At 62.4% G+C, this 50701-nt stretch carries 49 protein-coding genes and 3 pseudogenes; 26 read left to right on the top strand and 26 right to left on the bottom strand.

The window, feature by feature from the left end; genetic code table 11:
* Positions 1 to 753 precede the first annotated feature (753 nt).
* Positions 754 to 1053 carry a DUF1236 domain-containing protein gene (locus tag EOA78_RS19190; protein ID WP_127316485.1) on the top strand — a complete coding sequence of 100 codons (300 nt, stop codon included), beginning with the start codon at positions 754 to 756 and terminating at the stop codon, positions 1051 to 1053.
* A gap of 73 nt (positions 1054 to 1126) precedes the next feature.
* Positions 1127 to 1327: a hypothetical protein gene (locus EOA78_RS19185; protein WP_029354271.1), complete on the top strand. Its 201-nt coding sequence runs from the start codon at positions 1127 to 1129 to the stop codon at positions 1325 to 1327.
* A 303-nt stretch (positions 1328 to 1630) separates the two neighbouring features.
* On the opposite strand, the gene EOA78_RS19175 is transcribed toward EOA78_RS19185, so the two are convergent.
* Positions 1631 to 2923 (bottom strand): Nramp family divalent metal transporter, encoded by a 1293-nt coding sequence (locus tag EOA78_RS19175; RefSeq protein ID WP_127316484.1) that lies wholly within the window; start codon positions 2921 to 2923, stop codon positions 1631 to 1633.
* Between the two features lie 535 nt (positions 2924 to 3458).
* Here EOA78_RS19175 and EOA78_RS19170 point away from each other — a divergent pair.
* Positions 3459 to 4685: an anion transporter gene (locus tag EOA78_RS19170; protein WP_127316483.1), complete on the top strand. Its 1227-nt coding sequence runs from the start codon at positions 3459 to 3461 to the stop codon at positions 4683 to 4685.
* A gap of 51 nt (positions 4686 to 4736) precedes the next feature.
* Here EOA78_RS19170 and EOA78_RS19165 read toward each other — a convergent pair whose 3' ends face one another.
* The 5 genes and pseudogenes from EOA78_RS19165 to EOA78_RS19145 form a co-directional block, all read right to left on the bottom strand.
* Positions 4737 to 5126 carry a YkvA family protein gene (locus tag EOA78_RS19165; protein WP_127316482.1) on the bottom strand — a complete coding sequence of 130 codons (390 nt, stop codon included), beginning with the start codon at positions 5124 to 5126 and terminating at the stop codon, positions 4737 to 4739.
* Positions 5127 to 5354: 228 nt separating this feature from the next.
* Positions 5355 to 5684 (bottom strand): cupredoxin family copper-binding protein, encoded by a 330-nt coding sequence (locus EOA78_RS19160; RefSeq protein WP_127316481.1) that lies wholly within the window; start codon positions 5682 to 5684, stop codon positions 5355 to 5357.
* Positions 5681 to 6205: a DUF4142 domain-containing protein gene (locus tag EOA78_RS19155; protein ID WP_127316480.1), complete on the bottom strand. Its 525-nt coding sequence runs from the start codon at positions 6203 to 6205 to the stop codon at positions 5681 to 5683. The genes EOA78_RS19160 and EOA78_RS19155 overlap by 4 nt, the downstream gene beginning before the upstream one ends.
* A 99-nt stretch (positions 6206 to 6304) precedes the next feature.
* Positions 6305 to 6984 (bottom strand): annotated as a pseudogene (locus EOA78_RS19150) (RNA polymerase sigma factor).
* 213 nt (positions 6985 to 7197) lie between these two features.
* A complete protein-coding gene (locus EOA78_RS19145) occupies positions 7198 to 8367 on the bottom strand; it encodes a cystathionine beta-lyase (protein ID WP_127316479.1) in 1170 nt (389 codons plus the stop codon).
* A 445-nt stretch (positions 8368 to 8812) separates the two neighbouring features.
* Here EOA78_RS19145 and EOA78_RS19140 point away from each other — a divergent pair, with 445 nt between their 5' ends.
* From EOA78_RS19140 to EOA78_RS19120, 5 genes are all read left to right on the top strand, one after another.
* The gene (locus tag EOA78_RS19140) at positions 8813 to 9841 is read left to right on the top strand and encodes an amino acid ABC transporter substrate-binding protein (RefSeq protein ID WP_127316478.1); all 1029 of its coding nucleotides are present in this window, start codon (positions 8813 to 8815) and stop codon (positions 9839 to 9841) included.
* 63 nt (positions 9842 to 9904) lie between these two features.
* The gene (locus tag EOA78_RS19135; RefSeq protein WP_127316477.1) at positions 9905 to 11092 is read left to right on the top strand and encodes an amino acid ABC transporter permease; all 1188 of its coding nucleotides are present in this window, start codon (positions 9905 to 9907) and stop codon (positions 11090 to 11092) included.
* Positions 11093 to 11096: 4 nt separating this feature from the next.
* Positions 11097 to 12254, top strand: a complete 1158-nt coding sequence (locus tag EOA78_RS19130) for an amino acid ABC transporter permease (RefSeq protein ID WP_127316476.1) — start codon at positions 11097 to 11099, stop codon at positions 12252 to 12254.
* Between the two features lie 21 nt (positions 12255 to 12275).
* Positions 12276 to 13079, top strand: a complete 804-nt coding sequence (locus tag EOA78_RS19125; RefSeq protein WP_065008990.1) for an amino acid ABC transporter ATP-binding protein — start codon at positions 12276 to 12278, stop codon at positions 13077 to 13079.
* Positions 13080 to 13198: 119 nt separating this feature from the next.
* Positions 13199 to 13867: a TIGR02117 family protein gene (locus EOA78_RS19120; protein ID WP_127316475.1), complete on the top strand. Its 669-nt coding sequence runs from the start codon at positions 13199 to 13201 to the stop codon at positions 13865 to 13867.
* A 9-nt stretch (positions 13868 to 13876) separates the two neighbouring features.
* Here the strand turns inward: EOA78_RS19120 and EOA78_RS19115 are convergent, their stop codons facing one another.
* Positions 13877 to 15103, bottom strand: a complete 1227-nt coding sequence (locus EOA78_RS19115; RefSeq protein ID WP_127316474.1) for an FAD-dependent monooxygenase — start codon at positions 15101 to 15103, stop codon at positions 13877 to 13879.
* A gap of 16 nt (positions 15104 to 15119) precedes the next feature.
* A complete protein-coding gene (locus tag EOA78_RS19110; protein ID WP_127316473.1) occupies positions 15120 to 15365 on the bottom strand; it encodes a zinc-finger domain-containing protein in 246 nt (81 codons plus the stop codon).
* A gap of 317 nt (positions 15366 to 15682) precedes the next feature.
* On the opposite strand from EOA78_RS19110, the gene EOA78_RS19105 reads away from it, so the two are divergent.
* Together EOA78_RS19105 and ppx are read left to right on the top strand one after the other, a co-directional pair.
* Positions 15683 to 17884 carry an RNA degradosome polyphosphate kinase gene (locus EOA78_RS19105; protein ID WP_127316472.1) on the top strand — a complete coding sequence of 734 codons (2202 nt, stop codon included), beginning with the start codon at positions 15683 to 15685 and terminating at the stop codon, positions 17882 to 17884.
* Positions 17884 to 19419, top strand: coding sequence for an exopolyphosphatase (ppx, locus tag EOA78_RS19100; protein WP_127316471.1), 1536 nt, complete (start codon positions 17884 to 17886; stop codon positions 19417 to 19419). The genes EOA78_RS19105 and ppx overlap by 1 nt, the downstream gene beginning before the upstream one ends.
* 28 nt (positions 19420 to 19447) lie before the next feature.
* Here the strand turns inward: ppx and EOA78_RS19095 are convergent, their stop codons facing one another.
* The 4 genes from EOA78_RS19095 to EOA78_RS19080 all read right to left on the bottom strand — a co-directional run bounded on the left by EOA78_RS19095 (position 19448) and on the right by EOA78_RS19080 (position 23060).
* On the bottom strand, positions 19448 to 19870 hold the full coding sequence (locus tag EOA78_RS19095) for a DoxX family protein (protein WP_127316470.1): 423 nt from the start codon (positions 19868 to 19870) through the stop codon (positions 19448 to 19450).
* Positions 19871 to 20037: 167 nt separating this feature from the next.
* Positions 20038 to 20460 carry a DoxX family protein gene (locus tag EOA78_RS19090; RefSeq protein ID WP_127316469.1) on the bottom strand — a complete coding sequence of 141 codons (423 nt, stop codon included), beginning with the start codon at positions 20458 to 20460 and terminating at the stop codon, positions 20038 to 20040.
* A 123-nt stretch (positions 20461 to 20583) separates the two neighbouring features.
* Positions 20584 to 21981, bottom strand: coding sequence for a class II fumarate hydratase (gene fumC / locus EOA78_RS19085; protein WP_127316468.1), 1398 nt, complete (start codon positions 21979 to 21981; stop codon positions 20584 to 20586).
* A 308-nt stretch (positions 21982 to 22289) separates the two neighbouring features.
* On the bottom strand, positions 22290 to 23060 hold the full coding sequence (locus EOA78_RS19080; RefSeq protein WP_127316467.1) for an NIPSNAP family protein: 771 nt from the start codon (positions 23058 to 23060) through the stop codon (positions 22290 to 22292).
* A 95-nt stretch (positions 23061 to 23155) separates the two neighbouring features.
* Here EOA78_RS19080 and EOA78_RS19075 point away from each other — a divergent pair, with 95 nt between their 5' ends.
* Positions 23156 to 23842 (top strand): TetR/AcrR family transcriptional regulator, encoded by a 687-nt coding sequence (locus EOA78_RS19075; protein ID WP_127316466.1) that lies wholly within the window; start codon positions 23156 to 23158, stop codon positions 23840 to 23842.
* Positions 23843 to 23878: 36 nt separating this feature from the next.
* Here EOA78_RS19075 and EOA78_RS19070 read toward each other — a convergent pair whose 3' ends face one another.
* Positions 23879 to 24466, bottom strand: coding sequence for a hypothetical protein (locus EOA78_RS19070; RefSeq protein WP_127316465.1), 588 nt, complete (start codon positions 24464 to 24466; stop codon positions 23879 to 23881).
* 126 nt (positions 24467 to 24592) lie between these two features.
* Here EOA78_RS19070 and EOA78_RS19065 point away from each other — a divergent pair, with 126 nt between their 5' ends.
* The gene (locus EOA78_RS19065) at positions 24593 to 25723 is read left to right on the top strand and encodes a metallophosphoesterase (protein WP_164783822.1); all 1131 of its coding nucleotides are present in this window, start codon (positions 24593 to 24595) and stop codon (positions 25721 to 25723) included.
* Between the two features lie 245 nt (positions 25724 to 25968).
* On the opposite strand, the gene EOA78_RS19060 is transcribed toward EOA78_RS19065, so the two are convergent.
* Positions 25969 to 26277: a hypothetical protein gene (locus EOA78_RS19060; RefSeq protein ID WP_164783821.1), complete on the bottom strand. Its 309-nt coding sequence runs from the start codon at positions 26275 to 26277 to the stop codon at positions 25969 to 25971.
* A gap of 37 nt (positions 26278 to 26314) precedes the next feature.
* Between EOA78_RS19060 and EOA78_RS19055 the strand changes: the two genes are divergently transcribed.
* The 5 genes from EOA78_RS19055 to EOA78_RS19040 all read left to right on the top strand — a co-directional run bounded on the left by EOA78_RS19055 (position 26315) and on the right by EOA78_RS19040 (position 28063).
* Entirely contained in the window at positions 26315 to 26524 is a 210-nt protein-coding gene (locus EOA78_RS19055; protein WP_010915421.1) for a cold-shock protein, read from the top strand.
* Positions 26525 to 26870: 346 nt separating this feature from the next.
* Positions 26871 to 27098, top strand: coding sequence for a hypothetical protein (locus EOA78_RS19050; RefSeq protein ID WP_127316462.1), 228 nt, complete (start codon positions 26871 to 26873; stop codon positions 27096 to 27098).
* Positions 27098 to 27505 (top strand): hypothetical protein, encoded by a 408-nt coding sequence (locus EOA78_RS19045; RefSeq protein WP_065009001.1) that lies wholly within the window; start codon positions 27098 to 27100, stop codon positions 27503 to 27505. Before EOA78_RS19050 ends, EOA78_RS19045 begins: the two co-directional genes overlap by 1 nt.
* A gap of 1 nt (position 27506) precedes the next feature.
* Positions 27507 to 27674 (top strand): hypothetical protein, encoded by a 168-nt coding sequence (locus EOA78_RS36030; protein ID WP_164783820.1) that lies wholly within the window; start codon positions 27507 to 27509, stop codon positions 27672 to 27674.
* A 5-nt stretch (positions 27675 to 27679) separates the two neighbouring features.
* Complete coding sequence (locus EOA78_RS19040) at positions 27680 to 28063, top strand: YkgJ family cysteine cluster protein (RefSeq protein WP_127316461.1); 384 nt, start codon at positions 27680 to 27682, stop codon at positions 28061 to 28063.
* A 9-nt stretch (positions 28064 to 28072) separates the two neighbouring features.
* On the opposite strand, the gene EOA78_RS19035 is transcribed toward EOA78_RS19040, so the two are convergent.
* Together EOA78_RS19035 and EOA78_RS19030 are read right to left on the bottom strand one after the other, a co-directional pair.
* Positions 28073 to 29371, bottom strand: a complete 1299-nt coding sequence (locus EOA78_RS19035; RefSeq protein ID WP_127316488.1) for an amidohydrolase family protein — start codon at positions 29369 to 29371, stop codon at positions 28073 to 28075.
* 527 nt (positions 29372 to 29898) lie between these two features.
* Positions 29899 to 30245: pseudogene (locus tag EOA78_RS19030) on the bottom strand (IS110 family transposase); the annotation flags it as partial.
* A gap of 209 nt (positions 30246 to 30454) precedes the next feature.
* Between EOA78_RS19030 and EOA78_RS19025 the strand changes: the two are divergent.
* On the top strand, positions 30455 to 31066 hold the full coding sequence (locus EOA78_RS19025) for a LysE family translocator (RefSeq protein ID WP_127316460.1): 612 nt from the start codon (positions 30455 to 30457) through the stop codon (positions 31064 to 31066).
* Between the two features lie 124 nt (positions 31067 to 31190).
* On the opposite strand, the gene EOA78_RS19020 is transcribed toward EOA78_RS19025, so the two are convergent.
* The 3 genes from EOA78_RS19020 to EOA78_RS19010 form a co-directional block, all read right to left on the bottom strand.
* Complete coding sequence (locus tag EOA78_RS19020) at positions 31191 to 31853, bottom strand: hypothetical protein (RefSeq protein ID WP_127316459.1); 663 nt, start codon at positions 31851 to 31853, stop codon at positions 31191 to 31193.
* Between the two features lie 180 nt (positions 31854 to 32033).
* Positions 32034 to 32396 carry a nuclear transport factor 2 family protein gene (locus tag EOA78_RS19015; RefSeq protein WP_127316458.1) on the bottom strand — a complete coding sequence of 121 codons (363 nt, stop codon included), beginning with the start codon at positions 32394 to 32396 and terminating at the stop codon, positions 32034 to 32036.
* A 120-nt stretch (positions 32397 to 32516) separates the two neighbouring features.
* Positions 32517 to 32945, bottom strand: a complete 429-nt coding sequence (locus EOA78_RS19010) for a nuclear transport factor 2 family protein (protein ID WP_127316457.1) — start codon at positions 32943 to 32945, stop codon at positions 32517 to 32519.
* Positions 32946 to 33155: 210 nt separating this feature from the next.
* Between EOA78_RS19010 and EOA78_RS19000 the strand changes: the two genes are divergently transcribed.
* Positions 33156 to 33755 (top strand): TetR/AcrR family transcriptional regulator, encoded by a 600-nt coding sequence (locus EOA78_RS19000; protein WP_127316456.1) that lies wholly within the window; start codon positions 33156 to 33158, stop codon positions 33753 to 33755.
* 91 nt (positions 33756 to 33846) lie between these two features.
* Here EOA78_RS19000 and groL read toward each other — a convergent pair whose 3' ends face one another.
* Positions 33847 to 35502: a chaperonin GroEL gene (groL, locus tag EOA78_RS18995; protein ID WP_127316455.1), complete on the bottom strand. Its 1656-nt coding sequence runs from the start codon at positions 35500 to 35502 to the stop codon at positions 33847 to 33849.
* A gap of 62 nt (positions 35503 to 35564) precedes the next feature.
* Complete coding sequence (groES, locus tag EOA78_RS18990; protein WP_127316454.1) at positions 35565 to 35861, bottom strand: co-chaperone GroES; 297 nt, start codon at positions 35859 to 35861, stop codon at positions 35565 to 35567.
* A 401-nt stretch (positions 35862 to 36262) separates the two neighbouring features.
* Here groES and EOA78_RS18985 point away from each other — a divergent pair, with 401 nt between their 5' ends.
* A complete protein-coding gene (locus EOA78_RS18985; RefSeq protein WP_127316453.1) occupies positions 36263 to 37198 on the top strand; it encodes a helix-turn-helix domain-containing GNAT family N-acetyltransferase in 936 nt (311 codons plus the stop codon).
* A gap of 7 nt (positions 37199 to 37205) precedes the next feature.
* Here EOA78_RS18985 and EOA78_RS18980 read toward each other — a convergent pair whose 3' ends face one another.
* Positions 37206 to 38039 carry an AraC family transcriptional regulator gene (locus EOA78_RS18980; RefSeq protein WP_127316452.1) on the bottom strand — a complete coding sequence of 278 codons (834 nt, stop codon included), beginning with the start codon at positions 38037 to 38039 and terminating at the stop codon, positions 37206 to 37208.
* 193 nt (positions 38040 to 38232) lie between these two features.
* On the opposite strand from EOA78_RS18980, the gene EOA78_RS18975 reads away from it, so the two are divergent.
* Complete coding sequence (locus tag EOA78_RS18975) at positions 38233 to 39741, top strand: winged helix-turn-helix domain-containing protein (RefSeq protein WP_127316451.1); 1509 nt, start codon at positions 38233 to 38235, stop codon at positions 39739 to 39741.
* A gap of 42 nt (positions 39742 to 39783) precedes the next feature.
* Here EOA78_RS18975 and EOA78_RS18970 read toward each other — a convergent pair whose 3' ends face one another.
* The 4 genes from EOA78_RS18970 to EOA78_RS18955 all read right to left on the bottom strand — a co-directional run bounded on the left by EOA78_RS18970 (position 39784) and on the right by EOA78_RS18955 (position 46189).
* Positions 39784 to 40146: a hypothetical protein gene (locus tag EOA78_RS18970; RefSeq protein WP_127316450.1), complete on the bottom strand. Its 363-nt coding sequence runs from the start codon at positions 40144 to 40146 to the stop codon at positions 39784 to 39786.
* Between the two features lie 98 nt (positions 40147 to 40244).
* Positions 40245 to 43373 (bottom strand): efflux RND transporter permease subunit, encoded by a 3129-nt coding sequence (locus EOA78_RS18965; RefSeq protein ID WP_281034053.1) that lies wholly within the window; start codon positions 43371 to 43373, stop codon positions 40245 to 40247.
* A gap of 111 nt (positions 43374 to 43484) precedes the next feature.
* On the bottom strand, positions 43485 to 45059 hold the full coding sequence (locus EOA78_RS18960) for an FAD-dependent monooxygenase (RefSeq protein ID WP_127316449.1): 1575 nt from the start codon (positions 45057 to 45059) through the stop codon (positions 43485 to 43487).
* Positions 45056 to 46189 (bottom strand): efflux RND transporter periplasmic adaptor subunit, encoded by a 1134-nt coding sequence (locus EOA78_RS18955; RefSeq protein WP_127316448.1) that lies wholly within the window; start codon positions 46187 to 46189, stop codon positions 45056 to 45058. Before EOA78_RS18955 ends, EOA78_RS18960 begins: the two co-directional genes overlap by 4 nt.
* Positions 46190 to 46399: 210 nt before the next feature.
* Between EOA78_RS18955 and EOA78_RS18950 the strand changes: the two are divergent.
* The 5 genes and pseudogenes from EOA78_RS18950 to EOA78_RS18930 all read left to right on the top strand — a co-directional run.
* Positions 46400 to 46639, top strand: a pseudogene (locus tag EOA78_RS18950) (iron chelate uptake ABC transporter family permease subunit); the annotation flags it as partial.
* A 37-nt stretch (positions 46640 to 46676) separates the two neighbouring features.
* Positions 46677 to 47156, top strand: coding sequence for a MarR family transcriptional regulator (locus tag EOA78_RS18945; RefSeq protein ID WP_127316486.1), 480 nt, complete (start codon positions 46677 to 46679; stop codon positions 47154 to 47156).
* Positions 47153 to 48331 carry an HlyD family secretion protein gene (locus EOA78_RS18940; protein ID WP_127316447.1) on the top strand — a complete coding sequence of 393 codons (1179 nt, stop codon included), beginning with the start codon at positions 47153 to 47155 and terminating at the stop codon, positions 48329 to 48331. Before EOA78_RS18945 ends, EOA78_RS18940 begins: the two co-directional genes overlap by 4 nt.
* A 445-nt stretch (positions 48332 to 48776) precedes the next feature.
* On the top strand, positions 48777 to 50306 hold the full coding sequence (locus EOA78_RS18935) for a DHA2 family efflux MFS transporter permease subunit (RefSeq protein ID WP_127316446.1): 1530 nt from the start codon (positions 48777 to 48779) through the stop codon (positions 50304 to 50306).
* Positions 50307 to 50478: 172 nt separating this feature from the next.
* On the top strand, positions 50479 to 50701 hold a 223-nt coding region (locus EOA78_RS18930), incomplete at its 3' end, for a hypothetical protein (protein ID WP_164783819.1).

Here is a 50701-nt window from a genome sequence, read left to right as displayed (position 1 = left end):
ACTGATCTCCCGCCGTGCCGAAAGGTGCGGCGGGCTTTTTTACTCCCGTATGGAATACCCGGCTCGGGGAGGCGTTCGGCTTCTGCCGCATCTCCTGTGAACCAGCGAATTCCATGGCTAGGGCACATCCACGGCTGCGAGAACGCTTCGAGAAAGCTCGAGAGACGGGTGAGTGCTCTAAAATCCGGTGTCAGAAACCCAAAAAAACCGCGCGACCGGCTACCCGAAGGCATAAAAATGCGATGAACCCCGCTGTGCCCCCGGCATGAGCCTCCCCATCAGGCTTCTCCGTGGCGAGGAAGGGCTGCTCCACGTCTCGGTGCTGGCTCCGGCGATGAGGACGTCGCGCTCGCATGGACCACCCGCCAAAGCGAGGAATGGCGGGTGGTCCCTTATCAGCGCAGGAAGGGACTTAGCTGCGCGGATCTCAAGTCGGCCGGCCCCTAGCTCACGATGATCCCTATTGCCAGGAACGCGATGGAGACTGCGAAGACCGGAGCGAGTAACCAGCGGGCTTGGTGGACGCTATTCTCCATGGACTCCTCCCGTGAACTCACAGCGAGCAACTACTGCGAGCAGCGGCAGTTCCGGGTGGCGCGATGTCCGGGCTATTACGCGAAAACAGGCGAGACTTAGGTCCCGTCTGGATCAGACCGAAGCCCAACCAGGGAACGTTTGCGGCTGCCTGAGGTTGGTGGGCCTGGCGCCAAGACGATGCCGTTCAGCGCACAGAGTTCACATGAGGAGGCACTTATGAGAATGCGTCTTTCCACTGCAGCCGCGGGATTTCTGCTGCTGGCAGGTATCGGCGCCGCTGCTGCTCAGGACGTAATCATCGAGCCTGAACAGGAGACGGTCATCAGGGAATATGTCAAGAAGCAGCCGCTAGCATCGGTGAAAATCCCTGGAGTGGAGCTCAATATCGGCTCAACCCTGCCCGAGACGGTCGAGCTTCATGAAGTCCCCGACACCAAATACCGGTACGTGGTGGTCGACAACCGGACCGTTGTCGTTGACCCGGGCACGCGTAAGATCATCAAAGTTATCGAATGACCTAAGCGACTGAAAGCAGCCCGCAGTGCCGAAAGGTGCGGCGGGAAGTCAAGCGACGAGGAATGTGATCACCATGTCGAACCGTGAGATTGGAGCGTCCCAGGCGCTGCGAATGCGCGTGGCCGACCTCAATGAGAGGATGCGCGGCGCCCGGATTACCGAGAGTGAACTGAAGACCTTTCGAAAGGTCGCAGCCGTCATGGAGGACGGCAAGGGCAGAATCGATGCCGACGATTTAATTGCCGCATCCTTCGTCGTGGAGACGCTGGACTAACCAAGCTGCCTCAAAACTCTCCAGAATGCGAAGTGCTGCAATGTCCCTCACGCCCAGCCTATTCTCTGTTGGCCTGACTTTCCAATGCCCGCAGTGCAACTTCACCGTCATCAAGAATGGTAGCTGGTTTCAGGTCGTTTCCCATTACAGGTGCGACGGATGCGGACGCGAGATCCGGATTACCTATCCAGACAAGATTGCGATTTTCCAGAAGCACGCGCACTTGGCCACGCCGCCCCCCGGGAGCACAGTAGAGACGTGTGAGCTCGAATTGCCGGGGTATGGCGTGAGCGTCATGGTGACCTAGATAAACCAGGTCGCTACCAGCCCTAAAGAGGCGGAAAAGATTGCGATCGTAGTAGCCCATCCCAGAGCGTTGGTTGTGCGGCTGTTGACCTTGTCTCCCATGATCCGCGGGTTGTTCGTCATTAGCATGATAAGCAGAAGCAGTGGCGGCGTGGAAAAGCCCTGCACGATTCCGGACCAGACGAGCGCCTTCATTGGGTTGAAACCCAGGAAATTCAGGCCGACAGCAATCAGCGTGAAGGCGCCGATCGCGATATAGAACTTTGGCGCCTCACGCGGCTTGGCATGAAGACTGTGCTTCCATCCAACTGCCTGCGCCAGATCGTATGCCGCACCTGTCGTCATGACCGGAACGGCAAGGAACCCGACCCCGATCACGCCGGCAGCGAACAGTACGCCAGCGGCTGCACCAGCGAGCGGCTTGAGAGCTTCGGCTGCTTGAGCGGCGGTCTCTACGTCGTGCTCGCCGGCTTCATAGAGCGTAGAACCTGTCGACAGGATGATGAAGTACATGATGAGGTTGGAAAAAATCATGCCGATCAGGATATCGCGGCGGGAGCGGCGCAGTTCACCGTCCGTGGCACCCTTGCGCTCCTTCAGCGTCGTTCTCCCCTCGGCAATCTCTTCCTCCACCTCCTCATTCGACTGCCAGGTGTAGAGGTACGCTGAAAGGGTGGTGCCGATGATGGCCACCAGAATGGACAGGAACTCGCGGCTGAACTCGATCTTCGGAACAAGGGTGCCCCACAGCACGGCTGCCGCATCCGGCTTCGCCATGATGGCGGAGCCGACATAGGCAAGCAGGGCCAGCGCGAGCCAGCGAAAGATGTTACGAATGAGCGTGTAGGAGCCCCAAAGCTGGAGAGCAAAGTTCGCGGCCGCGAATACGATCACAATGAGGGGGATCGGAACAGGAAGGAAGATGTTGATGGATGCAGCCATGCCGCCGAGATCGGCGGCTGCTTCGATCGTGTTTCCGATCAGCACGCCCACAAGAACAGCCCAGAGCAGCCACCGTGGGTAGAAATCCTTGATCGCATGAAAGAGGCCGCGGCCCGAAACCTGTCCAAGCTTCGACGAGAGATACACGACAGTGTACATCATCGGCAGCGTTACAGGAGCTGTCCAAAGCAGGTCTGGGCCAAAGCGCGCGCCGGCACTCGCATAGGTACCGATGGCCGAGCAGTCGTCGTCAGCAGCGCCGGTGATAAGGCCGAGTCCAAGTGCTCGTCCTATGCCGTCTTTCTTGTCTTCCTGTGGTGAAGTGGCGTTAGGATCGCGCTGCGTCATTGCGGCCACGCCGCACCAAGAGTGTAATGCGCAAGCACGACCGAAACGTCGAGAACAATATAGATGTATCGCAGCACGGGAGTGGAACTCATTCCGGCAAACCTCTACCGCCGATCCAACTCCGCAATCGGCTGCTTGTTCCAGCGTCAGTCGGGTGTTCAGCGCTCGCCTTGCCATGCCGAAGGCGCGTTCTTCGCTTTGCTGGTCGGCCGGCCCAAAGGTGGGGACAGTCTCCATCCTCGCCCTGATCGAGCCACGATTTCAATGAGCTTGGGCTTCTTCTAAGCCTTCATCTTTGACGGAAGCATACCCAAACGTTTTACGAGAAACTCTGCTGGTGTGATCGTCTGGATGAGTTGGCCGATGGTGCGCCAGTCTCTTCGATGGTTCGACGCTGTGCGCGTCGCATCAATATTTGATATTGCCAAGGCTTGCCCGATCGGATTGAGCTCAGGGTGAGTATGGCGGCAGGAATCACAGCTTGCGCCTACCCTTATGGCGGGGCAGGGCGGATCTGAACGGGGCTTTCCCACGAATGACATTGATGGGTGCGGCCGCACTGCTGATCCTGATCCTGACCTATGCCGGCGTTGCCATCGGCAGGATCCCCGGCTTGCGCCTTGACCGGGCAGGCATTGCGCTGCTCGGCGGTGCGGCGATGATCGCCATCGGCGCGCTCAGCCTGGAGGACGCCTACCGGGCGATCAATTTCGACACCATCACGCTGCTGCTCGGCATGATGATCGTCGTCGCGCATCTGAAGGTGTCGGGCGCCTTTCGCGCACTCGGCGCCGTTGCCATCGAGCACGCGCATGCGCCGTTTATGCTGCTGGTGATGGTGACGCTGCTGACCGGCGTCCTGTCAGCGTTCCTGGTCAACGACGCGATCTGCTTGGTCATGGCGCCGATCGTCGTCCACGTCACCCGGGTCATCAACCGCAACCCAATTCCCTACCTGATCGCCACCGCCACGGCGTCGAATTGCGGCAGCGTCGCCACCATCACCGGAAACCCGCAGAACATGGTCATCGGCGCGCTGTCGGGGATTTCCTATCCGGCCTTCTCGGCGGCCCTGGCGCCGGTCGCGCTGTTTGGCCTCGTCGCCGTCGTCGTCATCGTGCGCATCATCTATCGCGCCGAATTTGCGCGCAAGACCGAGCTCAGCCCCGAGGTCTATCGCGGCCGCATGCTGCCGGGACAGGTGCTCAAGGCCGTGGTCGTCTGCATCGGACTGGCAATCGCCTTCTTTGCCGGCGTGCCGGTTGCCAAGGCCGCGCTCATCGGCGGCGCCATTCTTCTCGTGACCCGCGCGATCAAGCCGGCGCGCATCTACGGCGAGATCGACGGGCCGCTGCTGTTCATGTTCGCCGGCCTGTTCATCGTCGTCGCCGGCGCCGAGAAGACGCTGCTCAGCCCCGACATCGTCGCCTCGGCAAAAAACCTCGGGCTGGACGACGTCTGGCGGCTGTCCGGCTTCACTGCAGTGCTGTCCAATATTATGAGCAACGTTCCGGCCGTGCTGGCGCTGCGGCCGTTCATACCCGGCCTGGAAAACCCCGAACGCGCCTGGCTGGTCGTCGCCATGAGCTCGACGCTGGCCGGCAATTTCACGCTGCTCGGCTCGGTCGCCAATCTGATTGTCGCAGAGCAGGCGCGAGCCGCCGGCAAGACGCTGTCTTTCGGAGCGTTTTTCAAGGTCGGCCTGCCGCTGACGCTGGTCACGCTGCTTGCCGGGACGGCGTGGCTGGCGCTTGGGTTTTAGGCCGCCGGCGCAGCAGGCAAGGGCGGTTTCAAGTGCAAGCAAGCCTCCGGACTATCTGGCGTGGGTGGGCCAAAAAGCCCAGATCAGCAAAGCTGCCAAAGCCAGCCAGAGCGCCACGATAAAGAACATTCCCGTCCTGCTTTGCGGGCGTGTTTCGAGCGCGGCAGCCTGCGCTCGAAACTCGTCCATCAGCGGCGGCGGAACAAGCCTTATGGCCAGGACTACGCCGAGCGGTACGATGATCAGGTCGTCAAGATAGCCGAGCACCGGAATGAAATCCGGGATCAGGTCGATTGGGGAAAGCGCATAGGCGGCCACCATCCCCGCCACGAGTTTCGCGGACCAGGGCACTCGAGGATCGCGTGCGGCGAACCACAGGGCGACGACATCAAGCTTGATGTCGCGCGCCCGGCTCTTTGCCGCTTCCAGCCATGCTTTCATAGGGTTACTTTAGCACAGATTGTCGTCCGCCTGCATCGAGCGGCGGTCGCTGGTCGTAGAAAGACTGGACCACACCGTCCGTGGCGCGTCCCAAAGGATGCGCGGCGCTCTACGCCGCCCGCACACCCTGTTCGCCGCGACGCAGACCGGCGAGCCGGCGCCTCGCTACCAGGCAGTTCGATGCCGCCCGACCGCCCTGCGCGTGCAGGGCGGTCTCTGCTGGCTTGGCTAGGGCGACTTCACCGTCATTTGGCCTTTCATGTTGGGGTGGAAGCGGCAGAAATAGTCGAACGAACCTGCCCTCTTCAGCGTCAGGCTCGCCGATGTCTTCGGCGGGATCATCACCTCCCAGCCGCCTGTGACGGTCGCCGTGTGGGCGAACACGTCCTTGTTGACCCACTCGATCGTGTCGCCGACCTTCGCCTCGATGCTTGCGGGCGAAAACACCAGCTTCTCGATCGTCACCTCAATCGTTTCGGCCTTGGCGGATGCGGCAGCAATAGTTAGCGCCACTGCAATCCACAGATGCCGTTTCGACACCGTCGGTGCTCTACTCATTTCAGCATGCCGGCGACATGTTCGGCATGCTGTTCATGGCCCTGGAATAGCTTCAGGCCGGTCTCCAGCAGGCTCTTCAGTTCGGCATTCTCGGCCGAGGGGATCAGCAGGGTTTCGAGCGCGCCGTTGACCTGCTTGTGATAGGCGACCTCGTTGTCAACATAGGCCTTGTCGAACGCGGCGCCGTCGAGCTTGGCGAGCTTCGCCCGTTCCTCGTCCGCCGCCTTGGTCAGCGCCTTGCTTGTGGCGTTGTCCTCTGGCGTCACGTTGAGCTTCTTGACCAGGTCAAGCGCTTGTTTGTTTACGGCTTCATGGTCTCGCAGCATGTCTTTGGCGAAGTCGAGAATCTCCTTGTTTTTCGATTTCTTCAGCGCTTGCATGGCCGCCTCGACGTCGAGCACGCCGGCTGTGTAGGCGATGTGGGCGATCTGCGGGTCGCTCGGCTTATCGGAGGCTTGCGCCAACGTTGCTGTGCTGAGCAGGAAAAGCGCTGCCAGTGCGGTGGTCGATCGAATAAACATGACGTTCTCCTTCGCCGGATGCGAATGGCTCCGGGCATTTCCAGTTGACGATGATTGGATGCCGGGCGGGGGCAAACGTTCCCGGGAATTCGGGAAAAATCAGTCTGTAAAGCCAAGCCGCTGCATCACCGCGGCGGTCAGCCGTTCACACCGGCGGCCGGCGAAGGGGAAGGCATCGAGCAGCACCGGGCCGATCTGATCGTCCAGCGCCTTGCGGACGAGGGCGCGGGCGCGGTGCAGCCGGGTCTTGACGGTTTCGGGCCGCACATCAAGCAATTCTGCGGTCTCGTCTATGCTGAGACCCTCGATCACCCGCGCCACGAATACTGTCCGGTAGACATCGGGAAGGCGATCGGTCGCCCGTTCGACAAGCTCGAGGATCTGCCGTTGCGCCATCGTCCGCTCCGGATCGTCGCTGGGATTAAGGGAAACTTGATGATTTCGGCTTGTAGACTTTGCGGCATCGCTACCGTTCGCCGCCTTTTGCGCAAACGCCCAAGCGCCTCATTGATGACGATGCGCGACAGCCATGTGGCGAGAGAGGATTCGCCACGAAAATCCCCGAGCTGGGCAAAGGCCCTGACATAGGCCTCCTGCACGATGTCTTCAGCCTCGCTGTCGTTGCGAACAACGCTGCGGGCGATACGATAGAGTCGCTGGTTGTGCATTTTGATAATCGTGTGGAAGGCTCCGCCCTCGCGCGCCAGCGCACGGCCGACAAGCTGCATCTCGCCAGATGCGGCAGGCGTGACGGTCGCAGCCGAGAGCGGTTTCCTCATCGCGAGCCAATCTCCTGACCGGAAGCAAATCCTCCGATCGAAACATTGGACGGGCTAACCGAGAAAAGGTTCCCGAACATTTTTCCCGGCGGCCCGACTACGCTACCGCTTCGACCAGCAGCTTGTCTGCAGCTTGAGCGCGCCGTTGCGGCCAGCAGATCGGGTCTGCGTGATCAGGCCGAGGATGCGCCTGTTGGATGACCCTGCCGTCGCTCAAGCACCCGCCGCCGCAGCGAGGCCGCGCGCCAGATCGGCTTTCAGGTCGTCGACGTCTTCAAGCCCGATCTGCAAGCGGATGAGCGGGCCATCATAAGGGCCCTTGGCGACGACGCGGTCGCCGAGGAACACCGGCACGGCAAGGCTCTCATAGCCGCCCCAGGAATAGCCAAGGCCGAATATCCTGAGCGCGTCGAGGAAGGCATGCTGCTGTTTCTGGCCGCCGCCCTTGAGCACGATCGAAAAAATGCCGCTCGAGCCGCAGAAGTCGCGCTTCCAGAGATCGTGGTCGGGGTGGCTGGCAAGCGCTGGATGCAGTACGCGCGCCACGCCCGGCTGGCCCTCCAGCCAGGCGGCGATGGCCAGTGCGCTGCGCTGATGGTGGTCGAGGCGCACACCCATGGTGCGCAGGCCGCGCAGCACCTGATAGACATCGTCCGGCCCAGCGCAGCAGCCCATCGTGTAAAATGTCTCGCAAAGCTGTTTCCAGCAGGCCCTGTTGGCCGACGCGGTGCCGAGCAGCACGTCGGAATGGCCAGCCGGATATTTCGTCGCCGCATGGATCGAGATGTCAACGCCAAAGTCGAGCGGCCGGAAGTAGAGCGGCGTCGCCCAGGTGTTATCCATCATGACGATCGCGCCTGCGGCGTGTGCCGCGCTGGCGATGGCCGGTATGTCCTGCACCTCGAACGTGTTGGAGGCCGGCGATTCGGTGAACACGACCCTGGTGTTGGGCTTGATCAGCGCCGCTATACCGGCACCGACATGCGGATCGTAGTACTCGACCTCGACGCCCAGCCGTTTCAGCATCGTGTCGGCGAAATTGCGGGTCGGGTGATAGACGGAATCGACGATCAGGACATGGTCGCCCGCCGACAGGAAGGCGAGCAGCGGCACCGTCACCGCCGCCAGGCCCGAGGGCACCAGGATCGTGCCCGCCGAGCCTTCGAGCGCGTCGATCGCGCCGGCAAGCGCGTCGGTGGTCGGCGTGCCGCGCGTGCCGTAGGTGTATTTCTGGCTGCGTGCCGCCATCGTCGTCGCGTTGGGATAGAGCACGGTCGAGGCATGCACGACCGGCGGATTGACGAAGCCGAAATATTCGTGCGGATTATTGCCCGAATGGGCAAGCCGCGTGTTGATGCCCATTTCGTTGCCGTCTTTTGCCATTGCTCTTCGCCTCTGATGAAGCGCTAGCCATAGTGCGGCGGCATTGGCCGCGCAACCGTTCGCCATCCACCAGCCGGCGGACTTTGGATATGCCAATTCATCGCACGACAAGTCAGTCATGGGCCGTAAAACCGAGCGACCGGGTTTTGCCGGCGCAGCCCCGATTTTGCGTTGACCGGACTTTGCCGGCTTTGTTCGCACGGCTGGCTAATTTCCGGGCGCGTTTGTCTGCAATTCAGGCATTTGCGACAATTGGTTTCGAACTCATTCGGTTTCGGTCATTTTCCTTGACCTCACCGAAATAATCGCCTTCGATGCAGTTCGTGAATGGGAGGCAGTGCGTCGGTTGCGATGCAGGTTCCGGGAATGGGCCGGAACGGGAAGCTGCGTTCACACGGAAAAAAGTCAGGTTCGCCTGAAAAAAACAGAAAAGGGTCTGTGGGTTATGAAACACATTGCAATCGGCATTCTGGGCGCCGCCACGCTTGGATTGGTGGCTTCGGCCGCGTCGGCCGCCACGCTCGACGACGTCAAGGCCAAGGGCTTCATCCAATGCGGCGTCTCGACCGGTCTGGCCGGCTTCTCGGCGCCGGACGACAAGGGCGACTGGCAAGGCATCGATGCGGATTTCTGCCGCGCTGTCGCGGCCGCCGTGTTCGGCGATGGCACCAAGGTCAAGTTCACGCCGCTCAGCGCCAAGGAACGCTTCACCGCGCTGCAGTCGGGCGAAGTCGACATCCTGTCGCGCAACACCACCTGGACCATCAACCGCGATACGGCGCTTGGGCTGAACTTCGTCGGTGTCACCTACTATGACGGCCAGGGCTTCATGATCAACGCCAAGAAGCTGCCGGGCGTGAATTCCGCGCTGCAGCTTTCGGGCGCGGCGGTCTGCGTGCAGAGCGGCACCACGACCGAGCTCAACCTCGCCGACTACTTCAAGTCGAACAAGATGGAGTACAACCCGGTCGTCTTCGAAAAGCTGGAAGAGGTCAACGCCGCCTATGACGCCGGCCGTTGCGACGTCTACACCACCGACCAGTCGGGCCTCTACGGCATCCGGCTGACGCTGGGCTCGCCCGCCGACCACGTCGTGCTTCCCGAGATCATCTCCAAGGAACCGCTCGGACCGGCGGTCCGGCAAGGCGACGACCAGTGGTACCACATCGTCAAGTGGACCTACTTCGCGCTGTTGCAGGCAGAGGAACTCGGCATCACCAAGGCCAATGTCGACGAGATGAAGACCTCGGACAATCCCGAGATCAAGCGCGTGCTCGGCCAGGAGGCCGATACCAAGATCGGCACCGATCTCGGTGTCTCCAACGACTGGGTCGTCAACATCGTCAAGGCAGTCGGCAATTACGGCGAAATGTTCGAACGCAATGTCGGTTCGGGCAGCCCGCTGAAGATCGCGCGCGGCATCAACGCGTTGTGGACCAAGGGCGGCCTACAATACGCTCCGCCGATCCGCTGATCGAAATGTGATCCGGAAGGCAGCTTTCCTGCCTTCCGGTTTCTCTTTCCAGGGGATGGTCGAATGGCATCGCAGGAAATTCTTCGCGAGGAGCCAAGCCGCGGCTCCTTCATCAATGATCCGAAGATCCGCGGCATATTCTTCCAGGCGGTGGTCGTCATCGTGCTGGTGGCGTTGGTCTGGTGGATCGCCCAAAACGTCATTGCCAATCTGACGCGCCTGCGCATCGCTTCCGGTTTCGGCTTTCTCAACAGCCGCGCCGGCTTCGACATCAGTGAGAGCGCGATCGCCTATTCGTCGGATTCGACCTATGGCCGCGCCATTCTGGTCGGCTTTCTCAACACAGTGATTGTTGCCGTCGCCGGCATCATCACCGCGACCCTCATCGGCTTTATCATCGGCATCGGCCGGCTTTCGCACAACTGGCTGATCAGGAAGATCTGCACGATCTATGTCGAGGTCTTCCGCAATATCCCGCCGCTGCTGGTCATCTTCTTCTGGTACTCCGGCGTGCTTGCCGTGCTGCCGCCGCCGCGCGAGAGCATCAATTTGCCGTTCAGTTCCTTTCTCAACCAACGCGGCTTCTATTTTCCGCGCGCGGTGTGGGGCGACGGCTCCTGGCTGATCCTGGTGGCCCTGCTTCTCGGCATCGCCATGGCGTGGTTCGTCGCCCGCAAGGCGCGTCAGCGGCAGATGGCGACCGGCCAGCAATTCCCTGTGTTCTGGACATCGACGGCTTTGATCATCGGCTTGCCGTTGCTGGCCTACGCGCTGAGCGGTTTCCCGCTGAGCTTCGATTATCCAAAGCAATCGACGTTCAACCTGACTGGCGGCTTCCAGGTCAGGCCGGAGTTCCTGTCGCTCTACCTGGCGCTGTCATGCTATACGGCCGCCTTTATCGCCGAGATCGTGCGCGCCGGCATCAGGGGCGTCAACAAAGGCCAGACCGAGGCGGCCGCTGCGCTCGGGCTGCGGGCGGGACCGATCCTGCGGCTTGTCGTCATTCCGCAAGCCATGCGCATCGTCATTCCGCCGCTGACCAGCCAATATCTCAACCTGACCAAGAACTCCTCGCTGGCCATCGCCATCGGCTATCCGGACTTGACTGCAATCGCCGGAACGGTGCTGAACCAGACCGGCCAGGCCGTCGAGGGTGTGGTGATCATGATGGCCGTCTATCTCGCGCTAAGCTTGCTGACCTCGGCGATCATGAACGTGGTCAACGCCAGGATGGCGCTGGTGGAGAGGTAGGGTCATGCAGGAACACGATCTTTCCTTCGTTCGCGTCGAAATGGCGCTGGCACAGTCGGCGCCGCCAAGCGAGCGCGGACTGGGCGCCTGGATACGCAAAAACCTGATCGCGTCGACCGGTGACACGATCCTGACCATCATCGGCATCGTCCTGGTCGCGATGATTCTGCCGCAAGTGATCAACTGGGCCTTCATCAGTGCCCAGTGGACCGGCACGGACCGCACGGTCTGCGCCACCGTGGCGCAAGGCGGCATCCAGCCGGACGGCTGGTCCGGCGCCTGCTGGGCCTTCGTCAACGCCAAGTTCGGCCAGTTCATGTTCGGCCGTTATCCGATCGATGAGCGCTGGCGGCCGATCCTGGTCGCCATCCTGTTCGTGGCGCTTCTGGTGCCGCTGCTCATCCCGAAGGTGCCGCGCAAGGGGCTGAATGCCATTCTTCTCTTTGGGGCGCTGCCGGTCGTTGCCTTCATCCTGCTGGTCGGAGGCATGTTCGGCCTGCCACTTGTCGAAACCTCGCTGTGGGGCGGGCTGCTGGTGACGCTCAGCCTATCCTTCGTCGGCATTGCCGTGTCGCTGCCAGTCGGTATCGTGCTGGCGCTCGGCCGGCGCTCGAATATGCCGATCGTCAAGCTGCTGTGCATCATCTTCATCGAGACGGTGCGCGGCATTCCGCTGATCACCGTGCTGTTCTTTGCCAGCGTCATGCTGCCGCTGTTCCTGCCGGCCGGCGTCAGCTTCGACAAGTTTCTCAGGGCACTGATCGGCGTGTCGCTGTTTGCCGCTGCCTACATGGCCGAAGTGATACGCGGCGGCCTGCAGGCGATCCCCAAGGGCCAATATGAAGGCGCCGATTCGCTCGGCCTCGGCTACTGGCAGAAGATGGGCCTGATCGTGATGCCGCAGGCGCTGAAGCTGGTCATTCCCGGCATCGTCAACACCTTCATCGGCATGTTCAAGGACACCAGCCTGGTCATCGTCATCTCGATGTTCGACCTGCTCGGCGTCGTCAAACAGAATTTCTCCGACGCCAACTGGGCGACGGCGCAGACGGCCAGGTCCGGCCTGGTGTTCGCCGCCTTCGTTTTCTGGCTGTTTTGCTTCGGTATGTCGCGTTATTCGATGTTCACGGAACGCCGGCTCGACACCAGCTACAAACGCTAAGAACAAAAAAGGGAACCTTCCATGGCCACAGAAAATGCAGTCAGCGCGGAAGAGATCAAGGTCAATGCCGCCAAGATGCAGGTTTCCACCACCGATGTCGCCATCGACATCATCGCCATGCACAAATGGTACGGCGAATTCCACGTGCTGAAGGATATCAATCTGAAGGTAATGCGCGGCGAGCGCATCGTCATTTGCGGCCCTTCGGGCTCCGGCAAATCGACGATGATTCGCTGCATCAACCGGCTGGAAGAGCACCAGAAGGGCAAGATCATCGTCGATGGCAAGGAATTGACCAACGACCTCAAGAAGATCGACGAAGTTCGCCGCGAGGTCGGCATGGTTTTCCAGCACTTCAACCTGTTCCCGCATTTGACCATCCTGGAAAACTGCACGCTGGCGCCGATCTGGGTCCGCAAGACGCCGAAGAAGCAGGCCGAGGAAATCGCCATGCACTTCCTCACGCGCGTCAAGATCCCGGAACAGGCCAACAAATATCCCGGCCAGCTTTCCGGCGGCCAGCAGCAGCGCGTCGCCATCGCCCGCTCGTTATGCATGAACCCGCGCATCATGCTGTTCGACGAGCCGACCTCGGCGCTCGATCCCGAAATGATCAAGGAAGTGCTGGAGACAATGGTCGGCCTCGCCGAAGAGGGCATGACCATGCTCTGCGTCACCCACGAGATGGGCTTTGCCCGCAAGGTCGCCAATCGGGTGATCTTCATGGATCAGGGCCAGATCGTCGAGCAGAACACACCGGCCGAGTTCTTCGACAATCCGCGCCACGAGCGCACAAAACTGTTCCTGTCGCAGATCCTGCACTGATCGCTCTCACGCGAATCAAAAGAGCCCGGCCGAAACCCGCCGGGCTCTTTTTTTGGGTCCGAGCTGTCACCGCCGATCGCGTCTCGGCTGCAAGGCCGCCCTCATGGAAAGTCGTCCTCATGAAAAAGCTTGGGCGTTTTCTCGCCATTCTGGTGGTGGCAATCGTGCTTGCCGTGGTTCTGGGCACATTCATCCCACGGACGCTCTTGCCGGCGGCCGCCGCCGATCCCGTCGCCACCAGGCACATCCTGGTGCTGAAAAATCCGATCCACACCGATATCGCTGTCCCGGTCGACGACGAAGTGCGCAAGCGCTTCCATTTCCTGGTCGATGACGGCATTCCGGCCGACATGACTGGGGTCCGCTACATCGTCTTCGGCTGGGGCAGCCGCGCCTTCTATCTGGAAACGCCGACCTGGTCGGAACTGAAGGCGGTGCCGGTGATGAAGGCGATGACACTGGACGCATCGGTTATGCATGTCGATGTCGCCGGAAACATTGTCGAGCCGCACCCCGACGTCGCCGGCTTCGACATCAGGCAGGAGCGTTTTGCAGCGCTGCTCGACTTCATCGCCGCGAGTTTCCAGCGAGGGCCGAACGGACCGATCCTGATCGAGAATGCCGCCTATTCCAGGTTCGACCGCTTCTACGAAGCCAACGGCCATTTCAACGCGCTGGTTGGCTGCAACACCTGGACGGCGGCGGCTCTGCGTATCGCCGGCCTGCGGACAGGCTGGTGGAATCCGCTGCCGGCCTCGCTCCACCTGTCGATGCGGATTTATAATTGATGCTTGGCACTAGTGTCCGACGGTTTCCGGCACCTGCCAGCCATAAAGCCAATCGAGATCGGCGGCGAGCCTTTCCCGAGAGCGCAGCTTCAGGAACAGGTTGCGCGCGACCGCCACCGGCCCGGAAGCGTGCCAGGCGAGACGGTTGACGGCACCGCGGCGGGCGACCTTGGCGATGCGCGGGCGCCGCACCTTTTCCCAGGCGGTAAGGGCGCTCCAGGGGTCGGCAGGCGAGGCGGCGACAAAACCGGCAAGGGTTGCGGCATCCTCGATCGCCATCGCCGCGCCTTGCGCCGCAAACGGCGTCATCGCATGCGCCGCGTCGCCGATCAGCGCGATGCCGGCGGGCGCTGTCCAAGGCTGTGCCTGGTCGACCGTATGGATCGGCCATGCGGTCCATGGGCCGGCATCCTCGGCAAGCCGGGCCAGTGCTGCCGCCGTGCCACGCATGGCGCCGACGAGGATGTTGGGGTCGGCGTGGCCCGACCAGCCCTCGGCGATGATCTCGCCCGTGGTGAAGGCGGCCAGGTTGAACGCCGTGCCGTTGCTGACCGGATAGGCGACGAGGTGAAAACCGGGATGCAGGAAGGCGGTCACGCAATTGGCGGCGCCGACCGCCGCAAGCGCTTCTCCCGCGACACTGTCTGCACTGATCGTAGCGCGCCAGGCAAGCTCGCCCGAAAACCGGCTTTTGGCCGCAAACCCGCCAAAAGCACGGATGGCCGACCAAACGCCGTCGGCGCCGATCAGCAGAAAGCCGTCGGCTTCGACCGTCTTGCCGGCAATCTCGACTGTTGCCGTGGTATGGCGCGGTCCTGCGGCGACGCCGCCGACGCGCGCGCCGGTGACGAGACTGATGTCCGGCTGTTCGGCAAGGCGCGCCATCAGCGCGTCTTGCAGATCGGCCCGATGAGCGACGAGATAGGGCGCGTGCCAGCGCCTTTCGGCTGCTTCGCCAAGCGGCACCCGCGCCAGCTCGCGCAGTGTGGCGGCGTCCTTGAGCACGACCGCCTCCGGCCGCACCGCCGCCGGCAAGAGCCGGTCGAGCACGCGGAGCTGGCGAAGGATGCGCGTTGCGTTGGGTGAGAGCTGGATGCCGGCGCCGGCCGCTTCGAGGCGCGGCGCCTGTTCGAACAGCCGCACCAGATAGCCGCGCTCGGAAAATGCCAGCGCCGCAGTCAGTCCGGCGACGCCGGCGCCGGCGATAACGACCTGCCGGGACCGGGTGTCGTCCATGGGGATGACGTGCGCGTCAGGCGGCCTGGTCGATATAGAGGCATCCCGCAGGCTGCGTTTCCGTCGCCTTCAGCTTTGGCGAATAGCGAAAAAGCGTCGAGCAATAGGGGCAGACCTTTTCATTGTCGTCGCCCATGTCGAGAAACACATGCGGATGGTCGAAAGGCGGGTTGGCGCCGGTGCACATGAATTCCTTGACGCCGATGTCGATCGCCGCATAGCCCGCATCGTTCTGGAAATGGGGAATGGAACCGCTTGCCATCGTCGTCTCCTGCATTTGCCGCATGACCCCGGATCATGCGCGCAATCAAAATTCCACCGCGCCCTTTGCGCGTCCAAGGGCGCGCCGCGCTGTAGCCTGGATTGCATCTGGATCATAAGCTGTCTCTTTGCAAGATCGATGAAATCAAACTGTCGTAAAAGCCTGTCACAGGATAAGCTAAGCCGGTTAAGGCATGGTCCGAAAACCGAATTCGGTTTCGCTGGGGATCATGCGTAGCTAAGAGTGATAGAGCGTCCTTTGCGCGTCCGCAAAGACGCGCGACGCTGTGGCCAGCGGGTGCGAAACGAGCAGGAACCATGAACGAACTAAAGCCGGTGCAGAGCGAATTCACCACTGTCGAGGTGGCGAGCCCCGAGGGCGGCAACCCGGACCGTTTCGTCAACCGCGAGTTTTCCTGGCTGCAATTCAACCGCCGCGTCCTCGAGGAATCGCTTAACGCCAATCATCCGCTGCTCGAACGTGTCCGCTTCCTGTCGATTTCGGCCGCCAATCTCGACGAGTTCTTCATGGTCCGTGTCGCCGGTCTCGCCGGCCAGGTTCGTGAAGGCATCAAGCTGAAGAGCCCGGACGGCCGCACCCCCGAACAACAGCTGGAACAATTGCTGCGCGAGGTCGAGCGCCTGCAGGAAGACCAGCAGAAAAGCCTTTCCGCGCTGATGCTGCTGCTCGACAAGGAAGGAATCGAGAGCATCAGCCGCGATGGGCTGACCAAGGACGAGAAAACCTGGCTCGAGGATCATTTCCAGGAGCAGGTATTTCCGGTGCTCACACCGCTGTCAATCGACCCGGCGCATCCATTCCCGTTCATTCCCAATCTCGGCTTCTCGATGGCCCTGCAATTGCGCCATCGCAGGAATGGCGAGGAGATGAGCGCGCTGTTGCGTCTGCCGGTGGCGCTGAAGCGCTTCATCCGCTTGCCCGACCGCAAGCATCATGTCCGCTTCATTACGCTGGAAGAAGCGGTTGGCCTCTATATCGGCAAGCTGTTCCCCGGCTACGAAGTCAAGGGCTCCGGCACGTTCCGCATCATCCGCGACAGTGACATCGAGGTCGAGGAGGAGTCGGAGGATCTCGTGCGCCTGTTCGAGACGGCGCTGAAGCGCCGCCGCCGCGGCTCGGTCATCCGCATCGAATTCGACAAGCTGATGCCGGCCGAACTGCGCGAGTTCGTCGCCGGCGAGCTTGGCGTCTCGTCGAGCCGCATCAGCGTGCTCACCGGCCCGCTGGCGCTCAGCCAGATTTCCGAGATCGTCGCCATCGCCCGCGACGATCTCAAATTCACGCCCTATAATCCGCGCTTTCCCGAGCGCATCCGCGAGCACGGCGGCGACTGTTTCGCTGCCATCCGCGAGAAGGACATCATCGTTCATCACCCTTACGAATCGTTCGACGTGGTGGTGCAGTTCCTGCGCCAGGCGATGGCCGACCCGGAAGTCGTGGCAATCAAGCAGACGCTCTATCGCACCTCGAACGACAGCCCGATCGTGCGCGCCTTGGTCGACGCGGCGGAGGCTGGCAAGTCGGTGACGGCGCTGGTCGAGCTCAAGGCGCGTTTCGACGAGGAAGCCAACATCCGCTGGGCGCGCGACCTCGAGCGCGCCGGCGTTCAGGTCGTGTTCGGCTTCCTCGAACTGAAGACCCATGCGAAAATGTCGCTGGTGGTGCGGCGCGAGGACGGCAAGCTACGCAATTACGTGCATCTCGGCACCGGCAACTACCACCCGGTCACCGCGCGCATCTACACCGACCTGTCCTTCTTCACCACCGCTTCGACGATCGCCCGCGATGTCGCCCAGCTGTTCAATTTCATCACCGGCTACGCCGAGCCGACCGAGGAGATGCGGCTGGCCATCTCGCCGTTCACGCTGCGCAAGCGCATCCTCAAGCACATTTCGGAGGAGATTGCCCATGCGCAGGAGGGCAGGCCGGCCCGCATCTGGATGAAGATGAATTCGCTGGTCGACCCGATCATCATCGACGCGCTTTATGACGCCAGCCGCGCCGGCGTCGAGATCGATCTCGTCGTGCGCGGCATCTGCTGCCTGAGGCCCCAGGTGCCGGGCCTGTCGGAAAACATAAGGGTCAAGTCGATCGTCGGCCGCTTCCTCGAACACAGCCGCATCTATTGTTTCGGCAACGGCCATGGACTGCCCTCGGACGGGGCGGTCGTCTACATCTCGTCGGCCGACTTGATGCCGCGCAATCTCGACCGCCGCGTCGAAACCATGGTGCCGATCACCAATCCAACGGTGCATGAACAAGTCCTCGGCCAGATCATGCTGGGCAACATCATGGACAACCAGCAAAGTTTCGACGTATTGGCTGACGGAACCTCCCGGCGCGCCACGCTTGAGGAGGGCGAGGAACCGTTCAACGCGCAGGAATATTTCATGACCAATCCGAGCCTTTCCGGACGCGGCGATGCGCTGAAATCGCATGCGCCCAAGCGCATCGCGCAGTTCAAGCGCCGCAAGAAAAACGCCGCAGCGACCGGCTGATGATTTCAACGTCCCAGGGCCGGCTTCAGGACCGCCGACCGCTGTCCATCATCGACATCGGGTCGAACTCGATCCGTCTTGTCGTCTATGAGGGGCTGGCGCGCTCGCCGACCATGCTGTTCAACGAAAAGATGCTGGCCGGCCTCGGTCGCGGCATCGTCTCGACCGGAAAGCTCGATCCCGAGGCGGTGACCCGCTCGATGGAGGAGTTTCGGCGTTTCCGCGCGCTGTCCGAGCAGGTCGGCGCCGAGCGTATGTATGTACTGGCGACCGCCGCCGCCCGCGAGGCGGTCAACGGCCCCGATTTCATCCACCGTGCCGAAGACGTACTCAAGACCGAGGTCCAGGTGCTGAGCGGGCGCCAGGAAGCCCACTATTCCGCGCTTGGCGTCATTTCCGGCTTCCACCCGGCCAACGGCATCGCCGGCGACCTCGGCGGCGGCAGCCTCGAACTGGTCGACGTCGATGGCGAGGCAATCGGCGACGGCATCACGCTGCCGTTGGGCGGCCTGCGTCTACAGGACATGGCCAAGAACTCACTGGCCCAGGCGGCAAAGATAGCGCGCGACGAGCTCGCGAAGGCAAAGCTGCTGAAAGGCGGGCAGGGCAGGCCGTTCTATGCGGTTGGCGGCACCTGGCGAAACCTCGCCCGGCTGTACATGGAAATGACCACCTATCCGCTGAGCGTCATGCACCATTACGAGATCGGCATCGACAGCGCTACGAACTTCCTCAAGCAGGTTGCCAAGGGCGAGATCGAGAAGATAAGGGGTATCGAGGGCGTCTCAAAGAACCGCCGCTCGCTGCTGCCTTATGGCGCCACCGTGCTGCAGGAGATCATGGCGGCGATGCAGCCGTCCAAGATCATTGTTTCGGCGCTGGGCGTGCGCGAGGGCTTTCTCTATTCGCTGCTCGACAAAGCCGAGCAGATGGCAGATCCGCTGATCTCGGCCTCTGAAGAACTCGCCCGGCTGCGTTCGCGCTCGGTCACCCACGCGCATGAGCTTGTCGAGTGGACGGGCAAGACCTTCGCCGCCTTCGGCATCGAGGAGACCGTCGACGAGGCGCGTTACCGCCAGGCCGCCTGTCTGCTTGCCGACATCGGCTGGCGCGCACATCCCGAATATCGCGGCAAGCAATCGCTCAACATCATTGCCCACGCCTCCTTCATCGGCGTCGACCATCCCGGCCGCGCCTTCCTGGCGCTGGCCAACGCCTACCGTCATGAGGGCATCTTCAACGAATCGATCGCGCCGGAAATCAAGGCACTGGCGACGCCGCGCTATATCGAGCGCGCCCGCGTACTGGCCGCCGTGATGCGCGTCGTCTATCTGCTGACGGCGGCAATGCCGGGCGTCATGCCGCGGTTGAAATGGGAGAGCCGTGGCAATGGCGTGCTTGCGCTGGTACTGCCGGCGTCGCTGGCCGATCTTTACGGCGAGCGGCCGGCCGGGCGACTGGCACAGCTGGCAAGGGTCACCAACCGCCGGCTGGTACTGGCGGTCGAGGGCGGCCCCAATATGCCAGCCAAGTAATCTGGCTCAGGCAAACAGCTTGTGCCGGTCAAGTCGTTTCAGGACCGATCCGAAGTATCCGCCCATCAAACGAATAGGCACCTGCGCCAGCCATCGCCAGCGCCAGAAAACCGCCTGATAGGGCGATGTCCTTCATCAGCATCTGCGAATGCATGAAGGTCAGCGTCGGATCGTCGCCACCCTGGCCATAATGGCCGATGAAGCCTGCCGCGATGCAGAAGGCGGCAAGCAGAAGCGCCACGACAGGTGTCTTGAAGCCGACGAGGATGAGCAGCCCGGCGATCAGCTCGAACAGCCCCGTGCCCCAGGCAGCAAGCGTCGGCAGCGGCAGGCCGAGGCCGGCGAAATAGCCCGACGTACCGGCGATGTCGCTAAGCGCGTGAAAGCCGGACGGAACGAATAGCGCGGCGAGCAGCAGTCGGGAAAGCAGTAGCAGCGCATTGCGGGGCATTGGTCACCTCCGAGGTCGGCCAGGCCGGTTGGCTCACCCCGACGTCTCGATCTTAGCAGAAATTCGAGCCAGGCCACTCGGCCCGCCAATCGAAGGTCGTTAGATCGACAACGAAAAAGGGGCGCGAAAAATTCCGCGCCCCTTGCTGCACTGGCTATTAGCCTGCGTCAGCCGCGCTTAGCGTCGACCGAATAGGCGCCGGCGCCCGAGGAAGCCAGCACGAGGAAGCCGCCGGCAATCGCCAGGTTCTTCATGAAGCTGATCATCTGCATCTGATCGGCCCAGCCGGTGTGGGCGATCAGTCCCGTGGCGACGGTGAAGATTGCCAGCACCCAGGCGGTGATCCGGGTCTGAAAGCCGATGAGGATGGCGAGACCGCCAAGCAGCTCGATCAGGCCGACGACAATCGCCGTTACGGTTGGCATGGGCAGGCCCATGCTGCCGAAGTAACCGGCGGTGCCGGCGATCGCAGTGAGCTTGCCGAAACCGGAAAGCACGAAGATGACTGAAAGCAGAACGCGGCCAAGCAGGATGGTCGCCGAGGCGTTGGAAACGGTGCCGGAACCGGCAACGGACGTATTGGTAGACATGATATAGGCTCTCTCGGGAAGGGTTGCGTTGCCCATCCACATAGAGCAGGGCGACTGTTCACCAAAGATGCAGATTTGGTTACAGATTGTTCACAGCAGTAACGTTTTTGCGATCAGCCAAAATCATCCCGGATGCGTCATGTCCTCCGGGCGCACCAGGCGGTCGTAGTCGGCCTCGCTGACCAACCCGGTGGCCAGCGCTTCCTCGCGCAAGGTCGTACCGTTCCTATGCGCGGTCTTGGCGATCTTGGCGGCGTTGTCGTAGCCGATGGTCGGCGCCAATGCTGTCACCAGCATCAGCGAACGGTCGAGTGCGGCCTTGATGTTCTCTTCCCGCGCCTCGATGCCGACCACACAATTGTCGGTGAAGGAGATGGAGGCGTCGGCGAGCAGCTGCACCGATTGCAGGAAATTATAGGCCATCAGCGGGTTATAGACGTTGAGCTCGAAATGGCCCTGGCTGCCGGCGAAGGTCACAGCCGCATTGTTGCCGAACACCTGGATGCAGACCTGCGTCAATGCCTCGCACTGGGTGGGGTTGACCTTGCCCGGCATGATCGATGAACCCGGCTCGTTTTCCGGCAGCGACAGTTCGCCGAGGCCGGAGCGCGGGCCGGAGCCGAGCAGACGAATGTCGTTGGCAATCTTGAACAGGGCGCCGGCGCAGGCGTTGATGGCGCCATGCGAAAACACCATGGAATCGTGCGCGGCCAGCGCCTCGAACTTGTTCGGCGCGGTGACGAAGGCGATGCCGGTGATGTCAGCGATTCGCGCCGCCACCTTCTCGGCAAAGCCGATCGGCGCGTTGAGGCCGGTGCCGACGGCCGTGCCGCCTTGCGCCAGTTCCTGCAGGCCGGGCAGCGTCATCTCGATGCGTTTGATCGACGAGGCGACCTGCGCGGCATAGCCTGAGAATTCCTGGCCAAGGGTGAGGGGCGTCGCGTCCTGCGTATGCGTGCGGCCGATCTTGACGATGTGGGCGAAAGCTTTGGTCTTGGCTTCGAGCGCCGCATGCAAATGCTTCAGCGCCGGCAGCAGGTCGTGCACGATGCGCTCCGCGCAGGCGATGTGCATGGCCGTCGGATAGGTATCGTTCGACGACTGGCTCATATTGACGTGGTCGTTGGGGTGCACCGGTTTCTTGGACCCCATGACGCCGCCCAGCAGTTCGATCGCCGGATTGGAGATCACCTCGTTGGCGTTCATGTTGGATTGCGTACCCGAGCCGGTCTGCCAGACGACCAGCGGAAAATGATCGTTGAGCTTGCCGTCGATAACTTCCTGGGAGGCTTCGATGATCGCCTTGCCGATAGCCGGGTCGAGCCGCTTCAGCTCCATATTGGTTTCGGCCGCCGCCCGCTTGACGATGCCGAGCGCGCGAACGATCGACGCCGGCTGCTTTTCCCAGCCGATCTTGAAATTGCCCAGCGAACGCTGCGCCTGCGCGCCCCAATAACGGTCGGCGGCGACTTCGATGGGACCGAACGTGTCGGTTTCGGTTCTGGTCTCTGGCGCGCTCACTTGTCTCTCCGGTCTGTCGAATTCGGCATCGGCGTATCGCGTTGCACAAATGGCTTCAAGCGGAGATTGCGAGCCGCAAGGATGCAAATCGGTTGAAGGAGCGCGGGCTCTTCCTTCTCCCCTTGTGGGAGAAGGTGGATCGGCGCGTAGCGCCGAGCCGGATGAGGGGTGGTGGACGGAGCACCGTCGGTGCCAAGCTGGAACACCCCTCATCCGACCGAGCGGAGCCTGTCCTCGGGCTTGCCGGAGGCAAGACCCGTGGGCTCGGCCACCTTCTCCCACAAGGGGAGAAGGAAGAGGCTCCTCTCTCACCGACCAAGCAGCGATCGTGAGGTTGCAGATAGGCGCAGCGTTTCCGTCGGTCTGGCTAGCCTCGACAGCAATGCCTGCCAGGCCGGCGCCGCGGCAAGCGCGGCTTCAACGCTTTCATGGGCGTCCGCGCTGTCGAAGGCGGCGACGCTGATGAAGACGTTTTCGCCTGATCGCACCGGCAGGCGGGGAAAGCTGTTTTCGGCATGCTCGGTGACAAACGCAGCAAGTGGCCGTGCGCCAAATTCCGCCAGCGTGGGAATGGCGTCGGTTTCGAAGCGGCTGGCGAAGTCGGCCCCGGCGCCGGGCCGCAGATGGTGAATCTTGATGACAACAATATCCGACAAGCGATTGTCTTCGCGTGGCTTTTCGTAACCCGGCAAGGTTGTCCGTTGTGAGCCTGTCAGCTCGAAGCCCGCGCCCGGCCATGCCGGTTTCAGCAACAGCACGTCGTCGGAGGAAATCATCGTGGCGTTGGCGGCATCGCGATAGGCAGCCCACACGGGTCCCTCGTAGAAAGCGGTCAGCGCATTTTTCCGCGCTTCCATACCGTCGAAGCCGCGCAGCCAGACGAACATGTCAGGCCGGTCGAGATCGCGAAACTGACCGATAATGGTCATCCCTGCCGCTTCCTGACCCTCGATCAGGTGACCGTCGAAGATGTCGATCAGCGTTTCCCGCCGGCCAGGTTTCAGTGTGTATTGCCTGAGCTCGACGACCGGCGAGGCGTTGAGGCTGGATTTCGACGGGGCATTCGGGGGCAGGCTCATCGCACAATCTCCAAAACAGGGTGTTCATCCTGTTTTATAAACAGACCGGTTGTCCTGTTTTGTCAATCTGCTATCGTATGGAAATGTCAGCAGAGATGACTGCTCGCCTGAAGATGCGGCCCGGGAAACGCACCAACGATCCGCACGGCCTGCGCAAACGCGTGCTCGATGTGGCCGAAGCTTCCTTTCAGGCGCGCGGCTACCACGCATCCAGTCTCGGCGACCTGATGGCGGCGGCGGGCGTCACCGGCGGCGCGCTGCATCATCATTTCCCGACCAAGAAGGCGCTGGCGCTGGCGGTGATCGAGGAGCGGGTGGCGGCCGCCGTCGAAGAAACATGGATCGCGCCGGTGCAGGCGGCAGGCTCGGCGCGCGAGGGCGTGCGCAGCGTGTTCGAGGCCGTGGCAACGGAACTGGCGCAACAGGGTTTCGTGCGCGGCTGCCCGCTCAACAATCTGGCGCATGAGCTGTCGCTGGCCGATCCGGATTTTCGCACTGCCCTTGCCGGCATCTTTTCGGCGTGGCGCCAGGCGATCGCCGATAAGATCAGGGCCGACCAGCAGGCGGGCAGGGAGCAGGACACCGATCCGCCGCGCTTCGCCGCGCTTGCGGTCGCGACCTATTCCGGCGCCATGTCGATGGCCAAGACGGCGCAGAATTCCGGTGTGCTGCGCGATTGCCTGAACGCGCTGGAGCAGGGAGCTTCCCCAGTTTCGTCATCCAAGGGCGGAGCAGGAGCGAAGCGACGTCGCAGGGTGCTGCGGCAGTACAAAGCCTTTTGATCCCGGAGCGCCAGTCGCCCTCTGCCCTGCCGGGACTCAATTCGGCAGTGGTTTGATCACCTCGTAGCCGACCACGCTTTCGCCGCTGGTACCCTCGTCATAGCGCCTGGCCAGAACGGCCTGCAGGTCGGGCGCGTAGAGCGCGGTGAATTCATCCTGTGTCTTGCCGGCCTCGTTCCTGATCGTCTGCCTCACGGCGAGCACGTTGTATTTGCAGTCGCCCAGGCTGAAGGTCTCCTTTCCCTTGACGTTGATCTCGAGCGTCTCGGTGCCCTTCGGTTGTTTGTTTGCTGCGAGACGGACGAATATGGTCTTGCTCTTCGCCCCGGCCTTGAGCGGAAACAGCTTTCTGAGATCGGAAAACGGGATCATGGCAAGCTGACCGGTCTCGCTGTCGCGAAACACCTCGATCAGGCCGCCGAACAGAAACTGCGTCTGCGGCGATTGGGACTGGTATTCGTTGGCAACCGACACCATTCCAGCCGCCGCCGGTCGAAACTCGCTGTGGATGCCGGGCCTTTCGAGAATGAAGCCGGCCTTGGCGCCTTTGGCGTCGATACACTCGGCACCATGAGCGGCGCTCGCCAGCATGGTGAGTGCCGTGCCGATGGATATAGACTTCATAGCGTCCTCGTCTGCCCGCGCAAGTTGAGTCCTGACGCTAAAGGAATGCCAGACCTGCGGCACCGTGTCGACATACCGTTCGAGCCAACTGGACGAAGAGGCGCCGGCTGTGCTGAATCTCGCGTCATGAATCGCATCTCGGCAGGATCTCTCTCCCGGCGCAGCTTCCTGGCACAGGCGGCAGCGTTTGCTGCAGCCGGCGCCTTTGTGCGACCGGCGTTCGGAGGGACCGGGCAGGGCCTTCCGCCTGTCGACGCCACCTTCCTGTTCGTCGCCGATGTCCATGCCTGCCGCATGGCCAGCGGGCTGAGCCCCAATTGTCAGCAGGAAGGCAAGACCGACGCCGCCTTGCTGCGCAGTGTCGCCGCGTTGAACGCCATCGGCGAGAAGGACTGGCCGGCCGAAATCAACGGCATAGCCACCGGCCTGCGCTCAGCCGGCAGCCGCATCGGCACGCCGCTCGGCCTCGTCGTCGGCGGCGACATGACCGACGACGGCGGCGGCCAGGTCACCCAGCCCAGCGAAGGCACGCAGCTGCTCCAGTTCAGCCAGCGTTACCAGCAGGGCGTCGGTCCCGATCGCGTGCATGTGCCGGTCTTTGTCGGACTCGGCAACCATGATCTCGACCAGAACGGCCCGCCGCAGCACGTCGACTGGTACCGCCGCGAAATGCGCGATTATGTCGAGGTCAACCATCGTGCCGGCGTGTTCTTCAAGGCGCCGGTGCCGGTAACCGACTACGATGTCGACACCGACTGCTATTCGTGGGACTGGGGCGGCCTGCATCTCGTCCAGACGCACCGTTTTGCCGGCGACAGCGGCCACGGCGCGGTCTCCGGCCTGCCATGGTTGAAGCAGGATTTGGCGGCCCACGCGGCGGACGGCCGCCCTGTCATCCTGTTCCAGCACTATGGCTGGGATATTTTTTCGATCGAAAGATGGGATGCCGCCAAAGGAACCTTCGACGATGACGGCACTGGTGCGCCGCACTGGTGGAGCGAGGCGGACCGGCAGGCGCTGCTGGCGGCGCTGAAGGGCTACAACGTCATCGCCATCTTCCATGGCCACCAGCACGAGACACCGATGATGTACCGCAGCGATGGGCTCGATCTGTTCAAGCCGAAGGCCGCCTATATGGGCGGATTCGCGGTGGCGCGGGTGACCAGCGACAGCATGGACATAGTGCTTGGCGAAGCTGTCGATGACCATGGCGAAGTCGCCTTCACCAACGCTTTCTCCAAAAGCCTGAACTTGTAACGGCAACTGAAGCAAACGGACGGCCGCCTAAGCCGCTTTCCTCATTGCCATTGAAACGGCGGCGCAGGGATCAGAGCACCTTCCTGAGCTTGTCCTTCATGTCGCCATAAGCTTTCTGCAATGCCGGCGATCTTGTCGACCGCGCCTTCAGCCTGGGGCGATCGCCGCTCGCCATAAAAGAACGCCCCTCGCGCGTTTTATTGCACGGGAGGCGTCCTTTGCGTCAGCCTTTCCTGGGATTGCTCTCATGAACTGCTGACGATACCCAAAATGCACGGATGCCAAAATTGTTCCCGGCATGGTGCGATTTTTTTTAACAGCTGACGCTGGCCCGGGTTCGGCGCCAGATCCATTATCGGATTGCCTGCGCAGCCAGGCTTGCGGCGACCGGTCGGCCGGGCGGCGAAAGCAAAAAAATTGACACGGTGCCAAAAGAAGTCCATAAGCAATTCGTCGATATTTGTTTGACCGACTTTTGTTATCCGCGTGTCCAGGCGCGCCTTTGACGAACTTCCCCCATCAAAATCGAGACAAACGCTGTTGTGCATTCGCATGACGGCGAACGAATATTTGCCACGGAAAGGGTTCGTTATGAGCACAGGCACAGTTAAATGGTTCAACGCCACCAAGGGTTTTGGTTTTATTCAGCCTGATGACGGCTCGGCCGACGTTTTCGTCCACATCTCGGCCGTAGAGCGCGCCGGAATGCGTGACATCGTCGAGGGCCAGAAGCTCGGCTACGAGATGGTCCGCGACAACAAGTCGGGCAAGATGTCCGCCGATCAGTTGAAGGCGGCCTAAAACGGAATTCAGCCTCGCCGGTGACCACGGATGTACTGGCACCGGTGAACGGCGAATTCCAGCGCATGACCCGGGAAACATCAGTTTCCAGAAAGGATCATGCGCAGGTGAGAAAGTGTCAGCGCGTTCAACCGGCGCGCGGCGTTTCAGCGGGAGGTCAGGCAATGCCTGGCCTTTTGCATTCGGGGCGCTTCAAAAATTCGAAAAGAGCACCGCGCGTTCGCTTGAACGTGTTAAGGATGCTCAGCAATTTGAATCCGACTGCCGTATTGCTTTGTGCGTGGTCCTGGTCGAAAGACCGGCTTCGCCATTTTGCGGCATCATGCTCCGAACCGGGAGAAAGCCCTTGACCGCCTCTTCAAAGAAACCCCGCGACCAGGCCGAATCCATCTTCAGCAAGGCCCAGACCCAGTCCATGTCGCTCAACCGCATCATTTCCGAGCAGGACGCTGTCAGCCAGGCCCGGGAAGCCAAGACCGCGCGGCTGCGCGAGTTGCGCCTGGAAAAGGAAGCCGACGAGATGGCTGCGGCCGCCGCGCTCGCAGCCTCGCCGAAGCGCGTGGGCAAACGCTGATGGCCACCAAGCGCGTCCCGCAAAAGGCGATCGCCGCCGATTCGACCATCGCCGATGTCGTGGGAGAGCTCGACAAGCCGGTCGAATATGTCCGCCGGGTGCTCGAGAAGCTCGAGCGCTGCAAGCGCGCCCATGGCGATGCCCAGGTCAGGCTCGGCGTGCGTGGCCGCGCCGAATGCCCGAACTATCTGATCGAGTATGTCCGCGAAAATGCCAAGACCCATGAGCGGGTCACCCATCAGGATGCCGCCTATAGCGGCAGCACGCATCGTGAGTTGGCGCCCCGGCACATCGAGGAGGCCAGGAACTGGTCACCCGAGGAAATGAACATAACGGCGGTCTCGGCGCTGATCGGCCGCCTTCGCAACCCGAATGCGCCATCATCGCGTTTTTCCGACGAGGATTGATATGGCCATAAAATTTTCCGCCAAGGACCAGCCGGCGGCATCCGTTGCCACCGCAAAGCTGGCCAAGCCGGCCGCCGCGCCGAAAGCCGATATTACCGCCGAGGCCGCGACCGATCTGTTCAAGTCGCCGGCAGAAGTGGCGTCGCGCAAGAGCAAAAAGAAAAAATAGCGACTTTGCCACGAAACGCCGATCTGAATCCGTTTGCGTCAGGGCTGCTTGCCTTAGCGAGCGCCGGAGATTTTTCGCCTCTGGAGGAGCGAGCCGCCCCGCTCTTCGACTGCCAGAGCTGCGGCGCCTGCTGTTCCTATTCATCCGAATGGCCGCGCTTCTCGACCGAGGATGACGCGCAGCTCGACCGGATCCCGCAAGACCATGTGGCCGCCGACGAAGCGGGCATGCGCTGTGACGGCGTGCGTTGCTCGGCGCTTGCCGGCGAGGTCGGCAAGTCGACCGCCTGCGGCATCTACGAGGTCCGACCGGACGTCTGCCGCGCCTGCATGCCCGGTGGCGACGATTGCCTGATGGCGCGTCGCAGCCATGGGCTGCCGACGCTGTGATAACGGGCCTCAGATAGTGTTTTTGTATATCAGGCCGTCTTTCATGATGATTTTGAAGTTGTTGGCTGGATCGGCCACCAGATCGAGGTTCTCCAACGGATTGCCTTCGACGAGCAGGAGGTCCGCGAGCGCGCCTTCTTCGATCACGCCGAGTTTCCCCGGATAGGGGTTGCGACGGCCCGACAGCGCGAGCAGCTCGGCATTGGTCCCGGTCGCCATGACGAGCGCTTCGGCGGGTGTGTACCAGCGGGCAAGCGAGGCCAGGATTGCCCCCTGCTGCTTCGCCAGCGCGCGGGAGAACAGGACATCCGTGCCCCACGCCGTCTTGATCTTGTATTTCTTCGCCAGTTCGTAGGTCCGGCCGATGCCCGGCCACACCTCGTCCGCCTTGGCTCGCTCGACCGAGCCCTCCCGGAGGCCTGTCCTCATCAATTCGGGAAGCGGCTGCAAGCTCAGCCAAATGTCCTTTTCGGCGATCAGCCTGGCGGTTGCCTCGTCCATGAGGAAGCCGTGCTCGATGCATTTCACTCCAGCCGCGATGGCCTTGCGGATCGCATCCGAGGTGAAGGCGTGCGCGGCGACGTAGGTGCCCCAATTCTCAGCAATTTCAACGGCCGCCCGCAGTTCGGGCTCGGTGAAGGTGGTGACGTCGAGCGGGCTGTGGGGCGACGACACGCCGCCGCCCGCCGTCAATTTGATCAACGCAGCCCCCTGCATGAACTGCTCGCGGGCACGCAAACGCACCTCGTCGGGGCTGTCCACAACTATGCTGCCGCCGTTCCTCTCCATGGGGGTGAACAAGCCGCCGATCGTCCGAGGCAAGTCGCTCATCTGACGGAAATCCCCATGCCCGCTGGTCACTGTGATCATGGCGCCGGACGGATAGACGCGCGGTCCCGCTATGATCCCCTGATCTATCGCGCGCTTGAGACCGAACGCCGGCCCGCCCACGTCGCGAACCGTGGTGAAGCCGCGCATCAGCGTATCCGTCGCCTCGTCGCCGGCCGCAAGATTGGCGAAGCCGACGTCGCCCATTACCTCAGCCGGGCCGCTCGCAATCAGCATTGCGTGCCAATGCGCATCGATCAGCCCCGGCATCAGCGTTCGCCCGTTGCCGGCAATGCGCCGCGCGCCTTCAGCCTCGATGGGACTCGTCGAGATGCGCGCGATCACATTGCCCTGGACCAGCACGTTCGATGGAGCGGAAAGAGCGGCGCCTTTTCCGTCGAAGATGCGGACATTTTCGAAAAGCACGTCATCGGCGCTGGCGGTGGCGCAAAGTCCGAGCAGGAGAGCCGCCGCAAGCATTTCTCTGCCTGAGCGAAACAAAGTGAAAACGGAGCGCGCAAGAAAGAACAACGCTGCGGCGCAGGACACGGCATGCGCCACGACCTCGCCTTTTGTCAGCTCCTGCGATCCAAAGGATTTGTGACACATGACGATTATCCTGCTCCAGGAGGAGGTGGTCACGGCGCAAGGACAAGTTCTAGCTTATACGACATGGTCGTCAAGAAGCGTTCCAGACTGGTCTCTTTCGCAGTGAAGGGTCGTTCGAAGGTCAGGCCGATCGTGGTGATACCAGGGCAAGCAGTGCAAGGTTCGCCTGAGGAAGCGATCAGACGAGGGAGCGCGCCCGGAATTGGGTGGGAAGTAGCCGTTCGGTTCATCTGCCAGGACAAGCACGTTGCCAGGGGCGGGTATTCGCCTTGGTCTTTCCTGCGAGGCAGCCGCCCAGAACCCAGGAGAAGGATTGGTAACGGGCTACCCTGTCGCTCCAGTCTTGTCACTTAGGTCGGGGCACGCGACCAAGCGCCCACTTCCGAGCGGCTCACGATCTGGCTCGTGAGCGTCTTCACATGTACCGGGCGGTACAGGTTGACCCGCATCATCTGCGCGATGCCGCGCGCGTCGTTGCGATCAGTCTTGTTCGGCTGCGCCTTCAGGAACGCTTTCGATGCAGATGACCGGCAACCCGGCACTCGTCAGCTCCCCGAGAAGCCATTGTGACAAGGGCCCGGCCTCGAGGCCGACCCTTTCAATGTTCAAGGCAGGATCCTTCAGGATGGCGAGGAGATCGTCGGGGTGGCTGACGACCTTCACCTCGCGGCAGATCCTGCGGATTCATCGACAATGCAACGGCGGTCTCTTTCACCGCGACATCGAGGCCGATAAAGTGCTTCATGCTGCGCTTCCTTTCCTGATGCTTGTGGCTGTTCGAACAGACCACGTTCTATCATCGGCTCGAAGCGCAGCACCTTCCTGCATCGCCGTTGGAGAAGAGAAGGGGCGCAAGCCGAATACCCCTTCTACCTGGCCCCAGGGCTGGCTTGTGCCCGCGCGGTTCGCTGGCTACCTTGCCGGCGGCAGGGAACAACGCCGGAGGATCATTCCGTGAGCATCGAATTCTTGTTGACCTCGCTGATTGTCGTGGCTTCGCCCGGCACCGGCGTTCTCTATACGCTGAGCGCCGGGCTTTCACGTGGCGCGCGCGCCAGCATCATCGCTGCTTTCGGCTGCACGCTCGGCATCATTCCGCATATGGCGGCCGCCATCACCGGTCTGGCGGCGCTGCTGCACACCAGCGCACTCGCCTTCGAGACGCTGAAATATCTGGGCGTCGCCTACCTGCTCTACATGGCATGGAACACGCTGAAGGAGAGCGGCGGCTTGAACGTGGGGCACGATGTCGCGCCGCGCTCGGCCGGCAAGGTGATCACCTCGGGCATCCTCATCAACATCCTCAACCCGAAGCTGTCGATCTTCTTCTTCGCCTTCCTGCCGCAATTCGTCAGCACCACCGAACCGCATGCGCTGTCGAAGATGCTGGAACTCAGCATCGTCTTCATGCTTTTGACGCTTGTCGTCTTTGTCGGCTACGGCATCTGCGCCGCCTCGATCCGCAGCCATGTCGTGTCGCGGCCGATAGTGCTGACCTGGATGCGCCGCACCTTCGCCGGCGCCTTCGTCGCGCTCGGCGCAAAACTGGCGCTGACCGAGCGGTAGGGCCGTAGTGGCGACTTTGGCTGGTTCAACGGTCGTCTGTGGCCGTCGAACTGCCTCGATGCAGATGTTCGAATCCCACCCGACCTCGGCAAGCTCGCCAAGGTGGTGGGCATCCTAGAGCCACTCAACCTTCCAGCAAGTAATCCGCCAAGCTGTAGCAGTGGCTCGCCTGGTAGGCGTTCCGCCCTCGGTTCATGTGCGTCAGATTGAATCTCCGAATGGCGCGCAACACCTGGCGGGCTGCGAGGAATTTGTGGATCGAGGCGGAGCCCCGCACATTGATGCCAAAAATGTCCTCGCCGCGCGGGAAGAAACAGCCGACGTCGTCTGGCGTCGTGACGCAGTGCTCGAGAAAAAGTTCGTCCAATTGGCCGCGCGCGGGTGAATGGTCCGTGGTGAAATCCGAAAGATGCACCAGGAATCTTGCACGGACGCCCTCGCCGTCCGCATAGAGCGTGAAAAGCTCCATCCAGCTCGCATTAACGCGGACAAGCGGCTTGTCGGAAGTCGACGGCAGACAAGAAACCGACCAGTAGTGACGCTCGGATTTGCGCGGGATGGGGATGCAGTTTTCGCCGTAGAGCCTTAGAATCTTCAGAACTTCTTGTGCCTGCGGGCGACGAAGCAGCTTCTGAAATCGCGCGACGTACTTGAACCGCAGTTCCATAGACTCCGAGCGCTCGTCGGCGTCACGCAAGTTCGTCTTGCCTTCTATCCAATTGCGCTGCTGCTCAAAATTCAGAAATTGGCGCAGACCAGTAGTGCTGCGGCGAGGAGTCGTGCTCATGGCAGGTGCCCTTAGAGAATGATGAGAACGACAGCAATTCGCCACAGGCAAGCCTCGGCAGTCTGGCGTCTGTGCTGCGACCTGCTGTGTGAGTTGCCCCGGCGAGCTCGGACTCGTAACATCGGACGGAGGCTCAAGCCCCACGGAATGCCGGCGAGGTCGCGAGTAGCAGGCATTCCCCTATCCCTTCACGTATCCCAGACCTTCGACGATCTTTCCTCCCCGAACGCGCATGATGTTTACCCCTCGAATCCGGTCCGTCTCGTTCCTGCCCCAGCGGAGCTTCCAGCGGATGATCCCGCGGTCCTCGCTGGCCCAAATCTCCTCTGCTTCGAAGACAAGATTCGCAGAGGATGCGATGCCCTTCCAGAAATCGAGGCATGCCTTGCGCCCTTCGTATCGCGCGCCGTCTGGAGTTGGCGCCGTATTTTCGAGAACGCAGCCTTGACCAATCAGATCGTCGAGATCTCCGGGGCGATGTGCCTCAAACGCGTTATGGAAACGTTCAATGATTTTGCGGGTAACTTCGCTGTTGATGTTCATTTTCTCACCTCATTGAGTCATGCAGCCACCGGCTGGCCTTCGCTGGGCGCTGGAGGCGCGCTACGACTTGGATGGTCGCGCTCGACTCCATTCCTGCCTGAGAGTGTCCGGCTATGATTATTACGTTCTTCTCTCCCCTAAACTCCGATCTGCTTGTTCGGATCGGCTTCGACCAGGCAGGGGCGCCGATTGACCCGGAGTTTTTGCGTAAGCGAGGGCTTCCACGATCCGGCCGTCTCGGACGCGGATCAGACTGACGCCCCGGAGCGAACCACCCCCGTCGCCGAAATGAAAGCGCCAGCGGATATTGGCGCGGTCGCCCATCACAACGGTGTCTTCCACCTCGAAGCGGTTCACGCGGTCGGCCGCCATGGTCTGCCAGAACGTCAGATTCACGTCATAACCTTTGTATCGCGTGCCATCCGGTGCCGGCTGGATCGTCTCCATGACGCAGTCCGGGGCAATGAGGTCTTCGAAGATTGCTGGATCGTGTTCCAGAAACGCCTGATTGAACCTGCGAACGATTTCCGATGTCTCCTTAGATCGCATAACGGCCTCCTTCGAAGACGCCGCTGCCGAGCCGCGGCCGGCCCCAACCTTCTTTCAACGACCCCTGCCATTGGGCCTCTGCCTCACGGATGGTCATTCGCTTTTCTCCTCTTCGATGGCATATGATATATGGACCGATCTACATAATATATAGACCGATTGTCATATTGCGGGCAAGGCCTATAATGCTCACTCCTGACAGAGGCTGACATGGCGAACGATACACGCACCCGCATGATTGAAGCGACGGCGCTGCTGCTGAGGCAGCGCGGCTATCACGGCACATCGCTCAACGATATTTTGAGCGCCTCCGGTGCGCCGAGAGGATCGCTCTATTTTCATTTTCCGGGGGGCAAGGACCAATTGGTCGTCGAGGTGACGCGCGACAGCGTCGAAAAGGTGACGCAATGGATGGGTGAGGCGCTCGCCGCCGAGCAGGATCCGGCGGTGGCCGTCCACCACATCTACCAGGCGGTCGCACGCATGCTGGAGGATAACCAGTTCACGCTTGGCTGTCCGGTCGCGCCCGTAGTGCTGGACTCGCCCGCCGACATGCCGGAACTGGCCGAATTATGCCGGTCGGCTTTTCAGCAATGGGTAGGCTTGCTGCAAGCGGCCTTCGTCAGGGCAGGGGTGCCCGAGCGCCGCGCCCACGCTCTGGCGTTGCTTGTCGAATCATCGCTGGAAGGGCTGATGGTGATCGCGCGCGCCACCCGCGACCGCGCCCCGGTGCTGGCGGTCGCCGATGAGGTCGCCGCGCTGGTGGAAAGTGCGTTGCCTGCCAAAGAGGTCGCTGACACGGCGCATTAACGACGCCGTCTGAGCCGGGCAGCCCGCTAGACAAAGCAAACAAAAAGGGCGCCTTTCGGCGCCCTTTCCGTGAATGCGAGACAGTGCTGGATTAGAAATCCATGCCGCCCATGCCGCCCATGCCGCCGCCGCCCATGCCGCCAGGCATGCCGCCGCCAGCCGCCTCCTTCTTCGGAGCCTCGGCGATCATGGCTTCGGTGGTGACCAGCAGGCCGGCGACCGAAGCCGCATCCTGGAGAGCCGTGCGCACGACCTTGACTGGATCGACGATACCCATGGCGATCATGTCGCCATATTCGGCGGTCTGGGCGTTGAAGCCGAAGGTCGGGCCCTTGTTCTCGAGGATCTTGCCGGCAACGATCGATGCTTCCGCACCGGCGTTGGCCGCGATCTGGCGAGCCGGAGCCTGCAGCGCGCGACGCACGATGCTGATGCCCGCCGTCTGGTCGGAGTTGGCGCCTTCAGCCTTGATGCTCAGCGAAGCGCGCAGGAGTGCGACGCCGCCGCCGGGAACGATGCCTTCTTCGACGGCCGCGCGGGTCGCGTTGAGGGCGTCATCGACGCGGTCCTTCTTTTCCTTGACTTCGATCTCAGTCGCACCGCCGACGCGGATGACGGCAACGCCGCCCGCCAGCTTGGCGAGACGTTCCTGCAGCTTCTCCTTGTCGTAGTCCGAGGTGGTCTCCTCGATCTGCTGCTTGATCTGGGCGACGCGGCCCTGGATCTCGGCCTTCTTGCCGGCGCCGTCGACGATGGTGGTGTTCTCCTTGGAGATCGACACCTTCTTGGCGCGGCCGAGCATGTTGAGGCCAACATTCTCGAGCTTGATGCCGAGGTCTTCGGAAATGACCTGGCCACCGGTGAGGATGGCGATGTCTTCCAGCATGGCCTTGCGGCGATCACCGAAGCCCGGCGCCTTGACGGCGGCGATCTTCAGGCCGCCACGCAGCTTGTTGACGACGAGCGTGGCCAGAGCCTCGCCTTCGACGTCTTCCGAGATGATGACCAGCGGCTTCGAGGTCTGCACGACAGCCTCGAGGATCGGCAGCATGGCCTGCAGGTTGGAGAGCTTCTTCTCGTGGAGAAGGATGTAGGCGTCTTCCAGATCCGCAACCATCTTGTCGGCGTTGGTGACGAAGTAGGGCGAGAGATAGCCGCGGTCGAACTGCATGCCTTCGACGACTTCGAGTTCGGTCTCTGCGGTCTTGGCTTCCTCGACCGTGATGACGCCCTCGTTGCCGACCTTCTGCATCGCTTCGGCGATCATCGAGCCGACCGAAGCATCGCCATTGCCGGCGATGGTGCCGACCTGGGCAACCTCTTCCGAGGTCTTGATCTTCTTGGCGTTCTTGATCAGCGTCGCGACGACGTCGCTAACCGCGAGGTCGATGCCGCGCTTCAGGTCCATCGGGTTCATGCCGGCGGCAACCGCCTTGTGGCCTTCCTGGACGATCGACTGCGCCAGAACGGTCGCGGTCGTGGTGCCGTCGCCGGCGATGTCGTTGGTCTTGGAAGCGACTTCGCGGACCATCTGCGCGCCCATGTTCTCGAACTTGTCCTCAAGCTCGATTTCCTTGGCGACGGTGACGCCGTCCTTGGTGATGCGCGGTGCGCCGAACGACTTGTCGATTACGACGTTGCGGCCCTTGGGACCGAGCGTGACCTTCACTGCGTCGGCGAGGATGTTGACGCCGCGCAGCATGCGCTCACGGGCATCGCGGGAAAATTTTACGTCTTTGGCAGCCATTTTTAGCTCCTGGCAGGGGCTTGAATTGAGCCCGAAGATTTAAGTGACGGTGAGGCCGATATTCAGCCGATGATGCCCATGATGTCGGATTCCTTCATGATCAGAAGGTCTTCGCCATTGAGCTTGACTTCGGTGCCCGACCACTTGCCGAACAGGATGCGGTCGCCGGCCTTGACGTCCAGCGGGACGAGCTTGCCGCCTTCGTCGCGGGCGCCGGAACCGACGGCGATGATCTCGCCTTCCTGCGGCTTTTCCTTCGCCGTATCCGGGATGATGATCCCGCCGGCAGTCTTGGATTCGGATTCAACCCGGCGTACGACCACGCGGTCATGAAGCGGGCGGAACTTCGACTTTGCCATTTTTTATTCCTCGATGAGAATGGTGAGAACAGTTCCTCCGTCCGGCGACGCCGGACCTACGCTTAGCACTCACCAATGGAGAGTGCTAACGTGGCGGTGAGATAAGCCGGCGGCTGGCGAGAGTCAAGGCGGTGAATGAGCCGATCAACGCCCGGCGGTGAACTACTGGCCCCTCGGCGAACCAAACTCTAAAAGCGGTTGTCGTTCCGCCAGCGGATAGGATCCGCTCGGCACGGGCGCACTTCGTTGAACCAGTCGCTCGCCTCGTCGACGGGCACGGCAAGCGTCGCAAGGCAAAGTCGTTCGACGGCCTCATCCGCCGGATTGGATAGGGCCCTGCCTTAAACATATACTTGACTAAGTCAAGTAAATGGTTGATCTTGTGCGGGCAGGAGGATGCCATGACAATTCATCATCAACCCGGCAAGGAGCGGATCGATGCCGTGCGGGGCTTCAACCGCTTCTACACCCGTCAGATCGGCCTGCTCGACGAAGGGCTGCTGAAAAGCGCCTTCTCGCTGACCGAGGCTCGGGTGCTCTATGAACTGGCGCATCGCGATGGCCTGACCGCCACCGATCTTGCGCGCGATCTCGGTCTCGATCCCGGCTACCTCAGCCGGTTGTTGAAAAGGTTCGAGGAACGCGGCCTGGTGGAGCGCGCCGCGACGGAAGCCGATGCGCGGCGCTCGTCGATCGCGCTGACGCCGGTGGGAAGGGCGGCTTTCGCGCCGCTGAACCAGGGTTCGCACAATCAGGTCGCGGCCTTGCTCGACCGGCTTCCCGCTCCGGAACAGGACAGGCTGGTCAAGGCGATGCGAACGGTGCAACTCCTGCTGGGCGAGAGTGAAGAGCCCAAAATTCCCTACATGCTGCGGTCTTTGCAGGTCGGCGACATCGGCTGGATCATCCATCGCCAGGGCCTGCTCTACGCGCAGGAATATGGCTGGGACGAAACCTACGAGGCGCTGGTCGCCGAAATCCTCGGCGCCTTCGTCAAATCCTTCGATCCGAAATGGGAACGCAGTTGGATCGCCGAGCGGGAAGGCGAAGTCGTCGGCTCGGTCTTTGTCGTGCGCCAGTCGGACGCGGTGGCGAAGCTGCGCCTGCTCTATGTCGAACCCTCGGCGCGCGGTCTCGGCATCGGCAGGCGGCTGGTCGAGGAATGCATCGGCTTTGCCCGAGCGAAGGGATACAAGACGTTGACGCTGTGGACCAACGACGTGCTCACCTCAGCGCGCCGCATCTACGAGGCGGCCGGTTTCAAATTGGCCGACGAGGAGCGTCACCACGCCTTCGGCAAGGATCTGGTCGGCCAGAACTGGAACCTGGAACTGTAGTGGTGCTTTAGGCCTTGACCGGTATCCAGATTTCCAGCCCGCCATTGCCGCTGCGCGGATCGAAGTCGGGGCCATAGCGCTCGAATTCGGGCGCATCGGCGACCTCATGCCCGGAGGCCGGCAGCCATTTGTTCCAGATCGTGTTGACCGTGCGGCGGATGGTCGAGATGTGGTCACGATGGGCAAACACGGCGTATTTCTGCGCCGGCACGCGCACGCGCGAAAATTCCCTCGGCAGGTCCGAAAAATCGGACACTTCGACGCCGGCGATATAGTCGAAATTGCCTGCATCGTCACCGTTGATGCAGACGCCATACGCGACGTCGCCGATCTCACCAGGAATGTTGCCGATATAGGGGCCGAACCGCTGCCATTGCATCGGGATCCCGGCGCTGGTTTCGCAGCTGTAGCGTTCGCCGAGACCAGCGATGAGAAACGGCCGGCTGGTTTCAAAGCGCGGCGGCTCGAGGGTGGTGAGAATGGACTGGTCCATCAGGATCGGCTCCACGAGATCGAGATTGTTGAGCGAGCCTTGCGCGCGCACCAGTTCCGGCGTTGTGCCGAACTGGTCGCGGAAGGCGCGGGTGAAGGCCTCATGCGAGGCGTAGCCGGCGTCGAGCGCGACCGAGAGGATGTCGGGTGCGCCGGCTGCTAGCTTGCGCGCCGCTTCGGTCAGCCGGCGAGAACGGACGTAGCCCATCACCGAATGGCCGGTCGCCGCACCGAAAGCCCGCGTCACGTGAAAGCGCGACACGCCGCTGCTCTTGGCGACATCGTCGAGCGAGACTGCTTCCGGCAGATGGCTTTCGACGAACCACAGCGCTTTCTCCGTCGGATTCATATTGCTCCTTGCATTGGCCAAATCATGTTGCTGTCTTTCCGCACGGTCAGTTTGATCGAAATTGCGCCTCCCGCAAAATTCAACGACCGTGATCGCGAACTCCCTAGACAGCTGTCCCGTCCGCTAAACCGCGTCACACGGCTCTTGACGTGGCGTCCATGCGGCATCTCAATGTGTTGTCAGGGAGGTGCCGGTGACAATCTCGGCTGCCGATCAGGTCTTTCGCTTCGGCGGGTTCACGCTGGATCTCGCCAGGGGAACGCTGCGCGGTCCCAACGGGCCGGTATTCCTCCGCCCAAAAGCCTATGTCCTGCTGAAGCACCTCTGTCGCAACATGGGCCGTATCGTGCCGAAATCGGAGCTGATGGAAGTTGCCTGGCCCGGCATCTTCGTCACCGAGGATTCCCTGACGCAATCGATCCGCGAGATCCGCAAATCGATCGGCGAGGATATGGTTCGCACCGTCTCCAAGAGAGGCTACATGCTGGCGGCCGAAGCCGAGCAATCGCCTGAGATCGGCGTGCAACCGATCGTGGCGGTGCTGCGCTTCCGCAATGAAGGCGGCGATCCGGCGGACGAGGCGATTGTCGATGGCTTCGCCGAGGATATCATCAACGGGCTGGCACGCTTCGGAACCGTCACCGTCCTGGCGCGCAACTCGAGCTTTTCCTTTTCCTCTTTCGCGCGCGCGGAGTGGCCGCAAATCCGTTCGCGCATCGGCGCGGACTTCATCGTCGAAGGGTCAGTGCGTCGTCAGGGCGAACACGTGGTAGCGGCCGTCAACCTCATCGACACCGCGAGCGCCAGCCAGCTCTGGGGCGACCGCTATCAGTCTCGCGGCACCGGCCTGTTCGCGATCGAGCAGGAGATCGTGGAGCAGATTGTCGGCAGGCTGGTGACGCGGGTCAACAATGCCGGCCTGCAGCAGGCCTCACGCAAGCCGATCACCAGCCTTGCCGCCTATGAACTGGCGCTGCGTGGCTTCGCCCTCTTGCGCGATCCTGCCCAGACCGACCAGCGAGGTGCCGAGGCGTTGTTCGAGGCGGCCATCGCCAAGGACCCGACGTATGGCCTGGCCTACACCTACCTCGCTTTGGCGCGCGCATTGGATGGAGAATTCGGGCGTGCCAGCGACGCGGTGCTGGATAACGCCCGCGACCTTGCCGACAAGGGTCTGTCGCTCTCGCCGGACCAGGCGACCGGCCATCGGGTGCAGTCGCTGGTGCGACTCTATATGCGCGACCATGAAGCGGCCGAGCACCACATGCGCATCGCGCTGCAGCTCAACCCTTATGACGCCGACAGCATCGAGCAGATGGGCATGCTGCTTACAATGCGCGGCAGACCGCTCGAGGCGCTGACCTGGCTGGCGCGTGGCATCCGCATCGATCCTTTGCACCCACATTGGTACCAGTTCGACCGCGCATTGGCGCTCTATATGATGGGAGAATATCGGCAGGCGGCGGAAGCGCTGGAGCTCGCCACGCGCCCGGCACCATGGATCCGGACGAGGCTGGCGGCCTGCTATGCCCAGATGGGCGACATGGAGCGGGCGCGCCGGCAAATCGTCCTCATTGAGGATGGCGATCCTTTCTCGCCGCTCGATTATGCGCTGCGCGGCGTCCCGTTCGAGAACCAGGCCGACGCGGACCATCTCGCCGAAGGCGTTATGCTTGCCCTCGGGCCGCAGGCGCCGCTATGAGGCGGGCGGCGCCTGCCGCGAATTGCTCCATCGGCGCTGCGTTCAGTCGACACGGACGACGACGTAACGACCATGATAGCGCCGGTAGTATGTGGTGCCGCACCGCCAGACGGTGAAGCCGTCGACGTTGGTGCGCACGCAGCCTGTAGGCAAGGCGGCGACGTAAACGGCGGTGTGCCGAAGCACACGTCTTGTCGTGCGCCGCGTCACGCCGGCGACGCTGCCTGGCGTCAACGGCTGGCCGATGCGGGCCTGTGCCTCGCCGACGAAGGAAAGCGGGGCAAGGCCGGCAAGGTCTGTCGCGGCGATCGCTATGCCGATCGCGGCGATGCTGATCGCCTGGCGGCGGGAAGGGGCGGCGGCAACGGGCCGCTCGCCGCTGAACGCATCGGTATGTCTGGTCATTCTCATCTCTCCTTTGCCGTATCGTTGGGTTGCATTGCTGGTGACCGGCGCCGCGCATTGCGCCCCGGCCGGCCTCGGGTCCTCCCGGGATGCGCCGGTCAGCCCGGCGCACCCGGAAGCTCTGGGATGGCGTTGCCGGACCAGGACGTGGTGTCCGGCAGAGCTCGGCTCGCCGGCGCCACATCCCGTGCCGGTGCCTTGATGCCGAACCACGCGACGTAGAGGGTCGGCAGGAAGATCAGCGTCAGCACCGTCGCCACCAGCAGGCCGCCCATCACCGCATAGGCCATCGGGCCCCAGAACACCGTCGGCGCGATCGGGATCATACCAAGGATGGCTGCCGCCGCCGTCAGCAGGATCGGCCGCAGCCGATGCGCGGTGGCGCTGATCACCGCCGACCACGGCTCTTCGCCGGAGGCGATGTGCTGATCGATCTGCGTGATCAGGATGACCGAGTTGCGGATCACCATGCCGATCAGCGACATGACGCCGAGAATGGCGACGAAGCCCATCGGTGCTCCCGACATCAGCAGCGCGCCGGCAACGCCGATCAGCGCCAGCGGAGCGGTGAGCAGCACCAGCACCAGGCGCTGGAAGCTCAGCAGCTGGATCATCAGCACGGTGGTCATGATGAACAGCATCAGCGGGAAGACGACGAAGATGCTCGCTTGCGCTTTGGCGCTGTCCTCCATGACGCCGCCCTGTTCGACGCTGTAGCGGGGCGGCAGTTCCGCCTTGAAGGCAGCGATCGCGCTGTCGAGCTTGCGCACCACGGAGGCGGGATCGGCGCCCGTCGCGACGTCGGCCTGTACGGTCACTGTCGGCAGACGGCCTCGGCGCCAGATCAGCGGCGCCTCGGTCTGATAGGAGAGCGAGGCGACCTGGTCGAGCGGCACGCGGCGTCCGCCCGACGTGCTGACCGTCAGCGTGCGCAGCGTGTCGATGTCGGCGCGTTCCGACTGCACGGCACGGGCCACGATGTCGACCAGATAGGTATCGTCGCGCATCTGCGTGATTTTCGACCCCGACAGAATCGAATTAATCGTGTCGGCAAGCTCCTGCGAGGAGATGCCCAGCGCGCGCGCCCTGTCCTGATCGACCTCGACCTTGATGACCTTGGCAGGCTCGTTCCAGTCGTAGTTGATATTGCGCACGGCACCATTGCTGCCCAGTACCTGTGCGAACTGCTGGGCCAGGCTGCGCGTCTCGTCCGGATCCGGCCCGCTGACGCGGAACTTCAGCGGCCAGCCGACCGGTGGGCCGAGTTCAAGCGGCGTGACGCGGGTCATGACATCGTCGAAGCCGCTGGAGAGCGACTTTTCCAACCGCTCGATGACGGCCTGGCGCACGGCGTGCCCCTTGGTGACGACAACCGCCTGGGCGAAGAAGTCATTGGCGAGCTGGGCGTCGAGCGGCAGATAGAAGCGCACCGCGCCCTGGCCGACATAGAAGCTCCAGTGGTCGATGTCGGGATCGGCGGCGAGCAGCTTCTCGACGCGGTCCACGACCTCGTCGGTCGCCTTGATCGATGCCGTCTGCGGCAAGGTGAGATCGACCATTACCTCCGGCCGGTCGGATTTCGGGAAGAACTCCTGCCCGACATAGCCCATGGCCACAACCGAGAGGGCAAACAGCCCGGCGGTCGCTGACAGCACCAGCCATTTCGCCCGCATCGCCGTCTCGAGCAGCACCCGGAAGCCGCGCGCCAGGCGCGAGGGCTCGTGGCTGCCATGGCGCTTGATGCGCTCAGGCAGCAGGACGACGCCGGTCAGCGGCGTGAACAGCACCGCGACGACCCAGGAGACGACCAGCGCTATACCAACGACCGCGAACAGCGAGAAGCAGTATTCGCCGGCGCCGCTCTTGGCGAAGCCGACCGGCACGAAGCCGGCAATCGTCACCAGCGTGCCGGTGAGCATCGGGAAAGCGGTCGAGGTGTAGGCATACGTGGCGGCCGAGATCCGGTCGTAGCCTTCCTCCATTTTGGAAATCATCATCTCGACCGCGATCATGGCGTCGTCGACCAGAAGGCCGAGAGCGATGATCAGCGCGCCGAGTGAGATGCGCTGCAGCGAGATGCCGAAATACTCCATGGTGACGAAGGTGATCGCCAGCACCAGCGGGATGGCGACGGCCACAACGATGCCCGGACGCCAGCCGAGCGCCAGGAAGCTGACGGCAAGCACGATGGCAATGGCTTCGCTGAGGCTCTTGGTGAACTCGCCGACGGATTCCTCCACCACATGCGATTGGTCGGCGACCAGGCCGAGCTCCACGCCGACAGGCAGTTCGGCCGCCATCTCGTGCATCTTCTCCTTGACGTTCTCGCCAAGCGCCAGCGCATCGCCGCCCGATGTCATCGAGATGGCAATACCGACAGCCGGCCGGTCGTTGAAGCGGAACATCGGCTGCGGCGGGTCGGAATAGGCGCGCTTGACCTCGGCGACATCGCCCAGCCTGAAATAATGGCCATTGGCATAGAGGTTGATCGCCTTCAGGCTGTCCTCAGAGGTGAATTCTCCGGACACCCGAATGGCGATGCGTTCGGGACCGGCATCGACCGTGCCGCTCGGGGTCAGCGCATTCTGCGCCTGCAGCGCCTGCGAGAGCGTGCCGACGTCGAGCCCGAGTGCGGCGACCTTCTGTGTCGAGAATTCCAGATAGATCTTCTCGTCCTGCTGACCGATCAGCTCGACCTTGGCGACGTCCTGCACCGTCAGCAGCCCTGCACGCAGGCTGCTGGCGATGTCTTTCAGCTCGCGATGGCTGAGATCGTCGGAGGTGAGCGCGTAGATCAGCGAGTAGGTGTCGCCGAACTCATCATTGTAGAAGGGGCCTTGGACGCCGGAAGGCATCGTCGACTTGATATCGTCGAGCTTCTTGCGCACCTGGTACCAGAGCGGCTGCACCTGGTCGGCCGCGACCGTGTCCTTCAGGTTGACGAAGACCACGGATTCGCCGGGCTTGGTGTAGCTCTTGACGTAGTCGAGGTTGGGAAGCTCCTCGAGCTTCTTCTCGATCCGGTCGGTAATCTGTTCGACCGTGTCGCTGGTCGTGGCCCCCGCCCATAAAGTCTTGACCACCATAGTCTTGATGGTGAAGGGCGGGTCCTCTTCGCGGCCGAGGCCCGTATAGGCGAACATACCGGCGAGCGCGGCCGCGATCATCAGGTAGATGACGAAGCTCTTGTGGCGCAGCGCCCATTCGGAAAGGTTGAAGCTGGTCATGATGCAACTCCTTGATGGCGCGCGGCGTCTGGCGCGCGGCCGGACGCCGGCTACGTTGTGCTGTTGAAGGTTTGTCGGTGCTGCGCCCGCGATCGGCGGACGCAGCAACTGTCAGGCCAGGCTGTGCATGGTGCCTGCAACCCGGTAGGGCGCGCGCTCGGCCAGCCTTGGCCGGAGCGAGAGCGCCGCGAGATAGCGCTGGAACGCTGCTGCCTCCTGCACCGGCGAGGCCAGCGCGACATGGCCGTCGGGCCGCACCAGATAGGCACCGTCGCGATGCAGGCCCGTGGCTTTGGCCATGTCGGACCAGGCGAAGCTGTGGATCGGGATGCCGGTCGGAGCCAGCATCGCCCGGAACTCGGCAGTCGCCTCGCCATAGACATGCACCTGCCAGTCCAGCGAGCGCAGCGGCTCGAAATTGTTGCCGCTGGCGGTGAGGACATAGGGCAGGCGATCGCCGCCGCTGATTTTCCCGGCCGTGCCGGAACTGATCGGCCCGGAACGGTACTGGATCGCGGCCTGCGAGATCAGGCCGAAGAAGGCGCGCGAGCCGAACGAGGTGTGTAACAGGACGTTCAGGATCTTTGGCATCAGATAGCGGCGAAACAGGCCGACCAGGCGCGAGCGGCTGGTGATGAAGCGGAACGCCGTGTCGGTGCTCTCGATCAACTTCCGAGCAAAGGCGATGCGTTCCGGCTCGTAGCTGTCGAGCAGGCGTTGTTTGGCACGGCCTTGAACCACGGCAGCGAGCTTCCAGCCTAGGTTGACCGCATCGCCCATGCCGGTATTCATGCCTTGGCCGCCGGCCGGGCTGTGGATGTGGCCGGCATCGCCGCAGAGGAATACGCGGCCGACGCGGAAGCGTTCGGCAACGCGGTGGTGGACGCGGTAGGTCGAGAACCAGTTAACTTCGTTGACCTTGATGCCGGTGTCGCGCTCGACATCGGCGCGGATCGCCTCGAAGGTAATCGTCTTGTTGGCTTCATGCGCCTTCGGGACGATGCCGATCAGACGCAGTGAACCGGATTGCCTGACCGGCATGACGATCGCGAAACCGTAAGCGCTGACCGTGGTGTCCATGCCGTTGCGGGTGACCGCGCCGCTGCCCTTCACGTCGGCGACGTAGAAGGCCTGTTCGTAGGTGCCACCCGGGAAGTCAATATTTAGCCCATGCCGCACGGTGCTGCGGGCGCCGTCGCAACCGACGAGATATGCGGCGCAGACTGTCTCGGTCACACCGCCATTGCGCAATGTGGCGACAACCGAACTGGTCCTGTCCTCGAACGCGACCAGCTCCGTATTGCGCTCGACCCGAACCCCGGCGCGCTCGAGATGCGTGATCAGGATGCGCTCGTGAATGTCCTGCGGCAGCGCGAATGCGAAGGGGAACGGGCTGATGCCGCGGCCAAAGTCGGAGATCGGCAGCTTTGCGGCAATGCCGGCCGGCGTGCGCACGGTGAGTTGCTCCAGCCGCACGCCGGCGGCAAGCACGTCCTCGACGATGCCGATCTGGCGGTGGAACTCGAGCGTGCGGGCCTGGACGGCGAGCGCGCGCGATGTCTCGCCTGGACCTGCGGCCTTGTCGAAGATGCGGACCGGCACGCCGAGACGGGTGAGCCAGAGGCCAAGCGTCAGCCCGGTTGGTCCGGCGCCGGCGATCAGGACTTTCGTTTGTGACGGGCTCATCTGGTTTCTCCTGCCACGATGCGAACCTTTTCGTGTTCGCGCAGCCGGTTGATGCCGGCGGTTACGACCAAATCGCCTTCGGCCAGGCCGCCGCTGACGACGACCCGCTCGGTCTCGTAACGAGCAATGACGACGGGCTTCAGCTCGACGGCCGACGAAGCGCCCACAATCCACACGGCCGGCTGACCATCCTTGTCGAACAGTGCACTTCCCGGCAGCACTACGACAGGCGCGCTGGATTCGTTGACACGGCCCGCGACGCTGCTGCCAAAGCGCATTTCATCCGGAGCGTTGCGCAGCGAAACCTTCACTTGGAAGGTGCGGGTGGCGGCATCGGCCACAGGCGACACCTCGCGGATGACGCCGAATGTCGAGATCGCCGGATTGCTCAGCAGCGAGACCATGATCGCCGGCGGATGCCCGGTGCTGCGGCGATTTGAGAAGACAGCCTCGGGGATCGAGAAGACAGCGTCGCGGGCTTGCGGATCGGCGATGCGCACGACCATCTGCCCGACATTGACGAGCTGGCCTTCCTCGGCGCCAGTCGCCGTCACCACGCCGTCGAAATCCGCGTGCAGTTCGGTATAAGCGAGCTGATCCCTGGCCATCTCCAAGCCAATCTTTGCCGAGTCCAGCTTGGCTTGCGCCGAGCGGAGGTTCTTCAACGTCGCATCGTAGCTGGCGCGCGTCGTGAAGCCTTTGGCAAGCAGCGCTCCGAGGCGGGCCTCGGCGGCGCTCGCCTCGACCAGCACGGCCTGCGCCGCCGCGACATCGGCCTCGGCGCTACGCAAGCGGTTGCGATAATCCTGGTCGTCGATGCGGGCGAGCACTTCGCCTTTCCTGACAATCTGGCCTACTGCTGCCGTGCGCTGCACGAGCTTGCCTGAGAGCCGGAACCCAAGGTCGCTTTCGCGCTGTGGGCGGATTTCGCCGATCGCGAGCCGGCTGTCCGCCTGCGGTGCCGGCTTCACCGTCACGGCCTTGACCAGCTTCGCTTCCGGCACATCCGGCTTTGCGCTCGCGGCCTCGCCCTTGGCGGCGTACCAGGTGACGGCGGCGGCGCAGGCGAGCGCCGCGATCGATACGCCGACGAGGCCACGTTTCAACCTGCTGTGGAATGCGGCAGTCATGTTGTCTCCTATCCATGTTGCGGCCGGCGCCGGAATGGGTGCGACAGCCGGCTATGATCCTTGCTGGAGACGGGGCCGGACGCCTTGGCGTGAAAACAGGGTCAATTGGCCCGTTCCCCAGCACGCTTTCATTCGGCTTTTCAGGCGCTGAAATCCCGATCGGATTCTGAGAATTTTCCGATGTTTTGGCGACCGACCTCTTCCATGCTGGAACGGCTGATCCTCGCCGGCCTTGCCGTCTCGTTCATGTTCACCGCCTTGACCAACTATCTCGTCTTTGCCGGCGACCAGCGCGCCGCTCACTCGGTGCTGTTCTGGACGATAGGCGGGCTCGGGCTGGCGCGATGGGACAATGTCGGGCTGGCTGCTCTGGGCGCAGGCACCATCCTTGTCTTCGGACTTTGGAACCACCGTCGGCTCGACGCTTTCCTGGCCGGCGAAAATTCGGCCCCTTGAATGATGAGCACGCTTATAATATATGCTGCTCATGGTTTCCGACGGCATCGATAGATTGGGCTTTTTGATCCACGACGTGCAGCGCCTGATGCGCAAGCGCTTCGAGGCGAGGGCCAGCGGGCTCGGCCTTTCCTCGGCGCAATGGCGGCTTATGGTCCGCGTCGCCAAAGAAGAAGGCATCACGCAAGCGCGGCTCGCCGAGCTTCTCGAGATCGAGCCGATCAGCGTCTCGCGCCTGGTCGACCGCATGGAGGAGAGCGGCTGGATCGAGCGCCGTTCCGACGCCGCCGACCGCCGCGTTCGCATGATCTTCCCGACCGCCAAAGCGAGCGAGGCCTATGCAGAGATCAAGAGCCTCGCCGGCGAAGTCTATGAAGAATCGCTGACCGGCGTGTCGCCGCAAGATCGCCGCATCCTGATCAAGGGTCTGGAGGCGATGGCCAAGAACCTGGCGGACGGCGACACGGCGTCCGCCGAAAAAGTCGAGAGTGCAGAAGGCGCAGCAGCATGAACGCGGTAGCCAAGGTAGATGAGAATGCGAGCAAGCTGGAGATGGAAGCTCCCGCGCAGCCCGCGGCAGCCCCGGTTACGGTCGCTCCGCCGGTAGAACCGGCGCCGGTGGCGCCGAAGAAGAAGCGCCGTGTCGGCCGCTTCCTTTTGATGTTCGCACTCCCCGTGGCACTGATCGCCGGCGGCAGCTACGTCTGGGTGACCGGCGGCCGCTATCAGGAGACCGAGAACGCCAATCTGCAGCAGGCCAAGGTCTCGATCGCCGCCGATACGGCAGGTCGCATCGTTCAGGTCGACATTTTCGACAATCAGTCCGTCAAGCAGGGCGACGTATTATTCGCCATCGATTCCGAGCCCTACCGGATCGCACTGGCCCAGGCCGATGCGGCGGTGGCCGGCGCGCGCCTCAATGTCGAGCAGTTGCGTGCGGCCTACAGCCAGGCGGTAGCGCAGGAGAAGTCCGACGCCAGCCAGGTCGACTACGCGCAGTCGCAATATGACCGGGCCGCCGACCTTGCCCGCAAGGGCATTAACGCCAAATCGTCGCTGGATGAGGCCAGGAACGAACTCGACAAGGCCAAGCAGCAACTGGCCGCGGCCGAGCAGGGCATCCTCAGCGCCAGGGCGGCGCTTGGCGGCAATCCCGATATCGAGACCGACAAGCATCCGACCGTGATGGCGGCGCTCGCCGCACGCGACAAGGCTGCCTACGATTTGGGGCAGACCACGGTCAAGGCGCCGGCCGCCGGCATCATCAGCCAGGCTGCCTCGTTCAAGGTCGGCCAGTATGTCGGCTCGGGTACGCCGCTGTTTTCGCTGGTCGAGACCGGCGACACCTGGATCGATGCCAATTTCAAAGAAACCCAGCTCACCAATATGAAGCCCGGCCAGAAGGCTGAAATCGTGGTCGACACCTATCCGGGCAAGACGTTCGAAGCCACGGTCAAGGCGATCGGCGCCGGCACGGGGGCCGAGTTCTCGCTGTTGCCCGCCCAAAACGCCACCGGCAACTGGGTCAAGGTCACCCAGCGCATTCCGGTACGCCTGCAACTGGCCGATGCCGACGCCAAGATGGTGCTGCGCACCGGCATGAGTGCGACCGTTACGGTGGACACCGGCGTTTCCCGCGGGCTTCCGAGCATCTTCGGCCACGCCACGGCGGGTGAGGCGCAATAGACCACCTCGTTCCATCGGATGATGAAGCCTGACACGTAACAAGTAGAATGCAGGCCGGCGAGAGGAATGCAGATGGCAGGATTGGTCTGAGGGGGATGCGGTGAGGGTTGGGACTCGGACCGGGCTGCATTGCGGCCAGACCGAAGCCTGAACAATCCGACGCAGGCCGCTTTGGTCCTCAGGTTTCCGGGCGGCAGGCGCCCGTTATCGAGACGCTCGGTCGATGTAACTCCCCACATCGATTTCGCGTCCCACCGCGATGAGGGTCTCTCCACACGGAAGGCCTCGCCGCCCGGAAGCCTAGCGCATCGGCCCGAAAATCGGAATCGATTTTCGGAAAGCACGATGCGCAGTCTCAAAAGTACTAGAGCGTACTTTGTGCGTCCAAATGGACGCACGTCACTCTAGTGTACACGTTTTTGTCACCTGCCGGAAGTTCCACATCATGAGCACGCCAGAGCCCTTTCGCGAAGTGCCGCATCGCGGCCTGATAACCGTTGCACTGATGCTGGCGACGATCATGCAGGCGCTCGACACCACGATCGCCAACGTCGCGCTGCCGACCATGACCGGCGATCTCAGCGCTTCCCCCGACAATATCAACTGGGTGTTGACCTCCTACATCGTTGCCGCGGCGATCATGACGCCGGTGACCGGCTGGCTGGCCGACCGCTTTGGCCGCAAGAAGCTGTTCCTGACGGCGGTGGTCGGTTTCACCATCTTCTCCATGCTGTGCGGTCTGGCATGGAGCCTTGAAACCATGGTGCTGTTCCGCCTCATGCAAGGCGTGTTCGGCGCGGCTATCGTGCCGCTGTCGCAGACCTTCCTGCTCGACATCAACCCCAAGGAACGCCACGGCCAGGCCATGGCGATCTGGGGCGCCGGCATCATGCTGGGACCGATCCTGGGCCCGACGCTCGGTGGCTGGTTGACCGAGAATTTCAACTGGCGCTGGGTGTTCTTCATCAACCTGCCGGTCGGCATCCTCGCCTTCCTTGGCATGGCCGCCTACTTGCCGGCCGTTGCAAGGCGGATACGCAGCTTCGATTTCTTCGGCTTTGCCATGTTGTCGCTCGGCGTCGGCGCGCTGCAGCTGATGCTGGATCGCGGCGGCGAGGTCGACTGGTTTTCCTCGGTCGAGATATGGATCGAACTCGGTCTTTCCATCACCGGCTTCTGGGTGTTCATCATTCACACGTTGACGGCGGAGCAGCCCTTCATTGACCCGAAGATATTCCTCGACCGCAATTTTGTGACCGGGCTGGCGTTCATCTTTGTCATGGGCGTGCTCATTCTGGCGAGCATGGCGCTGCTGCCGCCAATGCTGTCGACCATCTTCGGCTATCCGACCGTCACGATCGGTATCGTCATGGGACCACGCGGTGTCGGCACGATGATTTCGATGCTGCTGGTCGGCCGCATCATGCACAAAGTCGATGCCCGAATCCTCGTCGTCATCGGCTTCCTCCTGACCGCGCAATCGCTCTACACCATGTCTAGCTTTTCACCGCAGATGGACAGCTGGCTCATCCTCAGCTCCGGCGTCATCCAGGGCCTTGGAATGGGAATGGTGTTCGTGCCGCTGTCGACCGTGGCCTTCGCCACGCTCGACGCGCGCTTCCGCACCGATGCCACTGCGTTATTCAGCCTGGTGCGCAATCTTGGTTCGTCGATCGGCGTATCGGTGGTGACGGTTCTCCTGGTACCCAACACGCAGGTGAACCATGCCGAGCTCTCAGCTTACATCAACCCGTTCAATCCCAATCTCTGGGCGGCGTTGCCGGCAGCGGCGGGCGGCGATCCGACGGCGCTTTCCCAAGTGGGCGGCATGGTCAATATTCAAGCGATGATGATCTCTTACGTCAATGACTTCAAGCTGCTGATGATGATGACGCTGCTTGCCATCCCGTTTGTTTTCCTGCTGCGCAAGCCAAAGGCCGGTCCGACCGCCGGTCCCGCCGCGCATATGGACTGATGCTCGATCCGGGCTCCGAACTCAAATCGTGACCTGAGAAATCCACGGCCGGTCGCCTCCGGCATCGAACCGGTTCACCGACCATTAGTATATCCGGACCACAATGCACCCGTTTAGCTTGCAGGCGAGCTTTGTTTGCCTCGCCCCATGCACCGAGCCGGAGGAATTCCGTTTGGCCACGAAATCATCGAGGCAAGCCGCCGAAGCGCCCGAAGCGCCCGAATCGGCCAATCTGGCCGCGCTGACGAAACTGACGACCGCCTCGTACGAAAACCTCGAGCGCGAGCTTCGAGCTACGATCGCAACGCTCGAGGGGCAGGCGCTGCGGTTCGAGACGGCGATCGACAACATCTCGCAAGGCATCTGCTTTTTCGACGCCGATGAACGGCTGATCC

Source organism: Mesorhizobium sp. M5C.F.Cr.IN.023.01.1.1, from assembly GCF_003997585.1.
GTDB classification, from domain to species: Bacteria; Pseudomonadota; Alphaproteobacteria; order Rhizobiales; family Rhizobiaceae; genus Mesorhizobium; species Mesorhizobium wenxiniae.
This window is presented reverse-complemented; position numbering and strand designations above follow the sequence as displayed.

Coding starts and splice junctions, on each gene's coding strand:
- EOA78_RS19015 (WP_127316458.1), bottom strand. CDS start 32,396: ATGAACATCAACAGCGAAGTTACCCGCAAAATCATTGAACGTTTCCAT.
- EOA78_RS19000 (WP_127316456.1), top strand. CDS start 33,156: ATGGCGAACGATACACGCACCCGCATGATTGAAGCGACGGCGCTGCTG.
- EOA78_RS19075 (WP_127316466.1), top strand. CDS start 23,156: ATGACTGCTCGCCTGAAGATGCGGCCCGGGAAACGCACCAACGATCCG.
- EOA78_RS19160 (WP_127316481.1), bottom strand. CDS start 5,684: ATGAGTAGAGCACCGACGGTGTCGAAACGGCATCTGTGGATTGCAGTG.
- groES (WP_127316454.1), bottom strand. CDS start 35,861: ATGGCAAAGTCGAAGTTCCGCCCGCTTCATGACCGCGTGGTCGTACGC.
- EOA78_RS19105 (WP_127316472.1), top strand. CDS start 15,683: ATGAACGAACTAAAGCCGGTGCAGAGCGAATTCACCACTGTCGAGGTG.
- EOA78_RS19130 (WP_127316476.1), top strand. CDS start 11,097: ATGCAGGAACACGATCTTTCCTTCGTTCGCGTCGAAATGGCGCTGGCA.
- EOA78_RS18980 (WP_127316452.1), bottom strand. CDS start 38,039: ATGAATCCGACGGAGAAAGCGCTGTGGTTCGTCGAAAGCCATCTGCCG.
- EOA78_RS18960 (WP_127316449.1), bottom strand. CDS start 45,059: ATGAGCCCGTCACAAACGAAAGTCCTGATCGCCGGCGCCGGACCAACC.
- EOA78_RS19145 (WP_127316479.1), bottom strand. CDS start 8,367: ATGGCAAAAGACGGCAACGAAATGGGCATCAACACGCGGCTTGCCCAT.
- EOA78_RS18970 (WP_127316450.1), bottom strand. CDS start 40,146: ATGACCAGACATACCGATGCGTTCAGCGGCGAGCGGCCCGTTGCCGCC.
- EOA78_RS19125 (WP_065008990.1), top strand. CDS start 12,276: ATGGCCACAGAAAATGCAGTCAGCGCGGAAGAGATCAAGGTCAATGCC.
- EOA78_RS19065 (WP_164783822.1), top strand. CDS start 24,593: ATGAATCGCATCTCGGCAGGATCTCTCTCCCGGCGCAGCTTCCTGGCA.
- EOA78_RS18955 (WP_127316448.1), bottom strand. CDS start 46,189: ATGACTGCCGCATTCCACAGCAGGTTGAAACGTGGCCTCGTCGGCGTA.
- EOA78_RS36030 (WP_164783820.1), top strand. CDS start 27,507: ATGGCCATAAAATTTTCCGCCAAGGACCAGCCGGCGGCATCCGTTGCC.
- EOA78_RS19095 (WP_127316470.1), bottom strand. CDS start 19,870: ATGCCCCGCAATGCGCTGCTACTGCTTTCCCGACTGCTGCTCGCCGCG.
- EOA78_RS19035 (WP_127316488.1), bottom strand. CDS start 29,371: ATGCTTGCGGCGGCTCTCCTGCTCGGACTTTGCGCCACCGCCAGCGCC.
- EOA78_RS19045 (WP_065009001.1), top strand. CDS start 27,098: ATGGCCACCAAGCGCGTCCCGCAAAAGGCGATCGCCGCCGATTCGACC.
- EOA78_RS18935 (WP_127316446.1), top strand. CDS start 48,777: ATGAGCACGCCAGAGCCCTTTCGCGAAGTGCCGCATCGCGGCCTGATA.
- EOA78_RS19190 (WP_127316485.1), top strand. CDS start 754: ATGAGAATGCGTCTTTCCACTGCAGCCGCGGGATTTCTGCTGCTGGCA.
- EOA78_RS19185 (WP_029354271.1), top strand. CDS start 1,127: ATGTCGAACCGTGAGATTGGAGCGTCCCAGGCGCTGCGAATGCGCGTG.
- EOA78_RS19135 (WP_127316477.1), top strand. CDS start 9,905: ATGGCATCGCAGGAAATTCTTCGCGAGGAGCCAAGCCGCGGCTCCTTC.
- EOA78_RS19060 (WP_164783821.1), bottom strand. CDS start 26,277: ATGCGAATGCACAACAGCGTTTGTCTCGATTTTGATGGGGGAAGTTCG.
- EOA78_RS19080 (WP_127316467.1), bottom strand. CDS start 23,060: ATGAGCCTGCCCCCGAATGCCCCGTCGAAATCCAGCCTCAACGCCTCG.
- EOA78_RS19175 (WP_127316484.1), bottom strand. CDS start 2,923: ATGACGCAGCGCGATCCTAACGCCACTTCACCACAGGAAGACAAGAAA.
- EOA78_RS19090 (WP_127316469.1), bottom strand. CDS start 20,460: ATGTCTACCAATACGTCCGTTGCCGGTTCCGGCACCGTTTCCAACGCC.
- EOA78_RS19110 (WP_127316473.1), bottom strand. CDS start 15,365: ATGGCAAGCGGTTCCATTCCCCATTTCCAGAACGATGCGGGCTATGCG.
- groL (WP_127316455.1), bottom strand. CDS start 35,502: ATGGCTGCCAAAGACGTAAAATTTTCCCGCGATGCCCGTGAGCGCATG.
- EOA78_RS18945 (WP_127316486.1), top strand. CDS start 46,677: ATGGTTTCCGACGGCATCGATAGATTGGGCTTTTTGATCCACGACGTG.
- EOA78_RS18940 (WP_127316447.1), top strand. CDS start 47,153: ATGAACGCGGTAGCCAAGGTAGATGAGAATGCGAGCAAGCTGGAGATG.
- EOA78_RS19010 (WP_127316457.1), bottom strand. CDS start 32,945: ATGCGATCTAAGGAGACATCGGAAATCGTTCGCAGGTTCAATCAGGCG.
- EOA78_RS19140 (WP_127316478.1), top strand. CDS start 8,813: ATGAAACACATTGCAATCGGCATTCTGGGCGCCGCCACGCTTGGATTG.
- EOA78_RS19155 (WP_127316480.1), bottom strand. CDS start 6,205: ATGTTTATTCGATCGACCACCGCACTGGCAGCGCTTTTCCTGCTCAGC.
- EOA78_RS18965 (WP_281034053.1), bottom strand. CDS start 43,373: ATGACCAGCTTCAACCTTTCCGAATGGGCGCTGCGCCACAAGAGCTTC.
- EOA78_RS19120 (WP_127316475.1), top strand. CDS start 13,199: ATGAAAAAGCTTGGGCGTTTTCTCGCCATTCTGGTGGTGGCAATCGTG.
- EOA78_RS19115 (WP_127316474.1), bottom strand. CDS start 15,103: ATGGACGACACCCGGTCCCGGCAGGTCGTTATCGCCGGCGCCGGCGTC.
- EOA78_RS19020 (WP_127316459.1), bottom strand. CDS start 31,853: ATGAGCACGACTCCTCGCCGCAGCACTACTGGTCTGCGCCAATTTCTG.
- ppx (WP_127316471.1), top strand. CDS start 17,884: ATGATTTCAACGTCCCAGGGCCGGCTTCAGGACCGCCGACCGCTGTCC.
- EOA78_RS18985 (WP_127316453.1), top strand. CDS start 36,263: ATGACAATTCATCATCAACCCGGCAAGGAGCGGATCGATGCCGTGCGG.
- EOA78_RS19170 (WP_127316483.1), top strand. CDS start 3,459: ATGACATTGATGGGTGCGGCCGCACTGCTGATCCTGATCCTGACCTAT.
- EOA78_RS19070 (WP_127316465.1), bottom strand. CDS start 24,466: ATGAAGTCTATATCCATCGGCACGGCACTCACCATGCTGGCGAGCGCC.
- EOA78_RS19165 (WP_127316482.1), bottom strand. CDS start 5,126: ATGAAAGCATGGCTGGAAGCGGCAAAGAGCCGGGCGCGCGACATCAAG.
- EOA78_RS19055 (WP_010915421.1), top strand. CDS start 26,315: ATGAGCACAGGCACAGTTAAATGGTTCAACGCCACCAAGGGTTTTGGT.